The 57,671-nt window shown below is 39.6% G+C and carries 47 protein-coding genes, 1 other RNA gene and 1 riboswitch (1 of these 49 running past the window's edge); of the genes, 14 read left to right on the forward strand and 34 right to left on the reverse strand.

Going from position 1 to position 57,671, the window contains the following annotated elements; all coding sequences use genetic code 11:
* The 16 genes from RQ973_RS01950 to RQ973_RS02025 all read right to left on the reverse strand — a co-directional run.
* A partial coding sequence (locus RQ973_RS01950) for an Ig-like domain-containing protein (protein ID WP_311522580.1) occupies window positions 1-4,774 on the reverse strand: 4,774 nt, incomplete at its 3' end.
* A gap of 1,088 nt (window positions 4,775-5,862) precedes the next feature.
* Window positions 5,863-6,528: a DNA alkylation repair protein gene (locus RQ973_RS01955; protein ID WP_075230537.1), complete on the reverse strand. Its 666-nt coding sequence runs from the start codon at window positions 6,526-6,528 to the stop codon at window positions 5,863-5,865.
* Window positions 6,529-7,161: a response regulator transcription factor gene (locus tag RQ973_RS01960; RefSeq protein ID WP_075230536.1), complete on the reverse strand. Its 633-nt coding sequence runs from the start codon at window positions 7,159-7,161 to the stop codon at window positions 6,529-6,531. It lies immediately after the preceding gene.
* 11 nt (window positions 7,162-7,172) lie between these two features.
* Window positions 7,173-8,171 (reverse strand): sensor histidine kinase, encoded by a 999-nt coding sequence (locus tag RQ973_RS01965; protein ID WP_075230535.1) that lies wholly within the window; start codon window positions 8,169-8,171, stop codon window positions 7,173-7,175.
* Complete coding sequence (gene liaF, locus RQ973_RS01970) at window positions 8,168-8,866, reverse strand: cell wall-active antibiotics response protein LiaF (RefSeq protein ID WP_075230534.1); 699 nt, start codon at window positions 8,864-8,866, stop codon at window positions 8,168-8,170. The genes RQ973_RS01965 and liaF overlap by 4 nt, the downstream gene beginning before the upstream one ends.
* 94 nt (window positions 8,867-8,960) lie before the next feature.
* Complete coding sequence (gene fni / locus RQ973_RS01975) at window positions 8,961-9,962, reverse strand: type 2 isopentenyl-diphosphate Delta-isomerase (protein ID WP_075230533.1); 1,002 nt, start codon at window positions 9,960-9,962, stop codon at window positions 8,961-8,963.
* On the reverse strand, window positions 9,940-10,953 hold the full coding sequence (locus RQ973_RS01980; protein WP_153225675.1) for a phosphomevalonate kinase: 1,014 nt from the start codon (window positions 10,951-10,953) through the stop codon (window positions 9,940-9,942). Before RQ973_RS01980 ends, fni begins: the two co-directional genes overlap by 23 nt.
* A complete protein-coding gene (gene mvaD, locus RQ973_RS01985; protein ID WP_153225676.1) occupies window positions 10,940-11,893 on the reverse strand; it encodes a diphosphomevalonate decarboxylase in 954 nt (317 codons plus the stop codon). The genes RQ973_RS01980 and mvaD overlap by 14 nt, the downstream gene beginning before the upstream one ends.
* Window positions 11,875-12,753 carry a mevalonate kinase gene (mvk, locus tag RQ973_RS01990; protein ID WP_311522581.1) on the reverse strand — a complete coding sequence of 293 codons (879 nt, stop codon included), beginning with the start codon at window positions 12,751-12,753 and terminating at the stop codon, window positions 11,875-11,877. The genes mvaD and mvk overlap by 19 nt, the downstream gene beginning before the upstream one ends.
* A gap of 206 nt (window positions 12,754-12,959) precedes the next feature.
* Window positions 12,960-13,649: a response regulator transcription factor gene (locus RQ973_RS01995; protein WP_311522582.1), complete on the reverse strand. Its 690-nt coding sequence runs from the start codon at window positions 13,647-13,649 to the stop codon at window positions 12,960-12,962.
* Window positions 13,650-13,660: 11 nt separating this feature from the next.
* Window positions 13,661-15,085 carry an NADP-dependent phosphogluconate dehydrogenase gene (gndA, locus tag RQ973_RS02000; RefSeq protein WP_311522583.1) on the reverse strand — a complete coding sequence of 475 codons (1,425 nt, stop codon included), beginning with the start codon at window positions 15,083-15,085 and terminating at the stop codon, window positions 13,661-13,663.
* Between the two features lie 76 nt (window positions 15,086-15,161).
* On the reverse strand, window positions 15,162-16,625 hold the full coding sequence (locus tag RQ973_RS02005; protein WP_311522585.1) for a cell division site-positioning protein MapZ family protein: 1,464 nt from the start codon (window positions 16,623-16,625) through the stop codon (window positions 15,162-15,164).
* Window positions 16,626-16,637: 12 nt separating this feature from the next.
* On the reverse strand, window positions 16,638-17,795 hold the full coding sequence (locus RQ973_RS02010) for a class I SAM-dependent RNA methyltransferase (protein ID WP_311522586.1): 1,158 nt from the start codon (window positions 17,793-17,795) through the stop codon (window positions 16,638-16,640).
* An 81-nt stretch (window positions 17,796-17,876) separates the two neighbouring features.
* An RNA gene (rnpB, locus tag RQ973_RS02015) (RNase P RNA component class B) lies at window positions 17,877-18,257 on the reverse strand.
* A gap of 18 nt (window positions 18,258-18,275) precedes the next feature.
* The gene (gene gpsB / locus RQ973_RS02020; protein ID WP_311522587.1) at window positions 18,276-18,605 is read right to left on the reverse strand and encodes a cell division regulator GpsB; all 330 of its coding nucleotides are present in this window, start codon (window positions 18,603-18,605) and stop codon (window positions 18,276-18,278) included.
* Between the two features lie 69 nt (window positions 18,606-18,674).
* Window positions 18,675-19,202: an SLOG family protein gene (locus RQ973_RS02025; protein WP_311522588.1), complete on the reverse strand. Its 528-nt coding sequence runs from the start codon at window positions 19,200-19,202 to the stop codon at window positions 18,675-18,677.
* Window positions 19,203-19,269: 67 nt separating this feature from the next.
* Between RQ973_RS02025 and recU the strand changes: the two genes are divergently transcribed.
* Both recU and pbp1a read left to right on the forward strand, forming a co-directional pair.
* Window positions 19,270-19,866, forward strand: a complete 597-nt coding sequence (gene recU / locus RQ973_RS02030; protein ID WP_311522589.1) for a Holliday junction resolvase RecU — start codon at window positions 19,270-19,272, stop codon at window positions 19,864-19,866.
* Window positions 19,863-22,025 (forward strand): penicillin-binding protein PBP1A, encoded by a 2,163-nt coding sequence (gene pbp1a / locus RQ973_RS02035; protein ID WP_311522590.1) that lies wholly within the window; start codon window positions 19,863-19,865, stop codon window positions 22,023-22,025. Before recU ends, pbp1a begins: the two co-directional genes overlap by 4 nt.
* Window positions 22,026-22,376: 351 nt before the next feature.
* Here the strand turns inward: pbp1a and RQ973_RS02040 are convergent, their stop codons facing one another.
* Window positions 22,377-24,359, reverse strand: coding sequence for a peptide ABC transporter substrate-binding protein (locus RQ973_RS02040; RefSeq protein WP_311522591.1), 1,983 nt, complete (start codon window positions 24,357-24,359; stop codon window positions 22,377-22,379).
* A 204-nt stretch (window positions 24,360-24,563) separates the two neighbouring features.
* Here RQ973_RS02040 and RQ973_RS02045 point away from each other — a divergent pair, with 204 nt between their 5' ends.
* On the forward strand, window positions 24,564-25,046 hold the full coding sequence (locus tag RQ973_RS02045) for an S-ribosylhomocysteine lyase (RefSeq protein WP_311522592.1): 483 nt from the start codon (window positions 24,564-24,566) through the stop codon (window positions 25,044-25,046).
* Between the two features lie 53 nt (window positions 25,047-25,099).
* On the opposite strand, the gene RQ973_RS02050 is transcribed toward RQ973_RS02045, so the two are convergent.
* Both RQ973_RS02050 and pflB read right to left on the reverse strand, forming a co-directional pair.
* Complete coding sequence (locus RQ973_RS02050; RefSeq protein ID WP_311522593.1) at window positions 25,100-27,202, reverse strand: ATP-dependent Clp protease ATP-binding subunit; 2,103 nt, start codon at window positions 27,200-27,202, stop codon at window positions 25,100-25,102.
* Window positions 27,203-27,606: 404 nt separating this feature from the next.
* Window positions 27,607-29,922: a formate C-acetyltransferase gene (gene pflB / locus RQ973_RS02055; RefSeq protein WP_311522641.1), complete on the reverse strand. Its 2,316-nt coding sequence runs from the start codon at window positions 29,920-29,922 to the stop codon at window positions 27,607-27,609.
* Window positions 29,923-30,159: 237 nt separating this feature from the next.
* Between pflB and dinB the strand changes: the two genes are divergently transcribed.
* Window positions 30,160-31,221, forward strand: a complete 1,062-nt coding sequence (gene dinB / locus RQ973_RS02060; RefSeq protein ID WP_311522594.1) for a DNA polymerase IV — start codon at window positions 30,160-30,162, stop codon at window positions 31,219-31,221.
* 33 nt (window positions 31,222-31,254) lie between these two features.
* Here dinB and RQ973_RS02065 read toward each other — a convergent pair whose 3' ends face one another.
* Entirely contained in the window at window positions 31,255-32,100 is an 846-nt protein-coding gene (locus RQ973_RS02065) for an undecaprenyl-diphosphate phosphatase (protein ID WP_311522595.1), read from the reverse strand.
* 61 nt (window positions 32,101-32,161) lie between these two features.
* Window positions 32,162-34,054, reverse strand: a complete 1,893-nt coding sequence (locus tag RQ973_RS02070) for a DUF2207 domain-containing protein (RefSeq protein ID WP_311522596.1) — start codon at window positions 34,052-34,054, stop codon at window positions 32,162-32,164.
* A 130-nt stretch (window positions 34,055-34,184) separates the two neighbouring features.
* Between RQ973_RS02070 and RQ973_RS02075 the strand changes: the two genes are divergently transcribed.
* Window positions 34,185-35,750: an ABC transporter substrate-binding protein/permease gene (locus tag RQ973_RS02075; RefSeq protein ID WP_045763619.1), complete on the forward strand. Its 1,566-nt coding sequence runs from the start codon at window positions 34,185-34,187 to the stop codon at window positions 35,748-35,750.
* Window positions 35,750-36,490 (forward strand): amino acid ABC transporter ATP-binding protein, encoded by a 741-nt coding sequence (locus RQ973_RS02080; RefSeq protein ID WP_000081949.1) that lies wholly within the window; start codon window positions 35,750-35,752, stop codon window positions 36,488-36,490. Before RQ973_RS02075 ends, RQ973_RS02080 begins: the two co-directional genes overlap by 1 nt.
* A gap of 458 nt (window positions 36,491-36,948) precedes the next feature.
* Here the strand turns inward: RQ973_RS02080 and RQ973_RS02085 are convergent, their stop codons facing one another.
* From RQ973_RS02085 to RQ973_RS02145, 13 genes are all read right to left on the reverse strand, one after another.
* Complete coding sequence (locus tag RQ973_RS02085; protein WP_001140700.1) at window positions 36,949-37,164, reverse strand: hypothetical protein; 216 nt, start codon at window positions 37,162-37,164, stop codon at window positions 36,949-36,951.
* A 105-nt stretch (window positions 37,165-37,269) separates the two neighbouring features.
* Window positions 37,270-38,166 (reverse strand): SPFH domain-containing protein, encoded by an 897-nt coding sequence (locus tag RQ973_RS02090; protein ID WP_000243418.1) that lies wholly within the window; start codon window positions 38,164-38,166, stop codon window positions 37,270-37,272.
* A gap of 82 nt (window positions 38,167-38,248) precedes the next feature.
* On the reverse strand, window positions 38,249-39,499 hold the full coding sequence (gene ilvA, locus RQ973_RS02095; RefSeq protein WP_045763620.1) for a threonine ammonia-lyase IlvA: 1,251 nt from the start codon (window positions 39,497-39,499) through the stop codon (window positions 38,249-38,251).
* Between the two features lie 80 nt (window positions 39,500-39,579).
* A complete protein-coding gene (ilvC, locus tag RQ973_RS02100; protein ID WP_045763621.1) occupies window positions 39,580-40,602 on the reverse strand; it encodes a ketol-acid reductoisomerase in 1,023 nt (340 codons plus the stop codon).
* 65 nt (window positions 40,603-40,667) lie between these two features.
* Window positions 40,668-41,144 carry an acetolactate synthase small subunit gene (ilvN, locus tag RQ973_RS02105; RefSeq protein WP_001253809.1) on the reverse strand — a complete coding sequence of 159 codons (477 nt, stop codon included), beginning with the start codon at window positions 41,142-41,144 and terminating at the stop codon, window positions 40,668-40,670.
* A complete protein-coding gene (locus tag RQ973_RS02110; RefSeq protein ID WP_311522597.1) occupies window positions 41,137-42,837 on the reverse strand; it encodes an acetolactate synthase large subunit in 1,701 nt (566 codons plus the stop codon). Before RQ973_RS02110 ends, ilvN begins: the two co-directional genes overlap by 8 nt.
* A 212-nt stretch (window positions 42,838-43,049) precedes the next feature.
* Window positions 43,050-43,739 carry a 50S ribosomal protein L1 gene (gene rplA, locus RQ973_RS02115; RefSeq protein WP_001085672.1) on the reverse strand — a complete coding sequence of 230 codons (690 nt, stop codon included), beginning with the start codon at window positions 43,737-43,739 and terminating at the stop codon, window positions 43,050-43,052.
* A 96-nt stretch (window positions 43,740-43,835) separates the two neighbouring features.
* Window positions 43,836-44,261 (reverse strand): 50S ribosomal protein L11, encoded by a 426-nt coding sequence (rplK, locus tag RQ973_RS02120; RefSeq protein ID WP_001085808.1) that lies wholly within the window; start codon window positions 44,259-44,261, stop codon window positions 43,836-43,838.
* 193 nt (window positions 44,262-44,454) lie between these two features.
* A complete protein-coding gene (locus RQ973_RS02125; protein WP_311522642.1) occupies window positions 44,455-44,937 on the reverse strand; it encodes a GNAT family N-acetyltransferase in 483 nt (160 codons plus the stop codon).
* Entirely contained in the window at window positions 44,912-45,331 is a 420-nt protein-coding gene (locus RQ973_RS02130) for a chromosome partitioning protein ParB (protein ID WP_311522598.1), read from the reverse strand. The genes RQ973_RS02125 and RQ973_RS02130 overlap by 26 nt, the downstream gene beginning before the upstream one ends.
* Window positions 45,332-45,358: 27 nt before the next feature.
* Window positions 45,359-46,009, reverse strand: coding sequence for a phosphatase PAP2 family protein (locus RQ973_RS02135; protein ID WP_311522599.1), 651 nt, complete (start codon window positions 46,007-46,009; stop codon window positions 45,359-45,361).
* Complete coding sequence (locus tag RQ973_RS02140; RefSeq protein ID WP_248034657.1) at window positions 45,999-46,562, reverse strand: ECF transporter S component; 564 nt, start codon at window positions 46,560-46,562, stop codon at window positions 45,999-46,001. Before RQ973_RS02140 ends, RQ973_RS02135 begins: the two co-directional genes overlap by 11 nt.
* 157 nt (window positions 46,563-46,719) lie before the next feature.
* Window positions 46,720-46,954: riboswitch (FMN riboswitch) on the reverse strand.
* 48 nt (window positions 46,955-47,002) lie between these two features.
* Window positions 47,003-47,506, reverse strand: coding sequence for a tRNA (cytidine(34)-2'-O)-methyltransferase (locus tag RQ973_RS02145; RefSeq protein ID WP_311522600.1), 504 nt, complete (start codon window positions 47,504-47,506; stop codon window positions 47,003-47,005).
* Between the two features lie 428 nt (window positions 47,507-47,934).
* Between RQ973_RS02145 and trkA the strand changes: the two genes are divergently transcribed.
* From trkA to RQ973_RS02185, 8 genes are all read left to right on the forward strand, one after another.
* Window positions 47,935-49,284 (forward strand): Trk system potassium transporter TrkA, encoded by a 1,350-nt coding sequence (trkA, locus tag RQ973_RS02150; RefSeq protein WP_311522601.1) that lies wholly within the window; start codon window positions 47,935-47,937, stop codon window positions 49,282-49,284.
* A 3-nt stretch (window positions 49,285-49,287) separates the two neighbouring features.
* Complete coding sequence (locus RQ973_RS02155; RefSeq protein WP_311522602.1) at window positions 49,288-50,727, forward strand: TrkH family potassium uptake protein; 1,440 nt, start codon at window positions 49,288-49,290, stop codon at window positions 50,725-50,727.
* Between the two features lie 163 nt (window positions 50,728-50,890).
* Window positions 50,891-51,523, forward strand: coding sequence for a hypothetical protein (locus tag RQ973_RS02160; protein ID WP_311522603.1), 633 nt, complete (start codon window positions 50,891-50,893; stop codon window positions 51,521-51,523).
* A gap of 60 nt (window positions 51,524-51,583) precedes the next feature.
* Complete coding sequence (locus tag RQ973_RS02165; RefSeq protein ID WP_311522604.1) at window positions 51,584-52,276, forward strand: lysostaphin resistance A-like protein; 693 nt, start codon at window positions 51,584-51,586, stop codon at window positions 52,274-52,276.
* A 354-nt stretch (window positions 52,277-52,630) separates the two neighbouring features.
* Window positions 52,631-53,860, forward strand: a complete 1,230-nt coding sequence (gene arcA / locus RQ973_RS02170; protein ID WP_049549003.1) for an arginine deiminase — start codon at window positions 52,631-52,633, stop codon at window positions 53,858-53,860.
* 67 nt (window positions 53,861-53,927) lie between these two features.
* Window positions 53,928-54,941 (forward strand): ornithine carbamoyltransferase, encoded by a 1,014-nt coding sequence (gene argF, locus RQ973_RS02175; protein ID WP_248034733.1) that lies wholly within the window; start codon window positions 53,928-53,930, stop codon window positions 54,939-54,941.
* A gap of 258 nt (window positions 54,942-55,199) precedes the next feature.
* Window positions 55,200-56,147 (forward strand): carbamate kinase, encoded by a 948-nt coding sequence (gene arcC / locus RQ973_RS02180; protein ID WP_311522605.1) that lies wholly within the window; start codon window positions 55,200-55,202, stop codon window positions 56,145-56,147.
* A gap of 93 nt (window positions 56,148-56,240) precedes the next feature.
* Window positions 56,241-57,671 carry the 5' portion of a YfcC family protein gene (locus RQ973_RS02185; RefSeq protein WP_311522606.1) on the forward strand. Its footprint extends 78 nt past the window's final position, so the window shows 1,431 of its 1,509 coding nt (coding positions 1-1,431); it begins with the start codon at window positions 56,241-56,243; its stop codon lies off the right edge, out of view.

The raw sequence follows: 57,671 nt of genomic DNA on the forward strand, positions 1-57,671 counted from the left end.
TTGATCCTGGTTCTGCTGTTACTTCAACTGGATCTGTAGTTCCTGCTTTACCTGTAAGGTCTGTATCGATAACTGGTTTCGCTGGCGCTGTTGTATCTGGTGTATCTGGTGTTGATGGTGTTGTTGCTTTCGCAGCATCACTTGGTTCTGATACATTACCTGCTTTATCAGTTGCTTTAGCTGTTACGCCACCTTCTGGAATCTCAGTTGTTGGTGTGATTGTAGCTTTACCTTTGTCGTCCGCTACGCCTTCACCAATCTTCTTACCGTCTTTGTCGAACAACTCAACGGTTGATCCTGGTTCTGCTGTTACTTCAACTGGATCTGTAGTTCCTGCTTTACCTGTAAGGTCTGTATCGATAACTGGTTTCGCTGGCGCTGTTGTATCTGGTGTACTTGGTTTTTTAGTTACAAATTCTGACAATGGTTTTGTATCTGTTGAACCATCTGTATATGTTACGACAAGATTTCCTTTGTCATCTTTTGTGACTGATTTAATCTTAGTCTTAGCATCTTCAGCATCTACAGTTTTACCTTTTTTGTCTGCAAAGTTGGCATCATCATTAGTTTGAGCATACTCAATTTGCAGTTTTTCTTTGATTTTATCTAACTCAGCGTCTGTTACCTTAGTTGGATCTGCTACTTCAACTTTATCAGCTGGAGCTGGAGTTGCTATATCGTATTTAGATGTTTGATTTTTAACTACAAATCGAACATATCCTGGTTTTTCTTTAGCGTTAGGATCTACATCTAGCGCTCTGTAATCAGTGTTTGAAAGTTCGCCATTGTTGTCTTTAGAAACGATAAAACTTGTCCACTCTTGACCAGCTTTAAGGTTTGTAGTACCAGTCATCTTGATAGTAGCTGATGTCTTATCTTCAGATACTGAACCTTCTCCAGTCACTGCGCCATTTTCAACTTTACCTGTTGTAAATCCATATTTATTCGCGTTATTCCATGAAACATCTCCAGGTCCACGTAGGTAAAGATCTTTAACTTCTTTTTCATCTGTACCTTTGAAAGTTAGATCAGTGTTTTCACCTGTATAAACATAGATTTGTTTATTAGCTTCATTTGAGTATGGAACTTCTACTTTTGGAGCTACGTTTACAAATTCAGACAATGGTTTTGTATCTTTAGAACCATCTTTATAGGTTACAACAACATTATTTCCATCTTTTTCTACTTTATCAACAACTTTTGAAGCATCTTCTACTTCTTGACCTTTTTTGTCAGCTAAACGTGCATCTGGATTGTTTTGAGAATATTCAACTTTAACTTTCTCTTTAATTTTTTCAAACTCTTTATCAGTAACATTGCTAGCATCTGATACGGTTACTTTATCAGCCGATGCTGGAGTTTTGATATCATATTTCTTAGTTTGTGCTTTTAATACGAAAGTTACTGCACCTGGATCAGTTAAGTAAGAACCAACAACCTCTCCATTTTTCTTAGTTTTGGTTGCATTATTAGAAATCTCTGCACCATCTGTATCTGTTGCTGTTGCATAACGTGTTACAAGCTCTAAAGAGTCGTTTTCTGTTTTTGGAAGTCTATCTTCTAAACCTGAAACTCGACCTGTTACTTTAATTTTTGCAGGTGTAGCAGTTTCAGAATTAATTGCTGTCACAGTATATCCATATTCATTATCTTGTTTATCTGGATTACCATCAATATTATTTAAGGCAATATTTCCACCTTTTTTAAGTGAAGCTGATTTAATTTTTCCAGAATCGTCGCTAAATGTGATATCAACGTCTGCATCTTCACCAGTATAAAGATAAACTTCTTTTTTGTTTGGAGCTGGATCTGAATATGGAATCTCTACTGTTGGAGCAACATTCGTACGTGCAAAATCAGTCAATGGTTTTGTATCTTTAGAACCATCTTTATAGGTTACAACAACATTGTTGCCATCTTTTTCTACTTTATCAACAACTTTTGAAGCATCTTCTACTTCTTGACCTTTTTTGTCAGCTAAACGTGCATCTGGATTGTTTTGAGAATATTCAACTTTAACTTTCTCTTTAATTTTCTCAAACTCTTTATCAGTAACATTATTAGCATCTGCTACAGGAAGTTTTTCCTCTGGAACCTTAATATCATATTTCTTAGTTTGTGCTTTTAATACGAAAGTTACTGCACCTGGGTCGGTTAAGTAAGAACCAACAACCTCTCCATTTTTCTTAGTTTTTACCGCAGTATTATTGATTAATTCTCCATCAGTATCAGTTGCAGTTGCAAAACGCGTTACAAGATCTAAAGAATCGTTTTCTGTTTTCGGTAATTTTTCTGCCGATATGCCAGAAACTTGTCCTGTTACTTTAATTTTCGCAGGCGTAGCTGTTTCAGAATTAATTGCTGTTACAGTGTATCCATATTCATTATCTTGTTTATCTGGATTCCCATCAATATTATTTAGGGCAATATTTCCACCTTTTTTAAGTGAAGCTGATTTAATTTTTCCAGAATCGTCATTAAATGTGATATCAACATCTGCATCTTCACCAGTATAAAGATAAACTTCTTTTTTGTTTGGAGCTGGATCTGAGTAAGGAATCTCTACTGTTGGAGCTACGTTTTCACGTGCTGGAGTTACAACTACAGTAACTTCAATCTCACCTGACTCTTTACCTTGGCTATCAACAGCTTTATACTTAACTGTGTAAGTGCCTTGGGTATTTGTATCAACTGTCTTAGTTGCAGTGTTTCCATTTACTGAGACAACTTCAGCATGAACCTTATCACCTAGGGTTGCTTGGGCATCATCTTCTTTATCTGCTACTGTAACAAGAGATGCAAGGTCAAGTTGAGCACCTTGTTGAACAGTTTTTGTGTTTCCTTCAACTGCTGATGCAATAGTTGGAGCTTGGTTTTCTACTGAGCGTGATTGCCAGTCAGCCACACTTGAGAAACCACCTTCTACCACGTTTGAAATAGCTGCTACTTCAACACCTGCAATCTTGTCAGCCATTGTAAGGACAATCGTGTCTTGGAACTTACCGTGCTCAACTGATTTGACAGTTGCTTTGTCTGATTTTTGTGATGTCCATGCAGCTGAGGTACTGTCACGTTTAACTGGGATTTCTAGAACTTGACCTGAAGTATCTGTGTAGCGGAAGTAAGCGATCCCTGCATCGTGAGGAACCTTAAGAGTCACTTCTTTTTGTCCTGCAATAACAGCGTCTTGATTAGTAGACAAGCTTGAAGGTTCAACAGTTGTCACACCGACAGATACTGGTACTGTACGACGGCCACTTTCAGTACCGTTGACAGTTTGACTCACCTGTACTAGTTGACGTGGTTTAATAGTTGTACCATCACCTTGGTTGTTGTTCAAGGCTGTTGGAAGCTCACCAGTAGTCCAGTTTCCAGCGCTGTCAACAGTGACATTTCCGATATTTTGCTCCTGACCATCTACATAAAGCTTGATAGTTGCACCTGGAACCCCTGTTCCTGAAAGAGTGCTTGAAGTTGAAGCTACTGTTTGAACAGGAACATTAACAGAAGTTTTGCTCAAGTTTGGAGTCACACTTGGTGCATCAACCTGACTAACCAACTGCTTGTCATACTTACCTGAGATCGCATACCAGTTGTACATCGCTAAGTTTTTTACAGATTGCACACCTGCAATATAAGAAATCGTTTGTGATGGGTCTTCAACCACTGTACGGTAACGAACAGTGAACTTGCGAATACCTGAATAAATACTTGTATCAAGAAGGTAGAGTTTCTTAGAGTTATCCTTGACACCGTTCAAACCAGGAATCTTATTGTATTCACTGTCACCAGTAGTACCTATTACATATTTCTCAACCTGACTGTTATCATAAATATACTGCGTACCTTCTGCTTTTGCGTTTCCGTTACCATTACTCCATTCAGTTCGAGTATTATAAACGCCATCATACTCTGTTACTACATTATATGGGTCAGATACGTTTTTAGGAATTGAGAAATACCAGAAGGCACCTGCTTTATCGTATTGAGCCTCGTTAAAGGTTACCGTCCATTCCAAGACTGGACGTCCTTGACCAGATGGGTCAGTAGGTACTGTTTTCCCATTGACAACTTCATAGTCATCCAGCTGTCTGTACTCGATCTTGGCACGCTGAGTTGGATCTCCGTTCTCAATTTTTTTACCACCCTTGTATTCGAACTTAATATCCTGCCCTTCCATAGAGCGATCTTGAGCACGTTCTTGTCCTGCTGCTCGACGGCTTCTTGACTTAGGTTGAGTGGCTGAAGTTTCTGCTGGAGCTGCCACTTTGACAGTTTGAGCTGCTGACAAGTTTGCACTTGAACCATCTGCAAAAGTCACAACTACTGATCCGTCTGCTTGGATTTGAACATCAGTCGCAGTAGGATTTTCCCCCTTAACAGCTTCCACTACATTTGCTTTTTCTTCATCTGTCAAAGCTGAAGAATTTGCAACTACTGTCAATGAAGGAAGCTGAACTCCATCTGCTTCCTTAGCTGTTTTTGCTGAAGTAGCTTCTGAACTTGTAGGATTTTCAGCAACCACAGGTGAAGTTGTTGACACCTCCACTGCTGGTGCTTTATACGTTCCTACTTCGTCACTAGAGCTTGCTTCAGCAGCTGAGTTGGCAGTTTTAGTCTCTACCTCCCCAGTATCAGCTGTGTCGGCCTTAACCGTTGGAGCTACCAAGGCTGCACCAACTGCAAAGACAAGCGAACAACCAAACAAGAAATGTTTTCCTTTTTTGATCATTCGCCAGTTCTTCTGCTCTGCATTTTTACGATTAAAATACATTACATTATCTCCTTTTTTTAAAATAACTGCATGTCTTTTACATACAGTTCAATTATACATCTCTTTTAGAAAATAGTCAATTAAAAGAACTTTTGAACTTTCAAGTATTTTATAAACCAAAAACTACATATATAATGTCTTTTATAACTTAATATAGTTATCTAAAAATTCAGTAAAATCAGATTCTACACACATAGTTTTCTTCACTGGACCTTTTAAGACACAAAATTTCAAAAAAACAGAAAATTTACACTAAGTTTTCAGAATGAAAGAAAAAATATATGAATGGAGTTTTTATCAAAGAACAGGAGTGACCCTAAATTTTCTTGAATCTTTTACTACTCAAGAAAAATCAACCTACACTTTTTATTGACAAACCACTTAAGAAAGCTGCTAGTCCAAGTATCTATTTTTAATTTACCAGTCAATCAATGAATCTTCTTATGTTCTAAGAAGCTAAGGGAAGAGTTTTTAATAAATCCTATACTATAGGTGATCGCACACTGAAAATTTCTGCTCTTTTTGATTTTATAGGCTTAAAATGGTGTTTTCTTGTAAAAATATGAGATAGCACCGAGGGATGCCATCGATTACACCTGCTAGAGTCAAATATAGTAGATTGAACCTAGAATAGTACGCTACGGATTCTAGAACACTTCTAGAAATATTTTTTAGCAGTCATAGTGTACTATTCTAGATTCAACCCACTATAAAAGGACTTATACTCTTCGAAAATCTCTTCAAACCACGTCAGCTTCACCTTGCCGTAGGTATGGTTACTGACTTCGTCAGTTCTATCCACAACCTCAAAACAGTGTTTTGAGCTGACTTCGTCAGTTCTATCTACAACCTCAAAGCAGTGCTTTGAGCAACCTGCGGCTAGCTTCCTAGTTTGCTCTTTGATTTTCATTGAGTATTAGTCCTCTAACTTACTGGTCTAAATCATTTGTCTCTTTTTGCAGTCTGAACAACAGCGCTAGGTTTATTTGACAGACATCTTTCTCGAGATGATACTCTCTACTATCTTGTTGTTAACAAGTTCTACTAGCTACCGCCTATTATGGTTTTTTCTGGTCAGACATGAGTTTTTAGGGCTGTTTGAGGTACTTGCTTGCTTCTTTGATACTAAGTTCAGCCATTCTTTCCTTGTTTTTTTCGATGAAACTTGCTACCCATTCTGGATTGGTCTTAGAGTAGTCTCTTAGAGCCCAGCCGATGGCTTTATTGATAAAAAATTCTGTCTGGTCCAGATTGTTTAGTAGGATTTTTTCCATCAGTCGGACATTCGTTTTGGCTTTTCTTAACAACTGGTGATCAATAGCGACTCGTCTCAGCCAGATATTGTCTGATAGGCTCCATTGGAGGATGATTTCTCCCAGTTCTGGATTGTCATACACCAAACTCCCTACTACTCGATCTAGAATATCTATCGTATCCCACCAAGATTTGGTCACGACCAGACGCTCAAGCTTAGGCAAATCGCTCTCTGTTAGATAAGATTGCATGGCTTTCAAATAGTTGGCGCCCACATACTGGTATTCTCTTGGCTCCTTTTCCCAGCAAGTGTCCACAAAATCCCAATCGATGATCTTTGTTTTTTTCTCGCTTGGAAAGTATTTTCTATAGAGCGCATTTCTTTCAGGTGCCGCAATACCTAGAAAGGAAAATTGCTGGCGCATATAGGCTTCCATAGGCCCTGCCTTTTTCGGATCTTTTGCCGCTTCTAGCTCCACAAGTAAATCTGCTAAACTCATCTAAAAATCCTCATGGCCTACCAAGTGATGCTGAAAGGCATAAACTGCTGCCTGGGTGCGGTCGCTAACCTGAAGCTTCGCTAAAATGTTAGATACATGAGTTTTTACAGTTTTGAGGGAAATGAACAATTCATCGGCGATACGCTGATTTTCATAACCCTTAGCAATTAGTTGAAGGACATCCCGTTCACGCGCAGTTAAGTCCTCATGAAGTTCAATATGATTGCGATTGTATTCTACCTTTTTACTCACCTCTTGTTCAATAGCCAACTCTCCAGCCGCCACCTTACGAACAGCGTGCAGCAATTCGTCCGCGCTAGAAGTTTTGAGCATATATCCCCTAGCCCCAGCATTTAAGACTGGCATGATTTTTTCATTGTCTAAGTAAGAGGTCACAATCAAGATTTTAGCCTCTGGCCATTCTTTGAGAATAGCTAGAGTTGCGTCAATTCCGTTGACTTCAGGCATAACAATATCCATGACAATCACATCTGGCCGAAGCTCCAAGGCCATAGAAATTCCCTCCGCGCCATTGGTTGCTTCTCCTACAACCTCTACATCATCTTGTAGTTCAAAATAACTTTTTAAACCCAGACGCACCATTTGGTGGTCATCTACCAATAATAGTTTCATCTTACTTCCTCTTATCTATCCAAATCAAGCAAGGGAATGCGAATATCCACTGCCAAACCTTGCTTGGGAGCTGTTAATAATTGTATAGTCCCAGCCATATCTTCCACTCGTTCTTTGATATTTCGCAAACCATAACTCAGTTCATCAACATCATCCAGCTGAAAACCACGACCATTGTCTGCAACCTTCAACTGTAATTCCGTTTCCGTTTGATAAAGGTAAACATCTAGACATGAAGCTTGTGCATGACGAAGTGTATTACTAATCAATTCTTGGACAATCCGGAAAATATGTTCTTCAATCTTTTTAGGTAATGCAGTTACCTGACATTTAAAGCTTACCTTCAGCTCACTTTTTTCTTCCAATTCTTTGAGAAGCAACTGAATGCCCTCCACCAAGCTCTTTTGTTCTAATTCTATCGGTCGTAAATGCAAAAGCAGAATTCGCAAATCTCTTTGGGCTGTTTCTAGAATAGCAGTCACACTATGAAGCTGAGTTTGCATCTTCTCTCTGTCTAATTTAGAAGCTTGTTGGCTGAGCCCAGATAAAATCATATGGGCAGCAAAAATTTCTTGGCTGACCGTATCATGTAAATCACGCGCGATTCGCTTGCGCTCCTTTTCAATAATTTCTTCTTCTTTGACCAAGGCCTGATTGTCTGCTTTTTGAATAGCTTCTGTCAACAAACCAAGCTTTCCTGACAAGTTTCTAAAACTTGCGTCTAAATCAGCATCTCCCAGACTTTCAATATCTTTACCAGCTAGCAGACGTTTGAGATTTGCTTGGATTCTTCTTTTTGAAATTTCATCAACAATTGTCCAGAATAGGACTAATAAAAAGGCCAAGGCAGCACTAAACATTAAAGCCAGAAATAGGACTTTTTCTGTCTTTTCTAAATCTTGGAAGAGAGAAGTCCACTCTAAATCCAGAACCTTAAAAATGCTTCGAAAGAGAAAGACAACAAAGAGAAATGAGGTGAGACCAATTAAAATATAGGGCTGTTTTTTCATCCGCGCACCACCTCAACATCTCCAACCATAGTTGTCAAAAGAATCTTGACACTCTTGGGACTCTTGAGATAATCCCTGGTTTCTTGATGGAATTGTTCATTCCGCAAAGCTCGCTTAGGCTGGTCAAAGAAGGTTAAATCTCCGTACAGAGAATTAACACTAAGACTGACTTCTACATCCACTGGTACAATAATTCTAGTAGTGCCGACTAGCTTTCTCAAGATGATGACATTATCATGATTGCTCAAAATCACGTGCTCTAGATGAATGGTATCCTTCCCCATGAGACGAAAAAGGTTGATATCATCAAAGCGGCAAGTCTGGTAGCTTGAAAAGTGGTGGAGATTCCCAAACCAGCGATTTTTCTCCCTCTTCACCGTCACAACTTCTTCAAAAATCAGATTGGTATCTTCTCTTTCCTGGTTCATCATAGGATAAAGCAAGAACAGGCTGTATATCAAGGCCACAAAGATAGCCATAATGACAAAGGGATTGAGCATGATGATAAAGAAAAATAGGATGCTCACTGCCACTAATATGAGGTTATTCCCCTGTCTTCCGGTATAGTATCGAATCAGCAGTAAAAACAAGAGCAAGATCAGCAGAAAACGGGGAAAATGCTCTGATACCATCATAATCAGAGCTCCTGTTAATAAACAAGCTTCAATAAATAGAAAAATTTGAAATTTTCGCATGTAACCGTCCTCTCTATTTTATTGTATCACAAAACCAAAAAGTCACATCAGTCTGAGGAATGATAAAAAGACCGGGACCAAAATCCCGACCTCCTTATAGTTGATCTTTTGCTTCTTTTAATTTTCCATACAGGAGATAGTCGACCTGCTGCAAATCCTTAATCCTTGCACAATTAAGGGCACACATAATCAGACGTAGTTCTTCCTTCCAGCCTTCAACAATAGAAATAACGACATCCACTGGGTAGTTTTCAACTAACTCTAACATGGTGCGTGAGAGTCCAACCGCCTTGGCTCCAAAGACCAAGCATTTGATGATGTCTAGTGGATTGCGAACACCTCCGCTTACCAGAAGCTCCATCTTATCTTTCCAGTCTTGGGCATTTAGAAGGGTTTGCATGGTCGATTGCCCCCAATCATTGAGGTAGTCCCGTTGACCACTGCGACGGTTTTCGATATAGGCAAAGCTAGTTCCGCCACGGCCAGACAAATCAACCGTACGTATCCCCATCTCGTACGCCTTAGCAATGGTCTTCACATCCATGCCAAAGCCGACTTCTTTTAAAACAAGAGGAACTGAGATTTGATTAGCATAATCTTTCAGATTGCTTTGCCATAATCTAAATTGACGTTCACCTTCTGGCATGAGTAATTCCTGCATAACATTAACATGGACTTGCAATAGAAGGGGATTCATCTCTTTGACCGTTTGTAGCCCCAGTTCAACAGACTTATCCAAGCCAATATTGGTTCCAAGTAGAAGGTTAGGGTGACTAGTTTTGACGGAGAAAGAGTCATCTGATGGATCCTTTAGGGCAGCGCTGTAGGAACCTGTCACAAATAAAATCCCACAAGCATCTGCCACCTGAGCCAATTTTTGATTAATTTCTCTGCCCTTATCACTACCGCCTGTCATGGCATTTATATAAAAAGGAAAGTCCCATTTACGCCCTGCAAATTCTGTCGAAAGATCGATCTCATCTATGTCGTATAAGGGTAGTGAGGAGTGGATTAACTCCACCTCATCAAAACTATTATAAGAACTTTTTTGTTCAAGGGCATAGCGGATGTGCTCATCCTTCCGATTCGTCGTCATGTCCTATCCTTTCTTGATACAAGAGCTCAATCCCTAGATTAGCCCAGCGTTTTTTCAGTAATGTGGTCGAATCTTGGTCAAAACTGAGGGCTATTCCACAGTCTCCACCACCAGCACCACTACTTTTAGCGACGGCTTTTAAGTCTCTGCTTGCATCTTTTAATTGTCTGAGCGAAGGTGTGTAAATATCTGAACTCAAGCCTTCTAAGAGTTGGCTAGCTTGTTCTAGCAAGTCAATAACGGTTTCTTCTTGACCTACCTCCAAATCCTTCATCAAGTTAGCTACAATTTCTTTCGAAGCCTGCAAGAAGCTAGCGTTCATATTATCCTTAATTTGCTTGACCATGTGACTAGAGACAGCTACTTCTTTGGTCCAACCAACCAGAAAGTCAAATGTCAAGGTCGGTTTAATACTAGAAATAGAAAATCCCCAATCACGTGCTAATACAGTTGGCAAGTCTTCTTTTTCTAGCCATTGTGCCACTTTCTCACGGTCAAACGACTGATAGAGGACTAGGTCTTCTGAAACGATACAGGCAATATCCCCCATGGAACCATTGTCTCCACGTTTGAGAAGGACTGCACTCGCCAGTTTAAACAAGAGGTCTCTTTCAGCTGGTCTTTCATAGAAAGCAAGCATAGCCTTGATAACCAATACAACGACGCTACCACTAGAACCCAGACCAAACTTCTTGCCCTCACGTTCCATTTTCCCGCGAATATCTAAGGAAAATGGCTGCAAGTCAACCCCTTGATCAGTCAGATACTCCTCCACCAAGGCAACTGTTTCTTGAATAAAAGCATAAGAAGAATCCGGTCGCATATCTACACTATATGTAAACATATCTGAGTAGAGTCGATAAGCATCAGATGTTTTAATCTCAGCCGTCATATAGATGGGGATGGCTTTTATTAGCGCCAACTGTCCTGGTTCTAAAATGGCATACTCCCCAGCCCAATAGAGCTTCCCACAAGTTTTAACAATCGTCATCTTGGCTCAAATCCTTTGTTTTTGAAACGATTAAGCGATAGCGTTGACCTAAAAGTTTTGATAGATGTTCCAAGTCTTTTTCTAAACAAAGAACCTTTACATTAGGCCCCGCATCCATGGTGAAGTAACAAGATTCTCCTTGTTCCCTAAGCTGACGAACAAAATCCATAGCCTCATAACTCGCATCTGTCAGATATGAGAACGGCGGATTTGCAGTTTTTGTCGTAGCATGCATTGCGAGAGCGTTCTTTTCTGTTAATACTCCAACTTTCTCAAAGTCATTTTCCTTGAGATAGACCAGCATATCCTTGTAGTCTTTCTCAGACTGACGAATCCACTCATCAAATGTTGTCGAAGTTTCCACACAGAGTTTCATACCATCCCGACTAGAGATTGGTTTTTTCTGGTCTTCTAAAACCAACATAATCATAGCCAGTTTCAGGTCAGTCTCGACTGGATAAATCTCTCCACTATCCTTGTCCCAAGCTGCCAAAGGTCCATAAAAACTACGAGATGAAGAACCCGATGCAAATTTAGCTTCTAAGGCCAACTCTTTACGATCTAATCCTAATTGGAAATAGGCATTACAAGCTTTGACCAGGGCAGATAAACCACTGGAACTTGAAGAAAGGCCTGCTGCTGTTGGCATATTGTTCTTGGTATCGATACGAACAAAACCTGCTCCTTCAGGACGGTAGCGGTCAATGATTTTACCCATCTTGACATGCTCAGCTTCGTTTTGCAACTGACCATTGATGTAGAAAGCATCCGAGCTTGCATCTGCTGGTAAAGGTGAAAGTGTCGTCTCCGTATACATATTTTCTAAGGTTAGAGAGATACTGCTAGTCGCAGGAACCATCTCTTTTTCTGCTTTCTTACCCCAATATTTGATAATAGCAATATTGGCATAGGAACGTACTGTTACAGGCTTTCGATCCATGTCTGAACAGCTCCTTTCTCTTCTAATCTTTCTGCTAGTTCTTGCGCTTGGCTCTCATTAGCAACCAAGGCGATGATACAGCCTCCTAGACCACCACCACTCATCTTGGCACCTAGAGCACCATGATCGAGAGCAGTTTCAACCAAGGCATCTGCCTCAGGGCTACTAACTCCAATTTCCTTTAGATTTCCATGAGCTTTGGTAAGAATCTCTCCCAGCTTCACGGCATCTTTTGTTTTTATTGCTTCTTCTGCTTCTTGGGTCAATTCTCCCAGTGCATGCAAGAATGGTAAAGCTTCCTTACCTTTACTCTGCACGACCTGGATAGCTTCACGAGTATGTCCATAAACTCCAGTATCTGCAATGACCAGAAAAGCTGATAAATCCATGGTTAATTCTTCAAAACCAACATTCTTGATAAAACGGATAGGTTGGTCACTAAGACAGGTCTTGGCATCCAAACCACTAGGATTCATATGGGCAATCATCTCCGCCCGATTGACCAAAATTTCTAACACGTCATGTGGAAGTTCTGCTTGGTAATAATCAAATACTGCACGAATGGCCGCAATACTAATGGCTGCTGAAGAACCCATTCCACGTTTTTCAGGAATAGCCGAGTCAATTTGACAACGGATGCAAGCATCCTGGATATTTAAATACTCGAGAGAAGCATAAACAGCCATAGACAAGGTGTCCTCTTCAAACAGACGCCATGGTGTCGCTGCTGGAACCACCCGACAAGTCACTTCAACCTCTAAAAGAGGTAAAGAAATGGCTGGGTAGCCATAAACAACTGCATGCTCTCCGATTAAGATAATTTTACTATGTGCCTGACCGACACCAACTTCTTTTGTCATTTAATCCTACTATCAGATGAAAATCATCTGTTTCTAGATAAAATTTTAGAACTTCATTCCTTTCTATTTTATTATATTTTCACAAAAAAAGCGATTGTTTCCTTTCAGTTTCACAAAGCAAGGGATATATTTATGATTTTAATTAAGAAAAACGATTGTCCTTGTTTAAATATTAAAAAAGCAGTTACAAAACTGCAACTGCTTTTCTATTCTTGCATGGTATAACCAACACCACGCACGGTTTTAATGTAGCTTTTCTGACCTTTTACATCCAGCTTGCTACGTAGATAACGGATATAGACATCCACGATATTGGTTTCGGTCGCACTTTCATACTTCCAAACTCTTTCCAGCAATTGCTCACGAGTTAAAACCTTCTTACTTCCCATAAGGGTAGCTAAGAGGTCATATTCACGACGTGTCAGAGCAATCATCTCCTCGCCACGATAGACGGTATGATGTTCAACATCCATACGCAGATTGCGATAAGCTGTCGGAACTTTCATCTGACTACAGTGTTGGTCGATGAAATCTCGACCTCGGAAGATAGCTGAAATACGACTGACCAAATCATCGATAATGATTGGTTTATAGATGTATGAAACAGCGAAACGCTGGATTGTTTCAAGTTGGTCTTGCAATTCTTCTCGATGGTCCAAGACCATGATCACCGCAGCTGGCTTGGTTCGACTCAACTTATCTGCAAAATCCTGGGCTGTCATATCCCCTAGATGAGCATTCAATAAAATCAAGTCATAGTCTGTCTGAAGAGCCATGGAGAGGGCTTTTTGGCCCTCTTCTACCTGATCAACTCGGTATTGCTCTTTTTGGAGTTCCAGACTTAAAAAATGAGCTAGATTTCTTTCTTTCTCAAGTAATAAAATCCGTTTCCCCATGGCTGACCTACTTATTTTTCGTCATACCAAGAGTAGTGGAAGGTTCCTTCTTTATCTTTACGTTGGTAAGTGTGGGCACCAAAGTAGTCACGTTGTGCTTGGATCAAGTTCGCTGGAAGATCAGCTGAACGGTAGCTGTCAAAGTAAGTGATAGCTGCTGAGAATGTTGGTACTGGTACACCAGCTTGAACAGCAAGAGCTACGATATCACGAACAGATTGTTGGTACTTAGCAGTTACGTCCAAGAAGTACTCATCCAAAAGAAGGTTAGCAAGATCTGCATCACGGTTGTAAGCATCTGTAATCTTTTGCAAGAAACGTGAACGGATGATACATCCATCGCGCCAGATAGATGCGATGTCCGCAAATGGCAAGTTCCAGTTGTTTTCTTTAGAAGCTACACGCAATTGCGCAAAACCTTGTGCGTATGAGATGATTTTTGAGAAGTAAAGGGCTTGGCGGATTTTTTCAATCAATTCAGCCTTGTCGCCTTCAAATTTGAAAGCAGCTGGTTTTGGAAGCACCTTGCTGGCATGAACACGTTCTTCTTTGTAAGTAGAGATGTAACGGGCAAATACTGACTCAGTGATGAGTGACAATGGCACACCAAGGTCAAGGGATGATTGGCTAGTCCATTTACCAGTTCCTTTGTTTCCTGCAGCATCCAAGATGTAGTCTACAATTGGTCCGTCTTGACCTTCATCGTCTTTGCGTCCAAGGATATCAGCAGTGATTTCAATCAAGTAGCTGTCCAATTCACCCTTGTTCCACTCAGTAAAGATTTCAGCCATGTCTTCTGCAGAGAGGCCAAGCAAGTGTTGCATAAGATCGTAGCTTTCTGCGATCAATTGCATATCACCGTACTCGATCCCATTGTGGACCATTTTTACATAGTGACCAGCTCCATCAGGACCGATGTAAGTTACACATGGTTTACCATCTTCTGGAGCTTTTGCAGAGATTTCTTCAAGAACATCTGCTACCAAGTCATAAGCTTCTTTTTGTCCCCCAGGCATGATAGAAGGACCTTCAAGGGCACCTTTTTCACCACCAGAAACACCTGTACCGATAAAGTTGATACCTGAGTTCGCCAATTCTTCATTACGACGGATGGTATCTTTGTAGAAAGTATTCCCTCCATCGATCAAGATATCACCTTTATCCAAGTGTGGAAGAAGGGCTTGGATGGTCGCATCTGTACCAGGTCCTGCTTGTACCATAAGCATGATACGACGTGGTTTTTCAATTGAGTTTACGAAGCTTTCGATATCATAGCTTGGCACGAAGTTTTTATCAGGGTGGCAAGCAATCACATCTTCAGTTTTTTCTTTACTACGGTTATAAATAGCAACTGTATAACCACGAGATTCAATATTAAGGGCAAGGTTACGACCCATTACGGCCATACCAACAACACCAAAGTTAGCTTTTGTCATGTGACACTCCTCTTGTTTAATATGTTTTATTTTATCATGTTTATCTGTGAAAAGAAAGAATTTTGTAACAATTTGACTAGTAGTCTAAATCATCCGCATGTCCAGAGCCATTCCCTACAAAGTAACCTGTCTTACAATTAAGGGTAAAGAGATAGGTACCATCTGGTTTATAAAGATTATAGTAGCCATTGCCATTAACAATATTCACAGGTTCCAAAATATATTGGTTGCCTGTAATGTAGCCACGCGCACGCGAAGTCTCAAGAATGCGTTCAAGGACACCATCTGCAAAAGTCCAAGCAGGATCACTACTATCACTTACAGCGGCTTGATTGTACGGTACTCGACTGACACTTCTTTGTAGGTTCACACCATTGCTTGCTAGTCCACTATTTAGGATATTACTTGCTGAGGCTGTTTCACCCGCTGAAGTTGATGCATTAGCAGAGCTGCTAGCATTGCTTTCAGTTGCAGAACTTGACTCTGCTTGGCTTGATGAACTTGACTGACTACTGCTTGAGCTTGTAGAACTTGAAATTTGGCTCTTACCGAGACTAATAGCCTTAGCTAGCAGTTTATCAATTTCAGTATTCCCTGTCTTAACTTCGGTAAATTTAGCATCTGCCTTTACTTTAGCATTGGTATTTAGAACACCATCTGTAATAGCTGGTGTTTCAAATTGAGCATTAACATCTTGTACCGCTTTGATTTGTGTTTCAAGACTATCGTATTTTGATTTGGCAAGAGTATGCTCACTAGCTCCCTCAAGTTTATCTAAAAGCTCTTTGAGCTGACTCAGCTGACTAAACTGACTATTTTTTAGGGCAGTTTTATTCTCATCAGTATAAAAAGTATCATAGAGACTGTTAAATTGATTGAGAATTGCTTGATTACTTACCAAACCTGCATCAGATGACTGAGACTGAATTTCTTGGGAAGAACGCGTAATCTGACGATAAACGTAGTAGCTACCCCCAATAATCAAGACAATAATCGCTAAAAGAGCTGACAAGATGAACCACAGTTTTTTTCGTTGTGGCTCATCTTCTGCTTGAGCAGAGCGAGATAAGGATTGATGTTCCTCTTGCAAAGCTTCTTCATCCTCTGCAACAAAGTGCTCAGTTACAGGTTCCACTAGATTTTTATCCATAACCAAGGTTTCTTCAAGGGGTGGAAGGAGAAATTCTTCCATTACTACTTCCTCTTCTTCAGCATCAATCTCTAAGTCAGGGACTTCTTCTACTGGTTCAACCTCTTCATCAATTGTTTCTTTGGCGTCTTGAAGCAAATCATCTAGACTTCGAAGTTCCTCTTTCTTCGCCTGAATGTTAGTAAATTTATCAGCTTCGATTTCTTCACGGTGTTGTTTAATGTATTTGTCCAAAATCGTATCATCAGGAGTTACTCCTGCTTCGATTTCTTCATTTTTTCGAATAACTTGTCCAACCGTTAGATCCTTAGCTTCCTCAAAATCAAACTGAGGTTCCTGAGATATTTTCTCAGGTTCTAACAACTCTTCTTTTTTATCCTTTGGATCCATGGCAACTCCTTTCTAATCTGTCAAATTTCTTTTGACACGTTGACCAAAATATTGATATAAATCAACTTTCAAAGTACCATTGTAGAGTTTTCGTTTTTTGTCCGCCTGACTACCATATTTGCTTTCAAAGGCTTCATCACTAGTCAGGATAAATTTACTCCACGTCTTGAGAGGCTCAAAAACCTCACCCATTTCAGCATAGAGCTTGGTAACCCCTGCATCATCTGACAAGCGTTCACCATAAGGCGGGTTAGAGATAATCACCCCATTGATCTTATCGGAACGTAAATCCTGCACGCGCATCTGCTTAAAGGTAATATCTCCTGCAACCCCTGCTGCCTGGGCATTGGCCTTAGCAATTTCCACCATGCGAGCATCAATATCACATCCCATAATATCCAGTTCCAACTCACAATCCACTTTCTTAGCTGCCTCTGTGCGAACTTCTTGAATCAAGCGGTCACTGACCCAGTTCCATTCTTCAAAGGCAAAGGAACGACGCAAACCTGGTGCCATCTTACGCGCAATCATAGCTGCCTCAATACAAAAAGTTCCCGAACCACAGGTTGGATCAATCAAAGGCTTATCAGGGTACCAGTTAGAAAGTTGCAAAATCGCAGCTGCCATATTTTCTTTGATCGGAGCTCCACCTTTTTCAGTACGGTAACCACGTTTAAAGAGACTTGACCCAGTTGTATCAATCATAACAGTCGCTACATCTTTCAAAATGGAAACTTCAATCTTGAACTCTGGACCATTTTCCATGAGAGGAACGCCCTCTGGTCGTGCATAATGTTTTTGTAATTTCTTAACAACTGCCTTCTTAGAAATCGCCTGCACACTTGGCTCATTGTGTAATTTTGATTTGACACACTTAGCCTTTGCAATTGGGAAACGTGCTCCAAGTGGGAGATAGTTCTCCCAATCTAGAGCAAAAACACCTTGGAAGAGTTCTTCAAATATTTTTGCAGGAAAAGTTCCCACAACGATTTTGATTCTATCTGCAGCTCTTAGCCACAGGTTAGTTTGGATAATCGCTTTAACATCACCTTGAAAACGAACACGCCCATTTTCAACTTGACAATCATAACCCAAATCTCTTACTTCACGCCCAACTACAGCTTCCAAACCCGCCGCAGCAGTCGCAATTAAATTAAATGTTGTTTTCATTTCAGTCTTTTATAGACCTTTCTTTATTCACTTTAAAAAATGAGGTTGAGAATATATCTCAGCCCCAACCTATATGCAATTTTCTATAAGCCATGTTTTGTTCCAGAAGTGACTAGGACCACTTCCTTCGATAATCATCTGTCTACCACTAGCAGCTCTAGCTGATAGCAGTCAGAGTACTACGTTCGTTTCCGCGCACTCCATGCCCCGACCAAAATTTGGGTTGCTAGCTTGAGGGGTTTACCGCGTTCCACTCTCTCCGTTTCCAGAGAGACTCCGTCACTGTGGCACTTTCAAGCCTACTCTGACCTATCAAAAGACTTAGCCATTTCAACTGCCGTAACGATTTCTCGTCCCTAGGCTTATGGTTTCGCCTAGCACAAACACTACAGGCATCACAGCCTGTGCTAGCATGGACTTTCCTCATGAAAAGAAATTCTCTTCACGCGATTATCCAAAAATTGCACAACAAAATCATTCTCAGAAATCAGAATTATCCAAGATTTGTTTGCCAAATACTTCTTTTTCAAGACGATTCAAACGTTTCAAAATATCAAAGTTTGTCATAGAAGTCGTACTTCCATGATCTGCTGATTCAGAAGTTGCTGGTGCCACTTGAGGTTTTTTCGCCAATTCTTCTTTGAGCTCCGCGATTTCTGAACGCAATGATTTTACTAATGCTGCATAAGTTTCATAATCCTTGATGACATCATCCAAGAATTCATCAACCTCTGCTTTACTATATCCACGTACTTCTCTTCCAAAATCCTGCTCAAAAATATCTTTTGCTGTAAAAATAATACTTGCCATGTCTCTCTCCATTCTCAGTTGCTAGTATTATTATATAAAAAAAGGCAAACAAAAAGCAAGGTCAAAGGCTCAATTTTCGGAAAAATTTTCAGCTACTTCGTTTAATTCCTCAAATGTTAATCTTTTTGTAATATAGTTGTCTTTCTTTTTCATCAGTTCGTAAAAATACTTCAGTTTTGTTTCATTTTCTTCATCATAAAAAAGATAGGCTCCATCTGTATTTTCAAGTAAGAAAAGTTGATAGTCTCGTAATTGACCCTTGTGTTCATAGTTCGGATAGGCGTATTTAATAAAATCAACTTGTTTAAATTCACTAAGTTTGACCTGATTCCCCTCATTCCAGTTTTCCCCATGAGTTTCAAAATCAAAGATAGTTGCAAGTTGGAAACCAAAGTCATCTTTCATATCTCTGGCTATCTCTAAAACCCAGTGTTCAAATCCCAGAGTTCCCGTAAATACCAACCATTTCAACCCTTCGTCTGCCATTTTTTCCAAATCTCTACGAATGGCTTTTTTAATAATTTTTAAACGAATATCTTTGTCATTAAACAATCCTAAATCAAAGCTAGAATAGCCTAAAACCAAGGCTGTATGCATTTTTTCACCCTTTCTGTTCACTTTTATGGTATAATAGAGTGATGTTATTGTACCAATAAGGAGAATTATGGTCAACTATCCTCATAAACTTTCATCGAAAAAAAAACAAGAAGTCACCTCACAAACTAAAAATTTCGCAAATCGCGGGATGACCTTTGAAAAGATGATCAATGCTACAAACGATTATTATCTGACACACGGTTTAGCTGTTATCCATAAGAAACCAACTCCTGTTCAGATTGTCCGCGTAGACTATCCGCAGCGTAGTCGGGCTAAGATTGTTGAAGCTTATTTTAGACAGGCATCGACTACCGATTATTCTGGAGTTTATGAAGGGTTTTACATCGATTTCGAAGCTAAGGAAACTAAGCAAAAACATGCCATTCCGCTGAAGAACTTCCATCCTCATCAGATTCGGCATATGGAACAAGTCCTTGAACAAAAAGGAATTTGCTTTATCCTTCTTCATTTTTCTTCTTATCAAGAAACGTATTTATTGCCGGCACTTGACCTCATCCGTTTTTATCATCAGGATATGGGGAAAAAGTCAATGCCGCTTGACTATATCAAAGAATTCGGTTATGTGATTGAGCAGTCTGCTTTTCCACAAATTCCTTACCTTGATACAGTCAAACAACATTTACTAGGTGGTAAAACAATATGAACAAACAAACTATCTTGCGCATCGTTAAATACCTCAGCATTGTTATGATTAGCTTATTTATCGTAGCTTTCCTACTTGGCGGTGGTGTATTTCTTTACTATGCAAACAAGGCTCCTGAACTCTCTGAAAGCAAACTTGTTGCAACCACATCAAGTAAAATTTATGATAGCAAAAATGAACTCATCGCAGATTTAGGTGCTGAACGTCGTGTCAATGCTCAAAGTAGTGACATTCCTACTGATCTTGTCAATGCGATTGTCTCTATCGAGGATCATCGCTTCTTTAACCACAGAGGAATTGATAGCATTCGAATAGCAGGAGCTTTCCTACGTAACCTTAGTAGTAATGGTGGTCTTCAAGGGGGATCAACCTTGACCCAGCAGTTGATTAAGCTGACTTATTTCTCAACATCAACAGCTGATCAAACCCTATCCCGTAAAGTTCAAGAGGCTTGGTTGGCTATCCAGCTAGAGCGAACTGCAACTAAGCAAGAAATATTGACCTATTACGTCAATAAGGTCTACATGTCAAATGGTAACTATGGTATGCAGACAGCTGCGGAAAACTATTATGGTAAGGACCTCAAAGACTTGTCCATCCCACAACTTGCACTCTTAGCAGGTATGCCACAGGCTCCAAACCAATACGATCCCTATTCTCATCCTGAAGCAGCCCTTGAAAGACGAAACCTCGTTTTGTCAGAAATGCAAAAACAAGGCTACCTTACAGCCGAGCAATATGAAACAGCCATCAATACTCCAATCACAGATGGACTTCAAAGCCTGAAATCTGTTAATAGCTATCCACAGTACATGGATAACTATCTTAAAGAGGTTATTGACCAAGTGGAGCAAGAGACAGGTTATAATCTATTAACAACAGGTATGGAAGTCTATACAAACGTCGACCAAGAGGTACAAAAACGCCTTTGGGATGTTTACAATACAGACGAATACGTTGACTATCCAGATGATGACCTTCAAGCTGCTTCTACTATCGTTGATGTTACAAATGGTAAAGTCATCGCTCAACTTGGTTCTAGACACCAATCAAGTAATGTTTCATTCGGTATCAACCAAGCCGTCGAAACAAACCGTGACTGGGGTTCTACTATGAAACCTATCACAGACTACGCTCCTGCACTTGAGTACGGAATCTTCGACTCTACTGCAGCAACGATTAATGATGCCCCTTATAACTATCCTGGAACAGACATTCCTGTCTATAACTGGGATAAGACCTACTTTGGAAATATCACTCTCCAGTACGCAATTCAACAATCTCGTAACGTACCAGCCGTTAAAACACTTGAAAAAGTTGGATTAGACCATGCTAAGACCTTCTTGAATGGTTTAGGAATTGATTACCCATCAATGGTATACGCAAATGCTATCTCAAGTAATACAGTTGAATCTCATAAACAGTACGGAGCAAGTAGTGAAAAAATGGCTGCTGCCTATGCTGCCTTTGCTAACGGCGGTATCTATCACAAACCAATGTATATCAATAAAGTTGTCTTTAGTGATGGCAGTTCAAAAGAGTTTTCAGACCAAGGTACTCGCGCCATGAAGGAAACAACCGCCTACATGATGACAGAAATGATGAAAACCGTATTAACATACGGAACTGGTCGTGGAGCCTACATGTCATGGCTTCCACAAGCTGGGAAAACTGGTACTTCAAACTATACAGACAATGAAATTGAGAACTACATTAAGAACACTGGGTATGTTGCTCCAGACGAAATGTTCGTAGGATATACTCGTAAGTATTCAATGGCCGTTTGGACTGGTTACTCAAACCGTCTTACTCCAATCGTAGGAGATGGATTTAGAGTCGCTGCAAATATCTACCGCTCAATGATGGGATATCTGTCAGAGGATGATCATCCTGGTGATTGGACAATGCCTGAAGGTTTGTATCGCAACGGCGAATACGTCTTTAAGAACGGTGCTCGTAACAACTGGATTCCACAGTCAACTCAAGCAAGTTCGACAACAGAGAGCTCAAGTTCAAGTACAACTTCAACAACTGAAAGTCCAAGCTCTTCGAATGATAATACGAATGGCGCTACCAATCCAAATGCCTCAGTACCAAACACAACTACAAATAGTCAACAACAAAATCCAGCCCCACAAAATACACAAGGGCAACAATAAAATATAAAAAACTGAGGATTTATTCTCAGTTTTTTGTATGCAGTTTTTTATGGTGGAATCTTAATTTTTATAAAGCCAAACTTTTTAAAATAGGAAGCGAAATAACTTAACAGATTAAAAACTGTCAAAGTTATGTCAATCGCAACCTTATCCCCAACACAAATCAAATAGTCGGGAAAGCTGTTTAAAATTATAGATAAAAGATATCTTACTTTTATGTAATACTGGAGCGTGACTTAGAATGTCTGTTCTACTACTTCAATGCAGTGCTTGAACTAATAACCAAAATGTCAAACTGATGTCTCAGGAATGATATCAAAAGGCCAGACTTTTTGTCCGGCCTCTTTTTTCTTATTTGACATGATTTGCAAGATCTTCTTGCGCTTTTTTATTAGATTCTTCTTTTTCTTTCTTCCATTTATCTTGAGCTTTTTGATATTCATCAACAGTTACTGGTTTATCTTGAAGTTCAAGGTATTTGTACAAGAGTGCTTCACTTGTTCCCTTGTTACCTGAGTAAGCAAATGGAAGTGTGAATGGCACCATCTTAGACAACATTGGACGTCCAGTTTTAGAAGTTGTTGGAATAATCAATGCACTATCTGTCAACCAAGCTTGGGCAGCAGCATATTTATCATAACGTTTTGAAACGTCAGTGTCTTCATTTCCAGCTTCAACAACCATCTTTTCGTAATCTTCCAAACCAACTTGTTTGGCAGCAGCGTTATTTGTACCTGAATCAAATCCTAGATAAGTCTTAGTATTTTCACCTACTGATGGTTTGATGATATCAAGGTATGTAGATGGGTCGATGTAGTCTGGAGACCAACCAACGTTATCTGAAAGGTCCCAATCTTCACCGGCAGCCGTCTCAGCAAAGTAAGTAACATTGAGGACTTCATCTTTTTGAAGTTGTTGAATGTCAATGACAACATTGTCAGTTCCTAACGTTGCTTCAAGTGATTGTTTCAATGATTGAACACGTTGAACTTTTGTAGTATTAGTTTGGTCAACTGGCATATCCAAGTGGATTGGGAATTGAACACCTTCCGCTTGGAGTGCTGTCTTGGCTTTAGCAAATTCTGCTTTCGCTTTTTCAGGATTGTAAAGACCGTCTTGAGCGTCTTCTAGATTAACATCTTTCCACTCATCACCATAGGTCACTAATTTTTCCTTAACTAAGTCACCAAAGTTTTTACCATCTGCTTGAACAAATGTTGGTGGTACGAACAAGTTACGAAGGAGTTTGCTTGCTCCACTTGCTCCATTAACTTGAGAAGCATAAGCTGTTCTATCAAAACCAAAGGCGATGGCTTGACGGAAGTCTTTGTTAAGAAGAGCTTTCTTAGTTGAAGTCTTTTGCTCGTCTGTAGTCTTAGAAGTATATTTGTAAGACTGACGGTCAATATTCGTACCGACTAAGAAAGTTGTAGAATCTTGTGTTGTATAAACGATGTTATCCTTAAACTCTTTTTCAAGTTCAGAGTAGCTTCCACTTGTTGGGAAGAGAAGGGCCATTGAGAAGCCGCCATCCTTAAAGGTTTCTGCAAGTTTGTTATTGTCTTGACCATCCCAGAATGAAAGTTTTACTTTATCAATATGAACATTGTCCTTATCCCAGTAGTTTGGATTCTTTTCAAATTCTACTGAAGATTTTGCTACCAATGATTTCAACAAGAAAGGACCATTATAAAGGATACTGCTTGGATCTGTTGCTTTAGCAAAGTCACTTCCTTTAGAAGTAAGGAATTCTTCATTGACTGGTGCAAGAATTCCCATGGTTGTCTTAGAGTTCCAGAAGCTTTCTGGTTTGTTCAAAGTGTATTGAACTGTTTGATCATCTACAGCCTTGATTCCAACTTCTGAGAAGTCTTTAACTTCACCTTTTACATAAGCATCCAAACCTTTAATGGATTCTTGAACAAGATAAAGGGCTTCTGACTTATTGTCAGCCGCATACTTAAGACCTGTTACAAAGTCTTGCGCTTTAACTGGTGCATACTCTTCGCCTTCAGAAGTGTACCACTTAGCATCTTTACGGATTGTGTAAGTGTAAGTCAACCCGTCTTTAGACACTGACCAATCTTCTGCCAAAGATGGCACGAAGTTACCGTAGCGGTCATTCTCCATCAAACCATCAACGACATTACTTGTGATATTCGCAACCGCAGCCTTACCTGTTGTCAGATAGTTGAGGCTGTCTGGATCTGTTTCATAAACGTAAGAAAAAGTTTTCTCACCTTTTGCACTAGAGCCTGAACCTGAACAAGCTGCCAAAACACCTGACGCTAACAGAGTCACCCCTGCTAGGGCCATTACTTTTGAAAATTTCATAATAAACTCCTTTATGACTTTTTATACATTATAATCCCTTTTCAGCCAAGTGTCAATACAATTTTCAGAATTTTTCAAATTGAATTGAAAATATTTTTTCTATTTCTAACTTTTCAACAAACATCTGATACAAAGTTCTTTTTTTGACAATTATCAAATCAATCTTTGTGATATAATGAAAGAAGAAAGTTGAAAGGAATTACCATGACCAAAGAAGTTATTGTTGAAAGTTTTGAACTTGACCACACAATCGTTAAAGCTCCCTATGTTCGTTTAATCGGAGAGGAAACTGGACCAAAAGGTGATATCATCTCTAATTTTGATATCCGCTTGGTTCAACCAAATGAAGATTCTATCCCTACTGCGGGGCTCCATACTATCGAGCACCTCTTGGCTAAGCTGATTCGTACTCGCATTGACGGGATGATTGATTGTTCACCATTTGGGTGTCGTACAGGTTTCCATATGATTATGTGGGGACGTCATACTAGCTCAGAAATCGCTGCTGTCATCAAGGATTCACTAAAGGAAATCGCTGAGACTACAACTTGGGAAGATGTCCCAGGGACTACCATTGAATCTTGTGGCAACTACAAGGATCATAGCCTTTTCTCTGCTAAGGAATGGGCAAAATTGATTCTTGAACAAGGAATCTCAGATGATGCCTTTGAGCGTCATGTCATTTAACAAAAAGGAACCAATTTTTCAACTGGTTCCTTTTTTACACTCAAAATTTTAATTTAGGCTTTTTCACGAATGACCAAGACACCATCTTCCATATCAGCTTCTAGGTGTTTAGCATCAAGATTATCCAAATGGAAATCTGTCACTTTATCACGGATCTGTTGTTCAACTACACGACGGAGAGGACGAACACCCATGACTTCATCATAACCTTCTTCAGTCATGTATTCTTTGGCTGCATCGCTCACTGCCAAATCGATCTCTTTCTTGGCAAGTGTCTTATTGACATCAACCAACATCAAATCAACAATCTTAGAAAGGTCTTCCTTGCTCAAATGTGAGAATTCGATAACAGCATTGAAACGGTTGAGGAACTCTGGACGGAAGTATGGTTTCAAACGATCCATGAGCTCTGGTTTGTCCGCATCTTCTGTCAAGTTAGCTTCATAACCAAAGCCTGCATTTGAAGTTGCGATAATCACCGTATTCTTGAAGTTTACCGTGTTACCTTGACCGTCTGTCAAACGACCATCATCCAATACTTGGAGAAGAAGAGTAATCACTTGAGGGTCTGCCTTTTCAATCTCATCAAGAAGGACAATTGAGTATGGATTACGACGGACACGTTCAGTCAAGGTATTGTTATTATCATCGTAACCAACATAACCTGCAGTGGTACCAATCAATTTAGAAACGGCTGTACGATCGCTGTATTCTGACATATCCAAACGGATGATAGCATCTTTAGTTCCGAACATATCAAGAGCTAATTGTTTAGCTAATTCAGTTTTACCGACTCCGGTAGGACCTACAAATAGGAAGCTACCGATTGGACGGTTTCCTTCGTCAAAGCCTGCACGGTTCCGACGGATGGCACGTGCTACTGCTTCAACAGCCTTATCTTGACCAATAACCTTAGTTTGCAAACGGTGACCCATATCTTTCAAACGTTCGATATCAGTTGCATCCATTTGTGAAACAGGGATACCTGTCATACGTTCTACAGACTCAGCAACATCATTAACAGTTGCAGTAACCTTATGATCTTCTGTATGGTTGGCAATTTTCTTTTCAAGTTCTTCGATACGAATTTTTGCATTTAATGCCGCTTCATAATCCTCTTTAGCAGCTGCAGCTTCTTGTTTAGCTTTTTCTTCTTCAATTTCATGTTCCACAGCATGCACATCTGTCACTGGGTGTTGTGCTGCCAAGTGAGCAGCTGTCACATCGACCAAGTCGATAGCCTTATCTGGCAAGCTACGTTGTGGAATGTATTGAACAGAGTAATCAACAGCCGCTTTCAATACTTCATCTGGCAAGATAACGTTGTGGTGTTGTTGATAAAGATCACGAATACCTTGGAGAATCTTGAAAGTATCTTCAGCAGATGGAGCATTAACTTTCACTTCGTTGAAACGACGAGCAAGAGCAGCATTTTTCAAAATAGTGTTGCGATATTCATCTTGAGTTGTTGCACCAATCACTGTTAATTCACCACGTGAAAGAGCTGGTTTCAAGATATCAGCAAGACCTTTAGATCCTTGACCATCCCCTGTGCTACCTGCGCCAAGGATTTGATGAATTTCATCGAAGAAGAGGATAATGTTTCCAGCTTCTTTAACTTCTTTTACCAAGTTTTGAATGTTTTCTTCAAAGCTACCACGGTATTGAGTACCAGCTTCAAGTCCAGAAATATCAATGGAAATGATTTCTTTATTCTTGATTGCTGCTGGAACATCACCATTCACGATAGCTTGGGCAAGACCTTCTACTACTGCCGTTTTACCAACACCAGCATCACCGACTAGAACTGGGTTATTCTTTGTACGACGAGAAAGGATTTCAGATGTTTCTTGAATCTCCTTATTACGTCCAATAACCGGATCTAACTTACCTTCACGAGCTTCAGCTGTTAAGTTACGTCCAAGTTTTGCAAGAATACCATCTTGTTTCATAGCTTTACCTTGAACATACTGAACTTGGTCACTTCCTTCGCTTGGAAGTTGACCAGTTTGACGGTAAATAGCGAATTCTTCAGGTGTTACTTCGCGACCGTTAATCAAGTAACGACGGTTTTCTGAACTGTATCCACGCATACCACCCATCAATTGGTTAAATAAATCATCCATGTTGTTAAAGTTATTAAAGTTGTTATTCATATTTCATACCTCGTTTGTTTTTATATTTACTTAGTCAAAATAATTTGACTTTCTCTGACCTTTATTTTAAAAAATTTAGACTAGCTACTTGCTACTCTACGTATAATTTCTGGTTTTTCTTTATCCAATGTAGATTTTGTAATTGGAATTCTAAAAATACTAATGTTAAACATAGGTTGCACCTCTTTTCTAGGTTTTACCCATACTTTGATCTCAAGATAACATAGACAATCACCTTAAAATCAAGGTTTTCTAAGGATTTTCTTATCCTTATGTTCTTAGTATATCACTTTGGTCAGTAATAGTCAAGAGATTTGACCAACTTTGACCAACTTTTTTTAAAAATTTTTTTATACCAAAAAACCAGTCAAAATGACTGGTTTTTGATTTACTATTTATGAATCTTAGCTCAATGCATCATCCATTGAAAGAACTTCGTGGAAGACACGTTGTGTCAATTCAGTTTTTTGTTCTGGAGTGAGGTACTTAGTATTTACACAGTATCCTGAGATACGTACGATTACGTCTTCACCTGACATGATCTTTTCGTAAACATCGTTCAAGTCCATAACGTTCAAGTTAACGTGTTGTCCACCGTTTTCGAAGTAACCATCAAGGATTGTTACCAAGTTATCAACTTGTTCGTCACGAGTTTTACCAAGAGCACGTGGTGATACTTGAGTTGTCAATGAGATACCATCAGCTGCGTAACCAAAGTCAAGGCTAGCAAGTGAGTTCAAGTTTTGCAACCATCCACCTTTAGCTTTGTTAGATGGGTTAGCACCTGGTGAGAAGAATTCAAGTTTAGACAAGTTCACTGAACCATCTTCGTTGAGGTATACACCTTTGTGGACTGGAGAGTTACCAGTTTGTTTAGAGTAAGCAACGTTAGATGTGATTGTCAAAAGTGATACTGTAGCTTCTGCGTCTTTGTAAAGTTTGTGGCTACGTAGACGAGTTGTGTAAGCTTCGATCAACCATTCTGCCAATTCGTTTGAACGTGGGTCATCTTCACCCCAACGTGGGTATTCACCGATTGTTTCGTAATCGTAGATGTAGCCATTTTCGTCACGGATTGGTTTAACTGTAGCGTACTTGATAGCTGACAATGTGTCAACAGTATTAGCGAATCCACAGATACCAAATCCCATGTTAGCACGTTGTTTAGTTGGCAAGAAGGCCATTTGAACAGCTTCGTAGTTGTACTTGTCAGTCATGTAGTGGATGATGTTCAAAGCATCTACGTAAGTGTCAGTCAACCAGTCAAGAGATTTTTCAAAGTTAGCTTTAACTGATTCGAATTCAAGAACTTCATCACGGATTGGTTCGATGTCAAATACTTTGTAGTCTTTATGAACATCATCGTAACCACCGTTCAAACCAGTAAGAAGAGCTTTAAGAACGTTAACGCGAGCACCGAAGTACTGGATGTTGTGGCGTTGATCTTCGTTTTCTGGGTCAAGTGGAGATACACAACATGAGATACAGCTCATTTCACCATATCCATCTTTAGCCATTGTTGTTACACCTTCGTATTGGATTGAAGAGTGTTTGTGGCTCATGTGCATACAGTAGCGACGGAAGTTGTATGGTAATTTGTCAGTCCAAAGAACTGTCAAGTTTGGTTCTGGAGAGTTACCGATGTTGTCAAGAGTGTTCAAGAAACGGTAGTCCATCTTAGTAACACGGTGACGACCGTCGTTACCCATACCAGCCATAGAAGTTGTGATGAAGGTTGGGTCACCTGAGTACAATTGGTCGTAAGCTTTTGTACGAGCAAATTTAACTGTACGAAGTTTCATAACGAAATCATCAACAAATTCTTGGATTTCTGATTCAGTAAATGTACCACGAGCAAGGTCACGTTCTGCAAAGATATCCAATACGATTGGCACACGTCCAAGAGATGTAGCCGCACCGTTGATAACACGACAGACAGCCATAAAGGCAATGTTAACCCATTGGATAGCTTCTTTAACGTTCATCGCTGGTTTACGAACATCAACTCCGTAAAGGTCACCCAAGCGAACAACTTGTTGCAATGCTTGATATTGAAGGTTGATTTCTTCACGAAGACGGATTGTTTCTTCATCGATTTCTTCGATTGAGTTCCAATCGTTAACTTTTTCTTGCATCAAGTAGTCTGCACCGTAAAGAGCAAGACGTGCATAAACACCGATGATACGTCCACGTGAGTATGCATCTGGAAGACCAGTTACAGTGTGAGCGTGACGAGCACGACGAATGTTTGAAGTGTAAGCACGGAAGATACCATCGTTAACAGTTGTTACGTATTTAGTGAAAATTTCGTGAACAGCTGGATCTGGTTCGTATCCATTTTCTTTCAAAGTAGTTTCAGCCATACGGATACCACCTTTTGGCATGAAGTTCAATTTGAAGAGTTCATCGTTTTGGATACCATAAATCAATTCGTTTTCTTTGTCGATAAATCCAGCAGGAATATCAGCAATAGATGTTGGACGAGTGTCCATTGGGAAACGAGTTTCTTCGTAGTGTGCTTTAGTTTCTTCTACGATTTTTTTGATGTGAAGTGAACGCTCTGTTGGTCCTGCAAGGAAGCTTTCATCTCCATCATAAGGTGTGTAGTTAGCTTGTACAAAGCGTGACACACTTGCTTTTTCTTTCCAGTCAACACCTTTAAAGCCTTCCCAGGCTTTGTCAAAAATATCTTGTGCTTCAACAACTGTCTTAACAACCATGTTAATGTCCTCTTTTTTCTTTCTAGTAACAGTCATCTGTTACATTCATGTATTCAGTATAACACACAGTAAACGATTTCAACAACTAAAAACTCACTTTTTTAACACTTTCTTTTCTAATACAGTTATAAATTATCCAAAAACTGTATTATATTTTTGAAAGAAGTTATTTGATTTTCATTTTTTCAGAAAAAGAGTATAATAAAACTAGACTAACTTGCACTGAGAGGATTTTCCATGTTGATTTTTCCACTAATGAATGATTTATCTCGTAAAATCATCCATATTGACATGGATGCCTTTTTTGCTGCTGTTGAAATTCGAGACAATCCCAAACTTAAAGGGAAGCCAGTTGTGATTGGTAGTGACCCTAGAAAAACTGGTGGTCGCGGTGTTGTTTCTACCTGTAGCTATGAAGCACGAGCATTTGGCATCCACTCAGCCATGAGTTCTAAAGAAGCCTATGAACGTTGCCCTCAAGCAGTTTTCATTTCTGGAAACTACGAAAAATATACTGCTGTCGGTCAACAGATTCGAGCTATTTTCAAACGTTATACGGATAATATCGAGCCTATGAGTATCGATGAAGCTTTTCTAGACGTGACTGAAAACAAACTCGGTATCAAGTCCGCTGTTAAAATCGCTCGACTAATTCAACAAGATATTTGGAATGAACTTCATTTGACCGCTTCTGCTGGTGTGTCTTATAATAAATTCTTAGCTAAAATAGCCAGCGATTACCAAAAACCTCGAGGTCTGACAGTTATTCTCCCTGATGAAGCTGAAGATTTTCTCAAACAAATGGATATCGCTAAATTCCACGGTGTAGGTAAGAAAACAGTTGAGAAATTGCATCAAATGGGGGTATTTACAGGTGCTGATCTTTTAAATATTTCTGAAATTAGTCTCATTGACCGTTTTGGTAGACTCGGTTTTGACCTGTATCGCAAGGCTCGTGGCATTGATAATTCTCCCGTCAAATCCAATCGCATTCGTAAGTCTATCGGAAAAGAAAAAACTTATAGTAAAATTCTCAATCTAGAAGAGGATATCAAAAAAGAGCTAACCCTCCTTTCGGAAAGAGTTGCCCTTAGTCTTCAAAAACATGAAAAATCTGGAAAGATTGTTATTTTAAAAATCCGCTATGCTGACTTTTCTACAATGACTAAGCGGAAAAGCTTATCTCAAAAGATCCAAGATGCTGAAACTATTTCACAAATGGCTATCCAACTTTACGAATCTCTGGCAGATAAAGATAAAGACGTTCGCTTATTGGGTGTCACTGTGACTGGATTTTAAAACCTTGAAGGAATCTTCCCTCAAGGTTTTTTCTTATACAAATAATCGTACAAAGCTATAAAGTAGCAAGACACTACCAAGGACAATACGGTATTTACCGAAGACTGTAAAGTCGTGTTTTTTAACATAGCTGGTCAAGAAACGAATGGCAACCATGCTGACTGCAAAAGCGACTACCATAGCAACTAGAAGTAAGAAAAATTGACCAAAGCTCAATACTTCTCCTGCTTTAATAAATTTAAAAATCTTCAAAGCACTGGCTCCAAACATAACTGGAATTCCTAGATAGAAGGTGAACTCAGTTACAACTGAACGACTAGTACCATTTAACAAACCACCAACGATAGTGGCGCCCGAACGGCTAGTCCCAGGTAAAAGAGCCAAGACTTGGAAAAGTCCGATATAGAGGGCCGTTTTATAAGGCAACTTATCTAGTTCAGTTACTGTTGGCTCAATCGCTTGCGCTTTGTTACGTTTTTCAAGATAGATAAAGGCAACCCCATAAACAATCAGCATAATAGCTACTGAAACCATATTATGGAAATGAGTATCAAACCAATCATCAAACTTAAAGACTAAAAGAAGAGGGAGGGTCGCAACAAATACTTTGGACCATAATTGCCAAGTTCTACGAACTTGAACTTTATCCTTACCTGGTTTGAAAGGATTCAGTTTGTTAAAGTAGATAACCATAACGGCTAGGATAGCACCCAGTTGAATGACTACGTTAAACATAGACATAAAAGCTTCATTTTGATCTTTATACTGGATAAACTCTTCTGCCAAAATCAAGTGACCAGTACTTGAAATCGGCAACCATTCCGTAATTCCTTCAACAATACCAAAAAAGATAGATTTTAAAATTTCAATAAGATACATAGATAACTCCTTTTTCTATCCTCCATTATATCATACTTTTATAAGCTGTGTTTAGTTTTCTTTAAAAGGCACCAATGCTACCGCCACCACCGCCTCCAGAGAATCCGCCACCAGAACTTCCACTACTAGAAGATACTGAGTAAGTACTTGCCGTATTTGCGACACTGGCATAATGGCTCATTTGCGCTGTTGAATGATAAAACATGCTATGCCAGCCATAGGCTACATAGAGATTGATATCTGGATTTTCAACTTGGATCTGGTGAATCTTCATCAAATGGCTCACCTTGTCAGCACAGCCAAACAAGGTTGCATACACCAGTAGGCGATTCCAGACTACAATACTTTCTAACTCTGCCTGATCCAGTCGTGCAATCTCACGTAACATATTTTCAAAACTCGTCCAAAGATAATAGACCTCCGCTCCTACTTCATTTAGAACACCATCACGATTATCTAGTCGAATCTTCCAATAATAGAAAGCAGCCAAAACTAAACCTAGTAAGCCAAGTATTGGCAAGGGCAGGTAAAGATAGCCATGAACGTCCAAACTGTACAAGAACAAACCAAATCCGATGATTAGTGGGAAAATAGTAGAAACACCCATGCTCACTTGCAAGACCTTTTCCCCGCTAGTCAAGGGGCGATAATAATCTGGTAGCCCCAAGAAAGCGACTCGGTCCTTGACCCCTTCTTGCATCTCTTTCAATACTCTTTCAAAAGAATATTTGAGCTTACGACCTTTTGTTTGAATCCGTCTTTCATCAGCAGCTTTTGCTCCACGATAAAGGCTCTCAGATACCTTATAATCTGCAAACAAATCGGAAACAGCAACTTCTTTTTTACCTGAAAAGGCCAGATTTAGACAGGTCCTCTCAAAGCTTGCCAAGCCATCTTCTTTTACCAACCTTAAAGTAACTGCATCTCCTTCTGAAATAATAGAGACATTCCCACGGTCGATTACATCTAGTAAGGTAGCCTGAATAAGCTGGTTGAAGTCGAATTTTCCTGCTCCTTTAATTAGAGGACTCACTTCCTCCAAGGAAGTAGAGTAAACAGCTTCAGATAAAACCATAGGCTCTAATTCCATCGGCGGTTCATAGAGACGATAATTTTTGGCATATTTGACTGAAGGAGTGATTTTTCTTCTATAAATAAAATAGAAGCAGATACTCAATAACAAGGAAAGTGACGAAATCAAAGGAAACACCCAAGTAACGAGTTGTTTACTCTGCTCTTTTTCTCTAACAATCGAGTCTTCTATCTTATTAAACTCTTCTAAACGATTCCCTTTTAAGCCCTGATCCATAGCGCTAGCAAAATCGGTTCGAGGCCAGTAGGCATGCAACTCAACTCCGCGCTTAGACGGAAGATTGTCGAAGCGAATAGTATAGTCATGACCACTCTGTTCAATACTTCCCTCTCTATAAAGTTGACCTGTGTGGAAAAAGAGTTTTTCAGCCCCCTTCTCTCCGCTTACATGAAACTCAAACTTTTCAATAGATTCTGAACTGTCTGTTAAGGGTTGCCAATTTAATTCAGCGATATCATTATACAAGAAAAGAAGGTTTTTCAATTGCCAGGTAAGTTCCACTTCGACCCTGTCCCCTTCCTGACCTGGATTATAGACTTTAACAGTATAACCATTCGTTTCTTCTGTCACTTCGCTAGTAACATCTGTCAGTTCAGCACCATTTTTCGAGGCCTCAACCTTTGGATGAGGATCAATTTCAAACCCGCTAGGCATCTTGCCTGCACGACCAAGACCCACGATTTGCCCATTAAAATCATCCTCGAACTGGTAAACTATCTTCTGCCTAAATTCCGCTGTATTATCTGCATGAATATACAGTTCTCCTTTATAGGATGGAATGCTGAAATCCACGGCAAAAACCAATTTTGGAACAATTATCAGACAAGTAAATATAAGTACTATTAACCATCTTTTTTTCATAATATAGCCTCTTTTGACCTTTTTCTCATTATATCATTTTTTTCCAAGTAAGGGTTTACTAGGATTGAAAAACTTGCTAATTTTCGATACAATAGAGAGAAGCAATTTTAGACTAGAAATAGGAGAAAACATGAAAAAATTATGCTTAACTATCCTTGCTAGCCTGGCCCTTACTTTAGGACTAGTTAGCCAGGTCCAAGCCGATGAATATTTACGCATCGGTATGGAGGCAGCCTACGCACCCTTTAACTGGACTCAAGATGACGACAGTAACGGCGCTGTCAAAATCGATGGAACCAACCAATATGCTAATGGTTACGACGTCCAAATAGCTAAAAAGATTGCTAAGGACCTAGGCAAAGAGCCCTTGGTTGTTAAAACCAAGTGGGAAGGACTTGTTCCAGCCCTTACTTCTGGTAAGATTGATATGATCATTGCAGGTATGAGCCCAACTGCTGAACGCAAACAAGAAATTGCATTTTCAAGCAGCTACTATACTAGCGAACCAGTACTTTTGGTTAAAAAGGATTCTGCCTATGCAAATGCCAAATCACTAGAGGACTTTAGCGGAGCAAAAATCACTTCTCAACAAGGTGTTTACCTTTATGACTTAATTTCACAAATCTCAGGCGCTCAGAAGGAAACTGCCATGGGAGATTTCGCCCAAATGCGTCAAGCTCTTGAAGCTGGTGTCATTGATGCCTACGTTTCTGAACGTCCTGAAGCCCTAACTGCCGAATCAGCAAACGCTAAGTTCAAAATGATTCAGCCTGAACCTGGTTTTAAAACTGGTGAAGAAGATACATCTATCGCTATTGGACTTCGTAAAGATGATGACCGTATCAGCCAAATCAACGCCAGTATTGAAACCATTTCTAAAGATGAACAAGTTGCGCTCATGGATCGTATGATCAAAGAGCAACCAGCAGAATCTACAACGACAGAAGAAAGCAACAGTAACTTCTTTGGCCAAGTCGCTAAAATTCTGACTGAAAACTGGCAACAACTCTTGCGTGGTGCTGGTATTACCCTTCTCATTTCAATTATCGGTACCATCGTTGGTCTCGCTATCGGTCTTGCTATCGGTGTTTTCCGTACGGCACCTCTATCTGAAAACCAATTTATCTTTGGAATCCAAAAACTAATCGGTTGGATTCTCAATATCTATATTGAAATTTTCCGTGGAACACCTATGATTGTACAATCTATGGTTATCTACTATGGAACTGCTCAAGCTTTCGGGATCAACCTAGACCGTACGCTAGCTGCTATCTTTATCGTTTCGATCAACACTGGTGCTTACATGACTGAAATTGTTCGTGGTGGTATCCTAGCTGTTGATAAGGGACAATTTGAAGCAGCAACTGCACTTGGTATGACTCATAACCAGACCATGCGTAAGATTGTTTTGCCTCAAGTTGTTCGAAATATTCTACCAGCCACTGGTAATGAGTTCGTCATCAACATCAAGGATACTTCTGTATTGAACGTTATCTCTGTTGTAGAACTTTACTTCTCAGGAAATACAGTAGCAACACAAACCTACCAGTACTTCCAAACCTTTACCATCATCGCAGTTATCTACTTTGTCCTCACCTTCACAGTAACGCGTATCCTACGCTTCATCGAAAAACGTATGGATATGGATACTTATACAACAGGTGCTAACCAAATGCAAACGGAGGATTTGAAATAATGAGTCAACCAATCCTTGAAATCAAACACCTCAAAAAATCCTACGGGCAAAACGAGGTCCTAAAAGACATCTCTCTCACTATTCATAAAGGAGAAGTTATTTCTATCATCGGTAGTTCAGGTAGTGGTAAATCAACCTTCCTACGTTCTATCAACCTTCTCGAAACACCAACTGAAGGTGAGATCCTTTATCACGGTGAAAACGTACTTGAAAAAGGGTATAACCTCACTCACTATCGTGAAAAACTAGGCATGGTTTTCCAATCCTTTAACCTCTTTGAAAATCTCAATGTTCTTGAAAATACGATTGTTGCACAGACTACTGTCCTCAAACGTGAACGATCAGAAGCAGAGAAAATTGCTAAAGAAAACCTTGAAAAAGTTGGAATGGGAGAGCGCTACTGGCAAGCTAAACCAAAACAACTTTCTGGTGGTCAAAAGCAACGTGTAGCCATTGCTCGCGCGCTTTCTATGAATCCTGATGCCATTCTCTTTGACGAGCCTACTTCAGCCCTTGACCCTGAAATGGTCGGTGAAGTTCTAAAAATCATGCAAGAACTAGCTCAAGAAGGCTTGACAATGATCGTTGTAACCCACGAAATGGAATTTGCTCGTGACGTATCACACCGTGTCATCTTTATGGACAAAGGTGTTATTGCAGAAGAAGGCAAACCTGAAGATTTATTTACAAATCCTAAAGAGGAACGTACAAGAGAATTTTTACAACGCTATTTAGGATAAGACAAAAGCGGTTGGATAAACCTCTTAAACCAAGAGTTGTTTTCCTATCCAATCCCCAATCAACATTGAGTCAAAGGCTCATAAATATAAAAATCAAGGTCGGAGTTTTTTATTCCGACCTCTTTTTATATACTTTAAAAATCACTTTTATCCCTTCTTCTGTTTCCTGAACAAGTATTGCTTGTAGCTATACTCCTAATCTTTTATTTGATTTTCATGAGTGATACTCAATGAAAATCAAATAGCAAACTAGGAAACGAGCCGCAGGATGTACTTGAGTACGGCAAGGCGAAGCTGACGTGGTTTGAATTTGATTTTCGAAGAGTATGAGATCACTCAGCTCCCTGTCAACCTAGTTCATTCTAACAAATAGATTTGTTGAGCAGGTCATAGCATGGCTATTTCGCCGTTCCATAAATAAAAGCAGACCCTAATTAGAGTCTGCTGGTATCCAAAGATTAATCTTCAAATTTTTCATGATTTTTTTCATAGAAATCAATTAATCCAAGGGCTGTTTCAAAGGAAATATTTTTAACTTTTGCACGTCCTTGAGCTAGAGCAATGATAGACATTTCACGTGCATTCGTTTCTTTAGAAATACGATAACCAGTGATCTTCTTATCACGAACCCAGCTAACAACTGATTCTACTTTTTCAAAGTTAGTCTTAGCCATGTTTTTCTCCTATTTTATTCTTTACGATATTTAATTGTATACGTTTTTATGGCATTTGTCAATAAAAAAACATATATCCAATCAAATAAGACGTTAAGATTTAGTTTACTTGGCTTTTAAAGCCGATAATATATGGGTTCGTATATCTTCAACTCCGTTAGGATTTGCTGGTAAGAAAATTGTATTATTACCTTGTTTTTCTGCAAAATTATTCAATGTATCTAAATACTGGTTAGTTAACAAGATTGACATGATTTGCTCTTCAGTTAATTCAACATTGGCTCCTTTTAACTCTTTAATAGAATCAGCAAGTCCATCAACAATTGCTTTTCGTTGCTCTGCGATCCCCACACCATGTAGGCGATCCTTTTCTGCCTCTGCTTCGGCCGCTGTTACGATCTTAATTTTATCTGCTTCGGCCAATTCTTGTGCTGCTACTCTCTTACGTTGAGCAGCATTGATTTCATTCATCGATTGCTTGACTTCCGCATCCGGCTCTACTTTGGTAATGAGCGTTTTGACGATAATGTACCCATACGTTGACATTTCTTCCGCTACTTGTTTTTGAACTTCTAATGCAATTTCATCCTTTTTCTCAAACAATTCATCCAAAGTTAACTTAGGAACTGATGAGCGCAATGCGTCTTCAATATAAGATTTGATTTGAGCCTCAGGTCTCATTAGTTTATAGTAAGCATCTGTAACATTTTGTTCATTTACTCGGTACTGTGTCGCAACATTCATCGTCACAAATACGTTATCTTGAGTCTTGGTTTCCACAACGATTTCACTTTGCAAGAGACGCAGTTGTACACGAGCTGCAATTTTATCAATTCCAAATGGTGCTCTTAGGTGAATACCACTATTGCTCAATTTTTGATACTTACCAAATCGTTCAATGATAGCTACTGATTGTTGGCGAACAACATAGATTGAGCTCATTAATATAGCTCCTACAATAAGCATTAGAATAATTAGAACAAGTATAACTTTTAAAACCATGGGAATCTCCCCCTTTCTTCACTTACATTATAGCACTAGTAAATAGGTTAGGCAAATAATATGATAAAAATTTCATAGCATATTAAACAAGCATATTATATAGGGTCTCATTCCCATTTAAGTTAATATAAGACGGGTCGAATTTTTCCATACGGTGAATCAATCCCGCATAATCATGTTTATCAGCCAGCGCAATCCCTATTAGTACTGGACCAGTTCCCTTGCTAGCTCGTTTGATATATTCAAAACGAGTAATATCATCATGAGGTCCTAAGATATCATTTACAAACTCTCGAAGTGCTCCCGGACGTTGTGGGAAATTCACTACAAAATAATGCTTGATACCATCATAAATCAAGGCACGTTCTTCCATCTCTGGCATACGGTTGATGTCATTATTCCCTCCAGAAATGATACAACAAATGGTCTTGCCCTTAATATAATCGGATAATACTTCTAGAGCTGCAACACTAGCGGCACCCGCAGGTTCTGCTACGATACCTTGTTTAGAATAAAGATCAATTAAGGTCTCAGAAATCAAGCCTTCATCTACACCGATAAGAGTTTCTACATGTTTGCGTGTTGCTTCATAGGTCAACTGTCCTACCTTTTGCACAGCAATTCCATCCGCAAATTTATCAATTTCTTTAAGTTTAACCGGTCCTCCAGCTTCAAAGGCAGCCTTCATAGAACGAGCACCTTCAGCCTCTACTCCAATGACCTCAATCTGAGGATTTGTTTCTTTAATATAAGTAGAAACACCTGAAATGAGACCTCCGCCTCCAACAGGTACCAAGACAGTATCAAATTCAATAGATTCTTTACGAGCTTCTTCTAAAATTTCATAGGCTACCGTACCCTGACCAGCTTGAACATAGGGATCATCAAAGGGGTCAATAAAAGTACGATTTTCAGCTACAGTAAAGTCTTGAGCAGCCTTGGCTGAAGCATCAAAAGTATCCCCTACTAATTTGATCGTAACAAAATCTCCTCCAAAGAAACGAACCTGACCAATTTTCTGTTGAGGTGTCGTAATTGGCATAAAGATTGTTGCAGGAATCTTCATCTCATTACATGTGTAGGCAACACCTTGAGCGTGATTTCCCGCTGAAGCACACACTACACCACGTTCACGTTCCTCTTTTGTCAATTGGGAAATTGCGTAATAAGCCCCACGAATTTTAAAAGAACGGACACGTTGAGCATTTTCCTTTTTAAGATAAATTTTCGCTCCGTATTTTTCGGATAAATAATGATCGTAGTCAAGTGGCGTATTGGCTACTACACCACTCAAAACCTTGTGGGCTTTCACCACATCTTTTGCACTTAGCATAATCTCCTCCTAGATGAGTTTTCAAGATAAAAAACGAGTTAGGTTCCCCCCAACTCGCCTTCTGTTTATATTCTTAAAAATTAGTTGTAGATCTTGAATGCATCATCGTCGTTTTTACCGACAAATGGCATTGCTTTACGCAATTCTGCACCAACTTTTTCAATTTCAAGGTTAGCTGCTTGTTCACGGTAGGCAGTCAATTTTGGACGTCCAGCTTTGTAGTCATTTACAAAGTCGTTGGCGAATTTACCATTTTGGATGTCCGCGAGAACTGCTTTCATATTTTCTTTGACTTGTTCAGTGATTACACGTGGACCTGAAACATAGTCACCGTACTCAGCAGTGTTTGAAATTGATTGACGCATTTTCTTGAATCCACCTTCGTAGATCAAGTCAACGATCAATTTCATTTCGTGAAGAACTTCAAAGTAAGCCAATTCTGGAGCATAACCAGCTTCTGTCAAGACTTCAAAACCAGCTTCAATAAGGGCAGTCAAACCACCACAAAGTACTGCTTGTTCACCAAACAAATCTTCTTCAGTTTCTTCTTTGTAAGTTGTTTCAAGAAGACCTACACGAGCTGCACCAACACCTTTACACCAGTCCATAGCGATGTCTTTAGCATTTCCTGTTGCATCTTGGTAGACAGCGTAAAGCGCTGGAACACCAAATCCTTCTTCGTAAGTACGACGTACCAAGTGTCCTGGTCCTTTAGGAGCACACATGAAGACATCAACATCTGCAGGAACTTTGATGAATTCGAAGTGGATGTTGAAACCATGTGCAAAACCAACTGCATTTCCAGCTTCCAAGTTTGGTGCAATTTCTGCTTCGTACAATTCTTGTTGGATTTCGTCTGGAGCCAAGATCATGATAACATCAGCCAACTTAGTTGCTTCTGCTACTGTGTATGTATCAAAACCATCTTCTTTTGCTTTGTCAAAAGATTTACCTGGGCGTACACCGATGATGACATCACGACCTGAATCACGCAAGTTTTGAGCGTGAGCATGACCTTGTGAACCATAACCGATAACGGCGATTTTTTTACCGTCAAGTGCTGCTACTTTTACATCTTTTTCGTATTCCATTTGAACTGCCATAGTTTTTCTCTCTTTTCTATTATTTATTGCCTTTTAGACTAGTTTAACAAATTTAAGTTGGATTTTTAGTCGCGGGTAAATCCAGTTGCACCCGTACGAGCGATATTCTTAATACCATATGGTCGAATCACTCGAATTAAGGCTTCACTCTTTTCTGCATTCCCAGTCATCTGAATGGTAATGGAACTTGGAGCTACATCGACTACTGTTGCACGGAAAGGTTGGATAATAGCCAAAATTTCTGCACGTTTTTCAGCAGGAGCTGAAACCTTTATAAGAATCACTTCTCGTTCTAAGTGGGGTTGATCCGTGATATCACGAATGCGAATCACATCAATCTGACGATTAAGTTGTTTGATAATTTGCTCCACTTCATCATGTGAGGCAACATCAATGATAATGGTAATTCGTGATACATTAGGATTTTCCGTTGCGCCAACAGAAATGCTTTCGATATTGACTTGACGTCTCGATAAGACTCCTGTGAAGCGATTGAGAACACCTGAACGGTTTTGAAGTTTGGCTGTTAACATTCTACGCATTAAACTTCACCCCCAACATCTCATGATTACTCTTACCAGCTGGTACCATCGGTAAAACATGTTCTTTCCGAGAAATATCTACTTCGATGAACATTGGTACATCTTCCATGATGACTTCCAAATCCTTCTCAAGAGTTTCAGGATTATCGAACTTATAATTTTTAATCCCGTAGGCTTGAGCCATCAATTGAAAGTCTGGCAAGCTTTCAAATACCGACTCTGAAGTTCGACCATCATAGAAAGCTTCTTGCCACTGGCGGACCATCCCAAGTGAATGATTATTTAGCATGATGACCTTGATTGGAATCTTGTAAATGTTTAAGATTGCTAATTCCTGATTGGTCATCTGGAAACCACCATCACCGACAAAGAGAACAACTTCTTTATCTGGATTGGCAATTTTAGCACCAATAGCTGCAGGAACTCCGAATCCCATGGTTCCTAAACCACCTGACGTAACCAATTGACGCTCGTTTTGGTAAGGATAGTATTGAGCCGTCCACATTTGGTGTTGTCCAACGTCTGTTACGACAATGGCGTCACCATTGGTCAACTCACCGATACGTTCAATAACTGCTTGTGGTTGGACGACACGTTCCTTCTTATCATATGAACGAACACGATTCTTATCTTTTGTAACTTTTTCAATCCACTTTTCAGTATTGTTACGAACAATTGGCTCAGAGAGCAAGAGCTCCAGGGCCTTCTTGGCATCTCCAACAACAGGGATATCAACAGAGATTATCTTTCCAATCTCAGCTGGATCGATGTCAATGTGAGCAACTTTAGCATTCTTAGCAAAGGTCTTAGGATTTCCAGTCAAGCGATCATCAAAGCGACAACCAATAGAAATCATAAAGTCAGCTTCAGTCATAGCAATATTTGCTGCAAAGGAACCATGCATTCCGCCCATTCCCAAAAATAATGGATGGCTAGTTGCTATCGTTCCCTGTCCCAAAAGACTGGTAACAACAGGAATTTGATAACGTTCTGCAAATTCATTTAACTCTGCTGCAGCCTCTGCATAGCTAATTCCACCACCAGCTAACAAAACTGGTTTCTTAGCCTTAGACAACTGTTTCAAGATTTTCTTGATTTGCATCTCATTAGGCTCTAGAGTTGGTTGATAACTTGGTAAATCTATCTCCGATGAATAGACGAAATCCGTCTCAAGGGCAGAAACATCTTTTGGTAAGTCAATGACAACCGGCCCAGGACGACCTGTAGTTGCAATATGGACAGCTTCTGTAATAATCCGTGGAATATCCGCTGTTTCGCGCACCTGATAGTTATACTTAGTGATTGGCATGGTTATACCAACGATATCCGCTTCTTGGAAAGCATCCTTACCGATTCCCGCTCTTGCGACTTGCCCTGTGAAGACTAAAAGGGGAACACTATCGCTCATGGCATCTGCAATACCTGTAATGGCATTCGTTGCTCCCGGTCCACTTGTGACGACTGCGACACCAAGTTTTCCTGTTGACTTAGCGTAACCTTCAGCTTCATGAAGACAACCTTGTTCATGGCGACCTAGAATATGGCGAATACCTTTAAAATTATAAATAGCATCATATAAAGGCAATACCGCCCCGCCTGGATAACCAAAAATCGTATCGATTCCTAAGTCACGAAGTGTTTCCAAAACGAGTTCTGAACCTGACTTTGGTGAGTCTAAAATGATTTTCTCCATTCTACCCCTTTCTCTTCTCTTAAAAATAGCTTGTTACTATGATACCATTTTTTCAAAAATTTTCAAGAGAAAAGAGCAAATTTTCTGAATTTTCTATCTAGATACTTTACAATATCAAATAGATTAGAAAGTTTATACGTATTTTTATTTTTTTAATAGAAAAAAGGTTGAGACAAACTTGTCTTCAACCTTTTATGTTAAATTATTACTAATTAAAGTGAGTTAACGTCAACCTTGATACCAACACCTTGAGTAGTTGTGATTGTCAAGCTTGTTACGTAAGTTCCTTTAGCAGTAGCTGGTTTAGCTTTTTGGATTGTTTCGTTGAATGCTTTGAAGTTTTCAACCAACTTGTCAGCTTCAAATGAAACTTTACCGATGATGGCTTGTACGATACCTGCACGGTCTGCACGGTAAGTAATTTTACCACCTTTAGACTCTTCAACTGCTTTAGCAACATCCATTGTTACAGTACCAGTTTTAGGGTTTGGCATCAAGTTACGTGGTCCAAGGACACGTCCAAGACGTCCAACAAGAGCCATCATATCAGGTGTAGCGATAACTACGTCGAAGTCCAACCAACCGTCGTTGATTTTAGCAACAAGGTCGTCTTCACCAACGAAGTCTGCACCAGCAGCTTTAGCTTCTTCAGCTTTTGCACCACGTGCAAATACAAGAACGCGAGCTGTTTTACCAGTACCGTTTGGCAATACCATTGCTCCACGGATTTGTTGGTCAGCTTTTTTAACGTCGATGTTCAAGTTGTAAGCAACTTCTACAGTTGCGTCAAATTTTGCGAAGTTAGTTTCTTTTGCAAGAGCTACAGCTTCTTCTACGCTGTATGCTTTTGTGCTGTCGATCTTCTCAAGAGCAGCACGAAGTTGTTTGCTTTTTTTAGCCATTTTCTATTCTCCTTGTAAGTGGTTCAATCGATTTTCATCTCCCACGTCACTTCTCGAAATGATGAAGTCTTGCGGGTTATATAGGGATGTTATTGATTAGTCAACAACAGTGAATCCCATAGAACGAGCAGTACCTTCGATCATACGCATTGCAGACTCAATGTTTGCAGCGTTCAAATCTGGCATCTTAGTTTCTGCAATTTCTTGTACTTGTGCACGAGTAACTGTAGCAACTTTAGTTTTGTTAGGTGTACCTGATCCTTTTTCAACACCTGCAGCTTTTTTCAAAAGAACAGCAGCTGGTGGTGTTTTTGTAACGAAAGTAAATGATTTGTCTTCGTATACTGAGATAACAACTGGAATGATCATACCAGCTTGGTCAGCAGTACGAGCGTTGAACTCTTTTGTGAATCCCATGATGTTGATACCAGCTTGACCAAGAGCAGGTCCAACCGGTGGAGCTGGTGTAGCTTTACCAGCAGGGATTTGCAATTTTACAAGTTTTTCGACTTTTTTAGCCATTTTTAAATCCTCCTTTGTGGTTTTGGCGGTAATTTAGAGATTTTTACCTCCCACAAGTATGCTTTACACATACCCATCTATTATACACTATTTTTTAAAAAATGCAAGAGAAATTTTTATTTTTGATATTTCTTTATGTTACACTTTTTTTGTGAAATCAATCTTCAGAATCTTCTACCACAATGGAGTGAGTTCATTCGCCCAAAGTTAGTACAAAACTCACTCCATTTTCAGTAGTACCACTTTCCACAAATCCAAGAGACTCAAAACATCTTCTAGAGATACGGTTGAAAGTGTAGATTTCTTGAACTTTCAATTGTTTCCAACCCTTTTGCCGAGCTAGATCAATCAAAGCCTTCAAAACCTTGCGTCCAAGTCCCTGATGTTGATAAGTTGGATTGCCGATCACAATAGGAAGATTCTCCTGAGATAAGGTTACATCCCCAATTGGAAGCCACTCTTCCTTTTCTCGAAACTCAATCCAGAACAAATCCCCGTGTCTTTCTAAATAGGAATACATGGCATTTAATTTTTCTGAACTATAGGGTATTCTAATGCCGTCTACAAGTTCCACCAAATCCACATCTTGATACCAGGCCAAAGCTGCATCATGATGATCCGCTAAAAAATAGGGAACTAGACGCAAGGAATCATCTATCTGAATGATTTTTGTCATCATTTTCTAATCCTAATACTAGCTCCGCTGCTTGATTAAACCCATCACACCAGTTATACCATTTTGCTTCATACTCATCTTGAGGTAAGATATGATTTTTTAAATCCAGAACAGAGCATATCCTTCTTTTCTCACAAGCTTGCGCATAGAGTTGATAGAGTTCATCACCTCCATCTCTATCCCACTCAGCAGAAATCGTATTCTGGCCTATCAATAAAGCCTGATAAGCCCTGTGATGCCCATCTGTAATCAACAAATAATCTCCAAATGCAAGAACGCTAATTGGATCAACATTGATTAATTCTACCGACTGATAAAGCATCTGGATATTTTGTAACTTCTTTTCTGATAAATATAGTTGAGTCGGATGAAGATCTTTTATGTTGACTTCCATTTTTATCTCCTCAAGAAGGGGCAATTCCTACTTCTGCTTTCCTTTGAAGCGCCATTGAAAACGCAGTTTATCATAGAAAGGAAACTCCATAAACAAAACTCCTAGGCCTACACAAAGGCTGGCAATCACATCTGATGGGTAGTGAACTCCCAGATAAATTCTTGATACCAATACACTGAAGATGTATAAACTTAGCAAGATTTGAACGATTTTTCTCCAGACTGTATTCTTAATCCGTTGGCTCAAAATCACAATCAAAGTTCCAACCATAATCGTTACTGCCAGAGAATGTCCGCTTGGAAAAGAAAAACCTTTTTCTTCTACCAAGTGTAGAATTTCTGGCCGTGGTCTTTGGTAGATATTTTTAAAAGTTACGATTAAGATTCCAGCTAAAGTCAAATTCCCCAGCATGAGATAACTTTCCATCTTCCATTGCTTACGATAAAATATAAAAGCTACAATTAAAACCCAGCTAATAATGACTGGGATATCAATTAAGTGCGTAATTGCCCGAAAAAGAAGCGTTAAGGTCTCAGGTAAATCACCTCTAATGGCAGTCTGAATCGGCTGATCAAAACCGACCAGCATTTCTGGATAAAATTTGACAATATAGCCAATAATCATAAAAAGTAAAAGGGCAAAAGAGCCCTTCATCATAAATGTTTGTTTATCTTTCATAGTATTTTAAAGTTGGTTTCAAAAGGACAAACAACAACCAGAAAGAGATGGCAAAGATAATACCTTCAATCAGATTAAAAGGCAAAACCATAGTCATCAGGTAGTTGCTCAATCCTAAGATTTTCTCAATATCAAAATTAGCAAACTTAGCGTACAAAGGAACAGCATAAACATAGTTTAGAACTAGCATAGCTAGAGTTAAACCAAGCGTACCAGCTAGTGAAGCTAGGACGAAACGCATGGTTGTTCGCTCTTTTTCCCAAATCAAACCAAAAGCAAGTACAAAGACTCCCAAGGCAACAATATTCATCGGTAAACCAATATAGGTACTAACCCCTTGATTGTTCAGAAGGATTTTCAACAAGGACCGAAGGAAAAGCACTCCAAAAGCTGCTGGTAAATCCAAGACTACCAAGCCCACAAGGACCGGTAAAATACTGAACTCAATCCTTAAGAAGGACGCCGCAGGTAGAAGCGGAAAGTCAAAGTACATCAACACGAATGAAAGTGCTGATAAAATTGCAATGGTCGAAAGTCGACGTGTGTTTGTCATAACAGGTTCCTCCAATTTTCTATAAAATCAGAAGAAGTTGGAAAGGATTCCTCTATCTACCCTCTATTTTTATATTCCAAAAGTTTCCCCTCACTCTGTTTAAGCAAGCGGTTGCAATTTACCTATAAAAAATCAATTAGAATAGACAAAGCTATCCTTTCGTCTTCTCCCATCCAGACTATACTGTCGGTTGTGGAATCTCACCACATCAGCTTGCGCTCGCGGACTTCTTTAACTATATGGAAATGGAGATTTTTCTTTTAGACTAGGCGACAAGCTATAGGCATAACTTTGGGTTAGGCAAAGCTTGTCAACAAAGTATAAAAGGAAAAGATCATTTCCTAGTTAAATTCACCGCCGGTCGGGAATTACACCCAGCCCTGAAGACCCCTTTATGATAACAAAAAAAGCTTGCAAGCGCAAGCATTTTATTTAAGTGTTTATTTCAATTTATCTGTTTCATAAGTGTGAACCAGTTCGAGGCCCACAAAGTTTTGTTGTCGGAGAGCCTCATAGACAATCATACATACTGTATTAGATACATTCAGGCTGCGAACATGCTCATCATTCATGGGAATGCGGAGAGCCTTTTCTGGATTCTCACGCATAAATTCTTCAGGCAAGCCCTTATCTTCCCTCCCAAAGAGAAAATAGTGATCCCCTTCTGTCGTAAAGTCTGCATCTGAATAGACCTTTTCTGCAAACTTAGAAATCAAGTAGACCTGGCCATCCATTTTTTCCATAAATTCATCTAAACTATCATAGAAATAAATCTCAAGTTTGTCCCAATAATCCAAACCAGCTCTCTTCATCTTACGGTCGTCAATCGGAAAGCCCATTGGTTTGATAATATGAAGAGGCGCATTTGTTGCTGCGCAAGTACGCGCAATATTGCCTGTGTTTTGTGGTATCTGGGGTTCAAATAATACAATGTGATTTGCCATGCCTTGTTTCCTCTCACTAATGCAAAAAAATAGCCACACTGCCCGGAGTCAAGCTCAGCAAACAGTGTGGTTAAGGCATCGTTAACTTACCTCACAACAGGTTTGAAGTAAATCAGCGAAACTACTTTTTTAGTATATCACTTTCAGCTTGATTGTCAATAGAAATGACTTGATTTTTTTCATTTTTTTTACAAGCATATTTAAAAAAGGTAGAAATGCATCAGTCAGACTAAAAAATCACAGAAAAACAGTATGAAAAATGTATAATTTTAGACATCCATTCAGTTGCGGGCAAGAAGTTTTTATCAAGTAAAACAAAGAAAACGACAAACTTATCCTTTTAGTAGGGAAATTGGTCGGTTGCCGAGTGCATTTTTTTCTAAAAAAGAGTATGATAGAGACATCTTGAAAAAGTAGGTTATTTAAAAATGAAGATTATTCTTGTCGGAGGGGGAAAAGTTGGATCTGCCCTCTGTCGTTCGCTTGTCGCTGACAATCATGATGTTGTCCTCATTGAACAAAATGAAACTGTTCTTAACTACATGACAAGCCGTTTTGATATTATGGGAATTGCAGGTAATGGAGCTGATTTTGCTATACTAGAAGCAGCTAATGTCCAAGACTGTGATATTTTTATTGCTATGACTCAGTATGATGAAGTCAACATGGTTTCAGCTCTTCTGGCTAAAAAAATGGGGGCTAAAGAAACTATTGTTCGTGTCCGCAATCCTGAATATTCCAACCCCTATTTCAAAGAAAAAAATATTCTAGGTTTCTCTCTGATTGTCAATCCTGAACTCCTTGCAGCTCGTGCTATCGCTAATATTATCGATTTCCCAAATGCTCTATCTGTTGAGCGTTTTGCAGGTGGTTTGGTTAGTCTAATGGAATTTGTTGTCCGTAAGGATAGCAATATCTGCCAAATGTCTATCGCAGACTTCCGGAAAAAGTTTGGCAATGTTATCGTCTGTGCTATCGAGCGAGACCATAAGCTCATGATTCCAAGTGGAGATATGGTCCTCCAAGACAAGGATCGGATCTTTGTTACAGGTGATCGGGTTGACATGATGCTCTTTCATAACTATGTCAAATCTCGTGTTGTTAAGAGCTTACTCATTATCGGTGCTGGAAAAATCGCTTACTATCTCGTTGGCATTTTAAAGGATAGCCGTATTGATACCAAGGTCATTGAGCTCAATCCAGATCGTGCAGCATTTTTCAGCCAAAAATATCCCAAACTCTATATTGTCCAAGGTGACGGAACGGCAAAAGATATTCTCCTAGAAGAAAGTGCTCAACATTACGATGCTGTCGCAACTCTTACTGGCGTTGACGAAGAAAATATCATTACTTCTATGTTCTTAGATAGTGTAGGTGTTCAGAAAAATATCACTAAGGTCAACCGAACCAGCCTTCTAGAGATTATCCATGCTCCAGAGTTTTCTAGTATCATCACACCAAAAACAATCGCTGTCGATACCATTATGCACTTTATCCATGGTCGTGCTAATGCCCAATATTCAGACCTTCAAGCTATGCACCACCTTGCAAATGGACAGCTTGAGACACTCCAATTCCTCATTAAGGAAGCCAATAAAATGACTGGCAAACCTTTGTCTCAACTTAAATTCAAAAAAGATTTATTGATTGCTGCTATTATTCGTAATGGGAAAACCATCTTCCCAACTGGTGAAGATAGCCTTCAAGTCGGTGATAAACTAGTGGTTATCACGCTACTGTCAAATATCACCAAGATTTACGATTTGCTAGAGAGGTAAGCCATGAACAGAAGTATGATTCGCTTTCTTCTCGCAAAATTGCTCTTGATAGAAGCTGTACTACTCTTAGTTCCTGTTAGTGTTGCTCTCTATTATCGAGAATCTAGCCAAGTTTTCACAGCTCTTTTTTCTACTATTGGTATACTTGTAGTTCTAGGAGTTCTCGGTATCATTAGCAAGCCTAAAAAACAACGTATCTATGCAAAAGAAGGGGTCTTGATTGTTGCTCTATGTTGGATCCTCTGGTCTTTCTTTGGAGCTCTTCCTTTTGTCTTTTCTGGACAAATCCCCAATCTAATAGATGCCTTCTTTGAGATTAGTTCTGGCTTTACAACGACAGGAGCAACTATCCTCAACGATGTTTCTGTCTTAAGCCGTTCTCTTCTATTCTGGCGTAGCTTTACCCATCTCATCGGAGGGATGGGGGTGCTGGTGTTTGCTTTAGCGATTATGGACAACGCTAAAAATAGCCACTTAGAAGTTATGAAGGCAGAGGTTCCTGGCCCAGTATTTGGTAAAGTGGTATCTAGGCTTAAAAACACAGCTCAGATCCTCTACATCCTCTACCTGGCTATGTTCGCCCTCTTTGTGGTTATTTATCATCTTGCTGGGATGCCACTCTACGATAGTTTTGTTATTGCTATGGGAACTGCTGGAACTGGAGGTTTCACTGTCTATAACGACGGTATTGCCCACTACCAAAGCTCTCTCATCACCTATTTGACAAGTATCGGTGTTTTGATGTTCGGGATCAATTTCAACCTTTACTACTATCTTATGCTCCGTCGTATTAAGGAATTCTTTTTTGATGAAGAACTCCGAGCCTATCTCTTGATTGTAGCCATATCAACTGGCTTAATCACGCTTAACACACTCCACCTCTATAGCGGAGTTTCACAAAGCTTTGAGATGGCCTTCTTCCAAGTATCTAACATCATTACCACTACCGGTTTTGGATATGGGGATATCACGAACTGGCCTTTGTTCTCTCAATACATCTTGCTAATGCTGATGGCAATTGGTGGTTCTGCCGGCTCCACTGCAGGTGGTCTCAAGGTTATTCGCGGAGTCATCCTATCTAAAATTGCTAAAAATCAAGTCTTGTCTACCATATCACCTCACCGTGTGTTAACCCTTCAGGTTAATCAAACGGTTATTGATAAGGATACCCAGCACAAGATTCTGAAGTACTTTGTGGTTTATATCATGATTTTACTCAGTTTGATTTTCATCGTCAGTTTAGATACCAATAATTTAATGGTTGTTACGAGTGCTGTTTTCAGTTGTTTTAACAATATCGGTCCTATTTTAGGAACAACTGCAAGTTTCTCAATTTTTAGTCCATTTTCAAAACTTCTACTATCCTTTGCTATGATTGCAGGACGTCTTGAAATCTATCCAATCATACTACTCTTTATGAAGCGAACCTGGTCTAAACGTTAGAACAATCAACTGTACACCCTATCTCCCCTCTTCAAGAAACCCTTGAAGGGGGATTTTTAGGGCTCAAAAGACAAGACAGCTCTAAAAATCGACAATTGGGAATTTAAGGATTTTTCTCTCCTATTTTTTAGCTATAATAAGAAAAAAATATAGGGGATACTTTATGGAAAAAGTCATGAAATCAATTCGACTACTCTTGTTCTTTGCCTTAATCCAACTGGCACTTTGTAGTTGTATCTTTTGGTCTGGAACCTCTCTGGTCCTTAAACAATCCTGTTTTTATTTTCTACTGGCTTTATTGGGCTTATCTGGGTCTTGTGCCTTTATGCATTATTTATCTAGTCACAACCTGAAAAGATATAGACTGATTGATAGGAGTCGCTTTATCTTTTTATTTTATAGTATGATGATTGTGGTCAACCTCTGTGGTGTTGGACTTGTTCTGTCAGAGAGTATCGTCACTGTTAACTTACTTCAAAAAGAAGCTGTAGAACTCATCCTTCCCTCCTTCTTTTTTCTCTTTGGAGTTGATCTCGTTACCTTTCTCCCCTTGAAAAAATGGAGAAGGTTACAAAAAGATTCCAGTAGCAAGGAAGTGAGATTTTCCTTCATCATCATTTCTATTTTAATCTTCCTACGTAATCCAATCACCATTTTATCGATTGCTTTTTATATTGGCCTTGGTGCTCTATTTCTCAGTTTTTTATTCCCAAAAAATTTGAGACAGGAGGTATCATTCTACGGTCATTTGATTCGGGATATTCTATTTGTCGTCTGTACTTTCCTCTTATGGTAACAAATAGAATCCTCTCAGCAATTGTGTTATAATTAGATAAAAATTTTAGGAGACATATCAATGAACTTTTTTAAAGATTTTCGTAAACGACTCGCGTGGTTTGGGATTTTGTTAGTAGCCATCGTTCTCTCTCAAATCCCAATGCAAACTCTAGCTCTGCTAGCAATAAGTCAGATTGATCCTATATGGTCATCACTTATCGTAGCTCTTATTTCGATTCTTGTGCTTGCTATCTTTTTATACGGAGCCCATAAGAGCAAGTTACTAGTATTTAAGCCTAAACTCTTAACGATTACTGATCTTCCTCGTATTGTTTTGAGTTATTTGACAATCTTTGTTGGAAATCTTGTAGGTGGCATCTGGTTACAACTCATAAAACAAACAACAACTTCTAATCAGCAAGTAATTAACAACCTTATTTCCGAAAGCTCTCTGATTAGCAGTTTCTTCCTCATCGTTTTAATCGCACCTATTTGTGAAGAAATCATCTGTCGCGGGATTATTCCTACCAAACTCTTCCAAGGCTACGAAAAGTTTGGCTATGTCATTGGTTGGCTAATCTTCCTCCTTGCGCACAGACCTTCTAATCTCCCTTCCTTCTTGATTTATGGCTGGATGTCAGCAGTCCTCACTTGGACTGCTTATCGTACTAGACGTTTGGAAATGTCTATCTCGGTCCATATGCTACTTAATAGTATCAGTTTCATCTTACTGGCACTCTTCACAATTTTTATGAAAAATTTCGGTATCTAATACCCAACTATTCTTCCCTTAGGCTAGATCAATCGTCCTAGTCTAAGGGATTTTTTTATTTCAACAAACTTTTCACATCAGAAAATCCACCTTTTTCCACTCTCACAAAATTTTTTTAAAAAATTTTAAAAATATTTTTATGCATAAATTTTATAGAATATAAAAATAAGTTAACTTAACATGTATATTTGTGAATATTCTTATAAAAAAATGTAATAAATCCTTTAAAATAGCCATTTTAAAGCCTTTTAGTCCTTATCATATCCCTTGTAATGCATATTAATTTGTGATACTATTAACTTGTAAGCGATACCAATATCATTTGGTACACACGAGAAAAAAAGGAGGATACACATGTCTTCACATCCAATTCATGTTTTCTCAGAAATTGGGAAACTGAAAAAAGTTATGTTGCACCGTCCGGGTCAAGAATTAGAAAACTTGATGCCAGATCACCTTGAGAGGTTGCTCTTTGATGACATCCCATTTTTAGCAGATGCCCAAAGTGAACACGACGCCTTTGCTCAAGCACTCCGTGACGAAGGAATCGAAGTGCTCTATCTTGAACAATTGGCTGCTGAATCATTAACTTCTCCAGAAATACGCGACCAGTTCATCGAAGAATATCTCAACGAAGCAAATATTCGTGGTCGACAAACTAAAAATGCCATCCGAAAACTGCTTCATGATATTGACGACAATCTTGAACTGATCAAGAAAACAATGGCAGGTGTTCAAAAAGTTGAATTGCCTGACATCCCTGAAGAAGGCAAAGGATTAACTGACTTGGTTGAATCTGACTATCCGTTTGCCATCGATCCAATGCCAAACCTTTACTTCACCCGCGACCCATTTGCGACTATCGGAAATGCAGTATCACTTAATCACATGTACGCCGATACACGCAATCGCGAAACACTTTATGGTAAGTACATCTTCAAGCATCACCCAATTTATGGTGGCAAAGTAGAGCTCATCTATAACCGTGAAGAAACTACTCGGATTGAAGGTGGAGATGAACTTGTTCTTTCAAAAGATGTCCTAGCAGTTGGGATCTCTCAACGGACTGATGCCGCTTCTATCGAAAAACTTTTGGTTAATATCTTCAAAAAGAATGTTGGCTTCAAGAAAGTTTTGGCTTTTGAATTTTCAAACAGCCGTAAGTTCATGCACTTGGATACTGTCTTCACCATGGTAGACTATGACAAATTTACAATCCACCCAGAAATCCAAGGCAATCTTCGCGTCTATTCCGTCACTTACGAAAATGAAGAACTCAAGATTGTTGAAGAAAAAGGAGATTTGGCAGAGCTCCTTGCTCAAAACCTTGGTTTAGAAAAAGTTACACTCATTCCTTGTGGTGATGGGAATATCGTTGCAGCTGCTCGTGAACAATGGAATGATGGCTCTAACACACTCGCTATCGCACCAGGTGTCGTAGTCGTTTATGAACGCAACACTGTGACCAATAAGAAACTTGAAGAATATGGACTTCGTCTCATTAAGATTCGCGGCAGGGAGTTGGTACGCGGTCGTGGTGGACCTCGTTGTATGTCAATGCCGTTTGAACGCGAAGACATTTAAATTCTTCCTATTTCTGCCTAGCATCTGCTAGCAGAATCATGCTTGTTAGAAAAGGATATATAGAATGATACATTCAGTATTTCAAGGAAGAAGTTTTCTAGCTGAAAAAGATTTTACCCGTGCAGAGCTCGAATATTTGATTGGACTTTCAGCTCACTTGAAGGATCTTAAAAAACGAAACATCGAACACCGCTATCTAGCTGGTAAAAATATTGCTCTTTTATTCGAAAAAACTTCTACCCGTACACGCGCAGCATTCACAACTGCTGCAATCGATCTTGGTGCACATCCAGAATACCTGGGGGCCAACGATATTCAACTAGGTAAAAAAGAAACTACGGAAGATACCGCAAAAGTTTTGGGACGTATGTTTGATGGTATTGAATTCCGTGGTTTTAGTCAAGATATGGTTGAAGAATTAGCTGAATTCTCTGGTGTTCCTGTTTGGAATGGCTTGACGGATAAATGGCACCCAACTCAAATGCTTGCAGACTATTTGACAGTACTAGAAAATTTCGGACATCTTGAAGGTTTGACATTGGTTTACTGTGGTGACGGTCGTAACAATGTTGCCAATAGCCTTCTAGTAACAGGAGCGATCCTTGGTGTGAACGTTCATGTCTTTTCACCAAAAGAACTCTTCCCAGATCAGGCAGTTGTTGCACTGGCTGAGGGATATGCCAAAGAAAGTGGGGCTCACATCCTCATCACAGAAGATGCTGATCAAGCTGTAAAAGGGGCTGATGTCCTTTACACTGATGTTTGGGTATCTATGGGCGAAGAAGATAAGTTTGCAGAACGCGTCGCTTTGCTAAAACCTTACCAAGTCAATATGGATCTTGTTAAGAAAGCAGGCAATGAAAACTTAATCTTCCTCCACTGCTTACCAGCCTTTCATGATACGAACACAATCTACGGCAGACAAGTAGCTGAGAAATTTGGTGTAAAAGAAATGGAAGTAACTGATGAGGTCTTCCATAGCAAATATGCTCGTCAGTTTGATCAAGCAGAAAATCGTATGCACACCATCAAAGCCGTTATGGCTGCTACACTAGGAAATCTCTACATTCCTAAAGTGTGATACAAACTATAAGAAACAGCTTAGGGGCTGAGACTAGTGTTTTAGTCCAGTCCCTTTTTGTAATAGTTACGAGCTCTGAGTTGAAATTCTCCAATAGTCACCATTCAAGCAAAAACCTCATAACAAGTAACTGCCTTCCAGTTATTCGCATTTCGAAATTCCAACTCAACTCGTCCCTACAAAATCTTTCTTCTCAACTTCCAAATCCAAGCCTTTAACCAAAATTGGCTTTTGTTCATCCAAAAGAAAGGAGCGCTCATGTCTCATCGTAAAATCGTTGTCGCTCTTGGAGGAAATGCCATTCTTTCCACAGATCCATCTGCTCAAGCTCAAGAAGCTGCTCTGGCAGAAACAGCACACCATCTGGTGAAACTCATCCAAAATGGTGATGAATTGATTATCACCCATGGCAATGGACCGCAAGTTGGTAACCTTCTCCTCCAACACCTAGCAGCGAATTCCGAAAAAAATCCTGCCTTTCCTCTCGATTCACTTGTTGCTATGACTGAGGGTAGCATCGGTTTTTGGCTCCAGAATGCTCTGGAAAATGCTTTACAGGATATTCATCTTGATAAAACTGTCGTTTCTGTTGTCACACAAGTTGTCGTGGACAAGAATGATCCTGCCTTTCTCAATCCAAGTAAACCCATTGGTCCATTCTACTCAGAAGAAGAGGCTAAAGCAGAAAGCGAAAAAACTGGGGCTAACTTTAAAGAAGATGCAGGACGTGGCTGGCGTAAGGTAGTGGCTTCTCCAAAACCTGTTCATATCAAAGAAATCGATAGTATACGCGCACTCTTAGATAAGGGACAAATTGTCATCGCAGCAGGCGGTGGAGGTATTCCTGTAACCAAAAATGAAAACGGTTACTTCTCAGGAGTAGAAGCTGTCATCGATAAGGATTTTGCATCGCAATGCTTGGCAGAGCTAGTCGAAGCAGATCTCTTCATCATTTTAACTGGCGTCGATTATGCCTATATCAACTATAACAAACCAAATCAAGAAAAGTTGGAGCGAGTAACTGTTAGCCGACTTCAAGAATACATCAAAGAGGGGCAATTTGCTCCTGGTAGTATGCTACCAAAAATCCAAGCTGCCATTGATTTTGTAACCAATCGTCCAGCAGGAAAAGCCGTCATCACTTCCCTCAGCAATTTGGGAGCCTTGATTGAATCTGATAGCGGAACAATCATCGTGAAAGAATAATAGTTTAGTCATATCTTTCAAGAAAGTTTAGTCAGCACTCTTGCCACATCATTCGTTTTTATACTGTGTGACATAGTTTAGGAGGAAAAACAAATGAGTGAAAATAAAAAAAGGTTTCAAATGCCTTCATCATACACTGTTTTGATCATCATCATTGCCATTATGGCATTCTTGACCTGGGTCATCCCTGCAGGTAAGTATGATACCAACGAAGCAGGTAACCTCATCGCAGGTACCTATCAAACTGTTGACTCAAATCCTCAAGGGATTTACGATGTCCTCATGGCACCAATTCGTGCCATGCTCGGTCACGAACCAACTAGCGCAGCCATCGATGTTGCCTTCTTTATCCTTATGGTCGGAGGTTTCCTTGGTGTCGTAAACGCTACTGGTACACTCGATGTAGGGATTGCCTCCATCGTTAAAAAATACAAGGGCCGCGAAAAAATGTTGATTCTCATCCTCATGCCCCTCTTCGCACTTGGAGGAACTACCTATGGTATGGGAGAAGAAACCATGGCCTTCTACCCTCTTCTTATTCCTGTAATGATGGCAGTTGGTTTTGACAGTATCACAGCCGTCGCCATCATCTTACTAGGTTCTCAAGTTGGTTGTTTGGCATCTACATTGAATCCATTTGCTACTGTTATCGCTTCTGATACTGCAGGAATCTCTTCTATGGACGGGGTTATTCTCCGTGTTATCTTCTGGTTTGTAATGACAGGTATCAGTACTTACTTTGTCTATCGTTATGCAGAAAAGATTCAAAAAGATCCTACTAAATCACTCGTTTACGCTCAACGCGAAGAAGATATCAAACACTTCAATGTTTCAGAAAACGATGATGCACCATCTACCTTGAGCAAGAAACAAAAACATGTCCTTGCTTTATTTGTATTAACCTTTATCATTATGATTGCAAGTTTCATCCCTTGGGTTGATTTGCATGTTACTGTATTTGAAGACTTCAAGAATTGGTTAATCGGACTTCCTGTAATTGGAGGAGTTATCGGTTCATCTGCTCTACCATTTGGTAGCTGGTATTTCCCTGAAGGCGCTATGCTCTTTGCCGTTATGGGGATTTTGATCGGGGTTGTCTATGGTCTCAAAGAAAGCAAGATTGTCTCAACCTTCCTAACTGGTGCTGCAGATTTGCTTTCAGTAGCCTTAATTTGTGCGGTTGCTCGTGGTATCCAAGTTATCATGAACGATGGTATGATCACTGCAACCATCCTACACTGGGGTGAAATTGGCCTTCAAGGTCTCTCTCCTCAAGTCTTCATCGTATTGACCTATATCTTCTACCTACCTATGTCCTTCCTTATTCCTTCTTCATCTGGTCTTGCTAGTGCAACCATGGGGATCATGGCTCCTCTTGGAGAATTCGTCAATGTTAAAGCAAGCCTTATCGTCACTGCCTACCAATCTGCATCTGGTGTCCTTAACCTTGTGACTCCTACTTCAGGTATTGTTATGGGTGCTCTTGCTCTTGGTCGTGTCAGCCTTGGAACTTGGTGGAAATTT

The organism is uncultured Streptococcus sp., from assembly GCF_963511325.1.
Lineage (GTDB): Bacteria > Bacillota > Bacilli > Lactobacillales > Streptococcaceae > Streptococcus.

Bases quoted from the DNA above. Each gene is read 5' to 3' on its own strand.
- RQ973_RS01955 (WP_075230537.1), bottom strand. From the start codon at position 6,528: ATGAGTTTAGCAGATTTACTTGTGGAGCTAGAAGCGGCAAAAGATCCG.
- RQ973_RS01960 (WP_075230536.1), bottom strand. From the start codon at position 7,161: ATGAAACTATTATTGGTAGATGACCACCAAATGGTGCGTCTGGGTTTA.
- RQ973_RS01965 (WP_075230535.1), bottom strand. From the start codon at position 8,171: ATGAAAAAACAGCCCTATATTTTAATTGGTCTCACCTCATTTCTCTTT.
- liaF (WP_075230534.1), bottom strand. From the start codon at position 8,866: ATGCGAAAATTTCAAATTTTTCTATTTATTGAAGCTTGTTTATTAACA.
- fni (WP_075230533.1), bottom strand. From the start codon at position 9,962: ATGACGACGAATCGGAAGGATGAGCACATCCGCTATGCCCTTGAACAA.
- RQ973_RS01980 (WP_153225675.1), bottom strand. From the start codon at position 10,953: ATGACGATTGTTAAAACTTGTGGGAAGCTCTATTGGGCTGGGGAGTAT.
- mvaD (WP_153225676.1), bottom strand. From the start codon at position 11,893: ATGGATCGAAAGCCTGTAACAGTACGTTCCTATGCCAATATTGCTATT.
- mvk (WP_311522581.1), bottom strand. From the start codon at position 12,753: ATGACAAAAGAAGTTGGTGTCGGTCAGGCACATAGTAAAATTATCTTA.
- RQ973_RS01995 (WP_311522582.1), bottom strand. From the start codon at position 13,649: ATGGGGAAACGGATTTTATTACTTGAGAAAGAAAGAAATCTAGCTCAT.
- gndA (WP_311522583.1), bottom strand. From the start codon at position 15,085: ATGACAAAAGCTAACTTTGGTGTTGTTGGTATGGCCGTAATGGGTCGT.
- RQ973_RS02005 (WP_311522585.1), bottom strand. From the start codon at position 16,625: ATGGATCCAAAGGATAAAAAAGAAGAGTTGTTAGAACCTGAGAAAATA.
- RQ973_RS02010 (WP_311522586.1), bottom strand. From the start codon at position 17,795: ATGAAAACAACATTTAATTTAATTGCGACTGCTGCGGCGGGTTTGGAA.
- gpsB (WP_311522587.1), bottom strand. From the start codon at position 18,605: ATGGCAAGTATTATTTTTACAGCAAAAGATATTTTTGAGCAGGATTTT.
- RQ973_RS02025 (WP_311522588.1), bottom strand. From the start codon at position 19,202: ATGCATACAGCCTTGGTTTTAGGCTATTCTAGCTTTGATTTAGGATTG.
- recU (WP_311522589.1), top strand. From the start codon at position 19,270: ATGGTCAACTATCCTCATAAACTTTCATCGAAAAAAAAACAAGAAGTC.
- pbp1a (WP_311522590.1), top strand. From the start codon at position 19,863: ATGAACAAACAAACTATCTTGCGCATCGTTAAATACCTCAGCATTGTT.
- RQ973_RS02040 (WP_311522591.1), bottom strand. From the start codon at position 24,359: ATGAAATTTTCAAAAGTAATGGCCCTAGCAGGGGTGACTCTGTTAGCG.
- RQ973_RS02045 (WP_311522592.1), top strand. From the start codon at position 24,564: ATGACCAAAGAAGTTATTGTTGAAAGTTTTGAACTTGACCACACAATC.
- RQ973_RS02050 (WP_311522593.1), bottom strand. From the start codon at position 27,202: ATGAATAACAACTTTAATAACTTTAACAACATGGATGATTTATTTAAC.
- pflB (WP_311522641.1), bottom strand. From the start codon at position 29,922: ATGGTTGTTAAGACAGTTGTTGAAGCACAAGATATTTTTGACAAAGCC.
- dinB (WP_311522594.1), top strand. From the start codon at position 30,160: ATGTTGATTTTTCCACTAATGAATGATTTATCTCGTAAAATCATCCAT.
- RQ973_RS02065 (WP_311522595.1), bottom strand. From the start codon at position 32,100: ATGTATCTTATTGAAATTTTAAAATCTATCTTTTTTGGTATTGTTGAA.
- RQ973_RS02070 (WP_311522596.1), bottom strand. From the start codon at position 34,054: ATGAAAAAAAGATGGTTAATAGTACTTATATTTACTTGTCTGATAATT.
- RQ973_RS02075 (WP_045763619.1), top strand. From the start codon at position 34,185: ATGAAAAAATTATGCTTAACTATCCTTGCTAGCCTGGCCCTTACTTTA.
- RQ973_RS02080 (WP_000081949.1), top strand. From the start codon at position 35,750: ATGAGTCAACCAATCCTTGAAATCAAACACCTCAAAAAATCCTACGGG.
- RQ973_RS02085 (WP_001140700.1), bottom strand. From the start codon at position 37,164: ATGGCTAAGACTAACTTTGAAAAAGTAGAATCAGTTGTTAGCTGGGTT.
- RQ973_RS02090 (WP_000243418.1), bottom strand. From the start codon at position 38,166: ATGGTTTTAAAAGTTATACTTGTTCTAATTATTCTAATGCTTATTGTA.
- ilvA (WP_045763620.1), bottom strand. From the start codon at position 39,499: ATGCTAAGTGCAAAAGATGTGGTGAAAGCCCACAAGGTTTTGAGTGGT.
- ilvC (WP_045763621.1), bottom strand. From the start codon at position 40,602: ATGGCAGTTCAAATGGAATACGAAAAAGATGTAAAAGTAGCAGCACTT.
- ilvN (WP_001253809.1), bottom strand. From the start codon at position 41,144: ATGCGTAGAATGTTAACAGCCAAACTTCAAAACCGTTCAGGTGTTCTC.
- RQ973_RS02110 (WP_311522597.1), bottom strand. From the start codon at position 42,837: ATGGAGAAAATCATTTTAGACTCACCAAAGTCAGGTTCAGAACTCGTT.
- rplA (WP_001085672.1), bottom strand. From the start codon at position 43,739: ATGGCTAAAAAAAGCAAACAACTTCGTGCTGCTCTTGAGAAGATCGAC.
- rplK (WP_001085808.1), bottom strand. From the start codon at position 44,261: ATGGCTAAAAAAGTCGAAAAACTTGTAAAATTGCAAATCCCTGCTGGT.
- RQ973_RS02125 (WP_311522642.1), bottom strand. From the start codon at position 44,937: ATGACAAAAATCATTCAGATAGATGATTCCTTGCGTCTAGTTCCCTAT.
- RQ973_RS02130 (WP_311522598.1), bottom strand. From the start codon at position 45,331: ATGGAAGTCAACATAAAAGATCTTCATCCGACTCAACTATATTTATCA.
- RQ973_RS02135 (WP_311522599.1), bottom strand. From the start codon at position 46,009: ATGAAAGATAAACAAACATTTATGATGAAGGGCTCTTTTGCCCTTTTA.
- RQ973_RS02140 (WP_248034657.1), bottom strand. From the start codon at position 46,562: ATGACAAACACACGTCGACTTTCGACCATTGCAATTTTATCAGCACTT.
- RQ973_RS02145 (WP_311522600.1), bottom strand. From the start codon at position 47,506: ATGGCAAATCACATTGTATTATTTGAACCCCAGATACCACAAAACACA.
- trkA (WP_311522601.1), top strand. From the start codon at position 47,935: ATGAAGATTATTCTTGTCGGAGGGGGAAAAGTTGGATCTGCCCTCTGT.
- RQ973_RS02155 (WP_311522602.1), top strand. From the start codon at position 49,288: ATGAACAGAAGTATGATTCGCTTTCTTCTCGCAAAATTGCTCTTGATA.
- RQ973_RS02160 (WP_311522603.1), top strand. From the start codon at position 50,891: ATGGAAAAAGTCATGAAATCAATTCGACTACTCTTGTTCTTTGCCTTA.
- RQ973_RS02165 (WP_311522604.1), top strand. From the start codon at position 51,584: ATGAACTTTTTTAAAGATTTTCGTAAACGACTCGCGTGGTTTGGGATT.
- arcA (WP_049549003.1), top strand. From the start codon at position 52,631: ATGTCTTCACATCCAATTCATGTTTTCTCAGAAATTGGGAAACTGAAA.
- arcC (WP_311522605.1), top strand. From the start codon at position 55,200: ATGTCTCATCGTAAAATCGTTGTCGCTCTTGGAGGAAATGCCATTCTT.